A 54,787-nucleotide genomic window follows, 5' to 3' on the forward strand; every position below is an offset into this window, starting at 1 on the left:
GCCGCCCCTTGACCAAAACCTAAGACCCAAACCATACATGAAGGCGGGTCACTTCTCGGCGAAAATCCCGGGTCAGCTCTCAGCGGAAATCAACACCACAGTCTTGCAGCCTCACACCAGCCCTTATCGTAGCGTAACATCTGCACCTTGATCCCGTCTGGAATGGCAGCCGCACAGACAGCAAGAGCCGTCATCGCAAGCCCTGCCGGGTCACAGCCCATGTGACGGCCTTTGATGGTTGCAAATTGCTCTATCACGTCCGGAAGCAATCCGATTGGCAGTCGCGGCGGATCAAATTTCCCCCACAAGTCAACGGGTCGGTCATCTGCCTGTGTGACCGGAACGGACGGGTTGCCGGTCGTAGGTGGCAAAGGTAAAATGCTCATGCTGTGACTTTCCAGCCCGGTTGCGTCCACATCAACGCGCCGGGCTTTTCTCTTGCTGCTAAAAAGTCGGATGTTTCGCCCACGTCAGCGCCTTAATGAGGCGCAAATAATCCCGGAAACGCAGGGTTTTTCGGAAATTATCAAATATTGATGCAATATGAGCGCTAGGCGGCTCGATTTGCGGGACAATCGGCCTTTGTTTCTGCGCTGTAGATCGGTGCGCCGGCCAACCACTCTTCAAGATCGGTGCGAAGCACGACCGTCCGCTTGCCGAGTTTCCGCGCTTTCAACTCGCCTGCCGAGATTGCGTTGTAGACGGTCGAACGCCCCATGCCGCTAACGCGCGCTGCATCGGCAACGCTGTAAGCAACCGCGTCATTCTGGACTGTGTTCATGGCTGTTATCTCCTATGTCCAAGTGTGTTTGGCCGGAGATAACCACTAGTTCAGGTCAGGAGATAGGACACATTACATTACTTTAGACGTGATGATATTTTTCTTGTGAGGCGTTTTTTAATTGCATCGTAATTTCTATCGGTCGAAATTTCTGTTGCAATTAAATGTGCGGCATCATTTACGCTTTTATATTTCGCCGTATTTATTCCGTTGATTGCCATTTCAATAAACTGTTCATCAGCATCATAAGGTTTAATTCCGGGCCTTTTCCTTTCCGGTACCGGAATATCGTTTCTGACAGATGTGAAAAACGGTCGAGTATGTTTCGTCACGCTGCCACCATCGGCACAATTGCGCGTGCCGCCAATTCTTCCAGCCCGTCCGCGATCCATTTGCCGTAGTGCCGTTCAATCATTGCCGTACTGGTGTCGTGCATCGCGGCAACCAGTCGGATAGGCAAGCCGCTGCGCAGACCGCGTACGATGGAGGAATGGCGCAGGCTGTAGGCTGTCACGTCAATTCCGACCGTTGCCGCTAACGCTTTCCAAGGTCGCGTCAGTTCCGCCGCATCTGTCCAAGGCCCGCGCCTGTCCCGTTCCCACTCTGCCGGGCCAACTTGCACATGCCGCCAGCGCTCTAGCAGAGGTTCACTCAGTCCGCGACCTTCGATGACAGGCTGCAATGCGTCGATAACGTCCTGACCGACCGGGATCGGAATTGCCGGCTTCTCATAGTCTTGCGCACGTCCCTTCCGGCTGGCTGGCATCAAGACGCGTGACCGGTCGGGCTGTACGTCGCCAACTCGCAGCCGGATCACCTGCGAAAAGCGCGCGCCGGTTGCCGCCAATAGCACCACCATACGCCCTAGATCGTCATCGGCAGCAATTGCCGCTTGAACCAGTTGGCGCACTTGATTGTCGGTCAGAATTTGATTGTCGCGCGCCACCGGTTCGGACGGCTCGGTTGTTGGCTGCTTTAGGCCTGCCGCGATGATCGGTTTCAGTTCATCCGGCACGGTTGCATTGAGCGCCGCCTTGAAATCGTTTGTCACGCGGCGGCGCGTTGAGGTTTTGCCAGTCAATCCGGCCCGCCAGCTTGCCAGATCGTCTTTCGTGAGCCGGTGCAGCGGCTTTTCGGCAAGTGCTTTAAGCGCTGCCTGTTCCGCCCGCCATTTGACGAGGTCATCGTCGGTTAGGTTCTTAGGCGCATCGTCGGTCGGCAGCACATGTTGCGCCAGCCTGTGAGCGTCCGATTTGACCACGCGACCAGCACGTGCGGCTTCTCGTGCATCGCGCGTCGCGATATATCGCTCGACAGCCGTGCGCACCGTGAGAACTGGCCCGGCAGCTTCCGCCGCTGCATCCTTCCGAGCATTCTCAACATATGCACGTGCCGCTTTAACCGCTTCGGCAAAAGTCAGCAGCCCGGCAATCGGCTTGTCGTTTACATCGTTGGCCGCTTTCTCAAGCGTGGTTTGCTGATAACGCTGGTCACCAACGTAGTGTCTAACCAGCCATCGTCCGCCGCGCTTGGCCTTCCTGTAGCCAATATGTGCGTTAATGCCGTCGATGGCTCGCCAATGCGTCCCGATTGTCAGTTTCTCACGCGCCTTGCATGTCGTTATTGCCGCTTCCGTGAGCGTCCTTGCCATCCGTCCAATCTCCAAGTCATCAAATAAGTGTCAAATATATACGCTTGCACGTGGATGGACAAGAGCGGACAGTTATGCGCTATCACTATGTATTTGCTGGATATTTGTAGACATGGATGGATGAAAACTATCGGAAATCCTCGCCCTCTCACGGCGCAAACAGTGGTTCGATTCCCCTTGGGCGTACCAGTTAACTGATTGAAATCGCTATATTTTTACCTCTAACACACCTGCGCTGAGAGATTTAGCGTACTATCGACGTACTATTCCCGTTGATAAGCCGCCTACCGGATGCACAGTTCCTTGCGGAGAAGCTGAAGATTCGCCCGCGCTAGGCGCGAGGTGCTTCAAGATGGTTTGCCTGATAACCGTAACTGGCTGCCTCAGAAATCATGTAAGGAATCTGATTGTTGGGCTCTTGCCGACCGCGAAGGCATATAACGCCTCCTAGTTCAAAGGCACCCAGCTCTATGATTGAGCTTCCCTTGCTCTCTTTTAATGGAGCATCTTTCTCAGTCAGGCCAGCCGTCAACCACAACCACCGTGGTCCCACCACGTTCTTCGACTTGGACAAAATCGCAGCTTCGGGTTGACCGGGGCTGGAGATGGATCTGTGCGGCAATCGGTGACTTGTGAGGGTCTTTGCAGAATCGAACTGATGGTCAGGACGTTGATTCAATGGCCGGTCGGTGGCGTGTTTCTATTTAGCCGCCCGCATGAATTTCATTCATGCGGAGTTTAAATCTCATCATTTGCGGCCAGCTCTTGTTGCCTCGATAGTCCCTTGCACTCAAGAACGAGGGGAAACCGGATGCGAACAAACAGCCTTTTCCGCAGTGTCATGGGCGCTTGCCTGCTTTTGTCCAATACAGCCATGGCCGATGTCGCCTTGAATGGCCGGGACGCCACGCCAAAAATGATCGTACGCGTCGCCAATGGCGAGGCGGTCACGGTCGATAACGACAGCCTCGACAGGGTAGCCCGCGCCTATGCGGTACTTCTGCAAGGTGCAAAGGAAGGCCAGGAAATCTATGGCCTGACCGTCGGCGTCGGCTGGAACAAGGACCGCAAGATGGTCGATGCCACGGGCGAGCTCACGCCGGAGCTCATGGAGGCATCGCGCGAATTCAATGAGGGGCTGTTGCGCGCGCATTCCGTGGGCGTCGGCCCTGATACTGCCCTGCCTGTCGTGCGTGCCGCAATGGCCGTACGCCTCAACAATATCTTGACCGGTGGTCCCGGCGTTCAGCCGCACGTTGCCGAAATGCTCATCGCCTTCCTGAACAAGGGCATCACGCCGATCATGCCGTCGCGCGGCTCGGTCGGCCAGGCGGATATGACGCTGCTCAGCCATATAGGCCTTGCGATGCTTGGCGAAGGCGAAGTCGACTATCAAGGTCGTCGCATGCCGGCCGCCGAGGGTCTGAAGGCCGCTGGCGTTGAACCGCTGAAGCCTTTCGGCAAGGACGGTCTGGCCATCCTGAGCTCTAACGCCTATGCCGCCGGTCTTGCGGCCATCGCCGTCCACGATGCGGAACAGCTGCTCTCGGCCTCACGCCTTGTCTATGCGCTTAGTCTCGAAGGCCTGAACGGCAACGTCTCTCCTCTTCTCGAAGATGTCGCCAAACTCCGGCCGTTCCCGAGCCATCTGAGTTCGACCGCCGAACTGCGTACGGTGCTCGACGGCAGCTACCTGTGGCAACCGGATGACGAGCGCATCCTCCAGGACCCGCTGAGTTTCCGCACCGCGCCATACCTGCTTGGCAGCCTTGCCGACAGCCTGTCACGCACGAAGGCGCTCGTAGAAATCCAGATCAACTCTTCGGACGACAATCCCGGCATCGCCGTTGATGCCGAGCCGAAATCGGATCTCCCGCAGGCCCGACAGGGCTATGTCGATGGCGGCGCGGTGCTTCCGACAGCGAATTTCGAGCCGCTTCCTTGGGTCATTGCCTTTGAGGAACTCGGTATTGTGCTGGCGCACCACACGACGGCATCGTCCGAGCGTGTGCTGAAGCTCAACAATCCGACCCACACCAAGTTGGCACGCTATCTCGGCACAGAAAACACGCACCACGCGTTTCTCGTGGTCGAAGCGCCGCTGATGGCGCTTGCGACAGAGAACCGGGCGCTGGCGCAACCGACCTCATTCGATTCCCGGCCGATCGCAGGCGGCGTCGAGGACGTCGGCACGAATGCGCCTTTCGTCATAGAGCGGGTGCGGGTGCAAATCGACAACAGCTTCACTATTCTTTCGATGGAGACGATGCACGCCGCGCAGGCCGCGGACCTTCGCCTCAAGGAAGCCCCGGAACGCAAACTCTCGACGGCGACGACCGCGTTCCACGATGCCTACCGGCAGAAAGTGCCATTCCTGGATCATGATCGATCCATGACGCCGGACATCGCCGCCGGAGCTGAATTCCTGAAGGGCCACGCGCTGACGGATTAAACCGCCGCTAAAGCCCATGTACCTGTCGCATCTATTGGCCCGCAAGGAACTGTTGCGGGCCAATTTCCGTTCGCCCCTATGCCTGCCCCTGAATCCATTGCAGGAATTTGCGGATGGCCTTTTCCCCACCGCGACGTTCGAGATGGACGAGATACCATCCGCCGGGCTGCATCAGGTCCGAGGCGAGCGGCGCGACGAGAGTGCCATTGGCCACATCGCCTTCGACCAGGAACTCGGGGACAATAACAATGCCCTGCCCATTGGCCGCCGCCTCGATGGCGAGCAGGTTGCTGTCGAAGAGCGGCGAGGACTTTTGCGAGAGGCCGGACGCCCCGACGCTCGCCGCCCAGCTCGCGGCGTCCTCCGTATTTCCGCTGACCGAGAGAAACGAGAAATGCCGCAGGTCGTCGGGACCCGTGATGGACTTGGCGATCGCCGGCGAACAGACGCCGACCAGCCGCTCGCGGCGCAGCAGCGTATAGGTTAGGTTCGGTCGGTTCGGCGCCCGCGTGTAGATGAAACCGACGTCGGCGCGATCGGGGTTGAATTCCCAGTCGAGAAGACTAGCGTCGAGGTTCATGGCGATCTCTGGAAATTTTTCCTTGAATGTCTGGAGCCTCGGTATCAGCCAGCGCACGGCGACCGTGACATAGACCTGCACGGTCAGCGAGGTTGGCGCGTTGTTCTGGCGGATGAGATCGGTGGTGAATGCGATCTTGTCGAGCGCGTCCTGCACTACGGGAAAATAGATCACTCCCGCCTCGTTCAATTCTACCCGTCCTGGCAGGCGAAGGAACAGCGGTGTGCCGAGACTGCGCTCCAGCGAGGCGACCTGGTGGCTGATGGCGGATTGCGTGACACGGAGTTCCTCCGCCGCCGCCTTGAAGCTGACGAGCCGTGCCGCCGCCTCGAATGCCCGCAGCGTTGTCAGGGGGGGCAGAGTGCGCCGGACCATGCTCATAACCCACATGAATTTTACTCATGTAGACGTTAAATCTAATCGTTTGCAAGACTGCGGACCTCTTTTCATACTCGGGCATAATCCAAAAATGGGGAACCGAAATGAAGAGACATCTTCTGAAGGGCGCGGCGCTCGCCGTGGCCATGACAGCCTGTGCGCTTTCCGCAACGCCAGCCTCTGCGCAACAGGGCTGCGTGCGTGTGCTCGGCTATGAATCCGACGGCGAGAAGCAGACTATGGATCCGGCCGCGCTGATCGGCACGGACAGCGTCTACCACATCCGCGCCGTCTATGAGCCGCTGGTCGACCGCAGCAACACCATGCAGCCGGTGCCGGCGCTTGCCGAATCCTGGGAATCCAATGCCGACGCGACGGAATGGACTTTCCGCCTCCGAAAGGATGTGAAATTCCATGACGGCTCGGATTTCGACGCGAAGGACGTCGTCTATTCCTATCGCCGCCTTCTCGATCCCGCCGTCTCGCCGGGCGGCTTTTCGACGCTCGCCTTCCTCGATGCCGACGGCATCACCGCCGTCGACGATCATACGGTACGCTTCAAGGTGAAACAGCCCGTCGTCGAGCTGCCGATGCTGATCGCCACCAAATATGCTCTGATGGTGCCGGAAGACGCCAAGTCGGAGGACCTCCGGGTCAAGGGCAACGGCACCGGCCCCTTCATGCAGGAGACCTTTACGATCAACGGCGCCGTGCGCGTGATGCGGAAGAACCCCGACTACTGGCGCGCCGATCTGCCGAAGGCCGAATGTCTCGAAATCACCACCAGCCTGGAGCCGACCTCGCGCCTTTCCGCGCTGCTCTCAGGCAGCGTCGATTTGTCTCTGACCGTCGATCCGGCGAGCCTCATCACGCTGAAGGGCAATCCCGCCGTTGAGCTGGTCGCGACGCCGGGCGCGACCTCGCTCTACCTCGCCATATGGACCGACACGCCGCCCTTCGACAACGTCAAGGTCCGTGAGGCGTTGAAGCTGGTGATGGATCGCCAGAAGATCCTCGACACCGTCCTGCTTGGTTATGGCGAGGTCGGCGCCGATACGCCGATCCCGCTCTCCTCGCCGCTCGGCCTCGGAACTCCGGCAAAGGCGGCGGATATAGAGAAAGCGACGGCGCTGCTGGCCGAGGCAGGGCATGCCGATGGCATCGACTTCGATCTCTACACCTCGGATTCCTATCCCGGCATGATGCTGCTCGCTCAGGTCTATGCCCAGATGGCGGCACCGGCCGGCATCCGCGTCAACGTCATCACCTCGCCGGCCGAGGGCTATTGGGACACGATCTGGCTGAAGAAGCCGGCCGTCATCTCCTACACCAGCGCCCGCCCGCCGGCCGAAGCCCTGACGCTGTCGCTGAACAGCAAGTCGGAATGGAACGAGACGCACTGGAAACGCGACGATTTCGACGCGCTCGTCGTCAAGGCCGGCCAGACCGCCGACGAGAAGCAGCGCAACGAACTCTACCGCGAGGCCCAACGCATCGTGGCGGATGAAGGCGGCATGATCCTGCCGGTCTTCACGTCAGCCGTTGCCGGCCTGCGAAAGGGCTGCACGGGTTATGCGCCGAATGTCGACGTGAACCGCATCGACTACGCCGCGCTGACCTGCGGCGAATAAACGCCCTCCTTTCTTTCCCGAGACCATCCACACCCACGGGGCAACCGCCCCGTGGAAAAGGACAGTTGCATGACCGATTCCGCCCTCAAAACCTTTCTCGACCGTTTCGCCGATGCGCTCGATCGCGATGCGCGGCCGGTTTCCCGGTCCCACGCCGTCCGGTTGCGCCGGCTGGCCGAGCGACTGCCGCCGGTGAAGGATGCATCGCCGAGCCAAGTGCCGATTCAGGCGGCGTGCGAGGCCGAACTGGCCTCCCACGCCACCCGGTCGCCGCTCGCTCAGGCACTCGGCGACCTCCTGCCCGCCATCCACATCACCCGTAGCAAGACCTACCTCGCCAATCCGCCGAGCCGCGATTTTGGCGAGAATTACGGCTATGGCGTCATCTGCGGCCCGGAGGGCGGGCCGCCCGCACTGATCCGCGATCCCGAGATCGCCTTCGGCCTGATGTTCCTGGGCCCGAAAACCCATTATCCGCTGCACCATCACCCGGCCGACGAACTCTACTACACAGTCACCGGTCCTTCCTTCTGGCGCGCCGGCGCGGTGGGCTGGACGGGCCATGGTGCGGATGCGATCATCCATCATCCGCCGTGGCTGCCGCATGCGACGCTTTCGGCGGAACGGCCACTTGTGCTTCTGTACATCTGGGAGGGCGATCTTGACACCGACGCCGCCTTCATTCCCGACACCGTGACGGCAGCGGCCGCCCTTTCCTCCGTGGGGCTCGACGCGACATGAGCATTTTTCGCCTTCTCGCCAGCCGGATCCTGTTTTCGGCCCTGACGCTCCTCCTCGTCTCGATCCTGATCTTCCTGATCCTCGAAGCGCTGCCGGGTGACGTCGCCACCCGCATCCTCGGCCGCGAGGCCACCGCCAAGGCGCTGGAGGTGCTGCGCAGCCAGCTTCACCTCGATCAGCCCGCACTCGTGCGCTATTTCCAGTGGCTCGGCGACTTCCTGCGCGGCGATCTCGGCACCTCGATCGCCACCGGCCGTCCCATCGCCGACGTGCTCGGCCCGCGCATCGTCAACACGCTGCTGCTCTCGCTCTTCGCTTTCGCCATCTACCTCGTGCTGGCGCTCATTCCCGCGATCATCCAGGCGGTGAATCGCGGCAAGATGATCGATAACGTCATTTCCGTCATCACGTTGCTCCTGCTCTCGTTGCCGGATTTCCTGTTGGCGACGATCCTGCTCTTCCTCTTCGCCGTCGCCGTGCCGATCCTGCCGGCGCTCGCGACCATTTCGGAAAATAGCACCTGGCAGGAAATGCTGCGCGCCATGGTGCTGCCGGCCGTCACGCTCGCCATCATGATGGCCGTCTACGCCATCCGCGTGCTGCGCGACAGCCTGATCGAGGTGCTGCGATCGGACTATGTGCGTCTTGCCGAACTGAAGGGCCTGCGCCCTCGCGCCGTGCTCTTCCGCCACGCTCTTCCGAACGCCATCGTGCCGGCGCTGAACGTCACGGCGCTCAATCTCGGTTTCTTGATCGGCGGCGTCGTCATCGTCGAGCGAGTCTTCTCCTATCCCGGCTTCGGCACGCTGCTGATCGACGCGCTGCAACTGCGCGACATTCCGCTCATCAAGGCAACCGTGATGATCAGCGCCGCCGTCTATGTTGCCGCCAATCTCGCGGCTGATGTGCTTGCTGTCCTGCTGCAACCGCGCCTGAGGATCAGCCGATGACCCTCGCCACCTTCATCTCGTCCCGACGTTTCAAGGTCGACCTCTGGCGCGCAACGCCCGGCCCGTTCAAGGTCGGTGCGGTCATTCTCGTCGCCCATGGCCTATTCGCTGTCCTCGGTTTCTTCTGGACGCCCTACGGCTATGCCGAAATGGGGGCGGGCCTGCCGCTCTCCGGCATTTCTTGGCAGCACCCGATGGGCCTTGACCAGATCGGCCGCGACGTCTTCAGCCGTTTCATGCATGGGGCGCACATCGTGCTGCTACTCTCCTTTGCCGGTACGATGCTTGGCATGGTCACCGGCACGACGCTCGGCCTGCTCTCCGGTTATGTCGGCGGCTGGTTCGACGAGATCACTCAGCGCATCGTCGAGGCGATGATCAGCATTCCCTTCTTGGCGCTGGCCCTGGTCATGATCATCGCCGCCGGCCCCGCGCTTGCGGGCGCGCCCGTGCTCATCGTCTTCGTCGTCGGCCTCGTCTATGCGCCGCGCATCACCCGCATCGCCCGCGCCGCCGCCATGGAGATCGCGACGCGAGAATATGTCGCCGTGGCGGAACTGCGCGGCGAAGGCACCTGGTCGATCGTGTTCCGGGAAATCCTTCCCAACGCCGCGAACGTACTGCTAGTCGAGTTCTCGCTGCGCCTCAGCTATGCGCCGATCCTCATCGGCGCGCTCGGCTTCCTCGGCTTCGGCATCCGCCCGCCGACGCCGGAATGGGGCCTGATGATCAGCGAGAACCGCAACCTCCTGATCGCCTCGCCCGTGACGGTGTTCGGGCCCGGCCTCGGCCTTGCCTCCCTCGTCATCGGTTTCAACCTCTTCACCGACGGCCTATCGCGCATGCTCGGCCAGCGGCCTGTCGCGGGAGCGTAAGAACATGCAAAAGCTCATCGAAGTCCGCAACCTCAACATTGCCTATGGTGGCGCGGCCGGCTGGACCAATGTGGTGCAGGGCGTCTCCTTCGAGATCGCCCGCGGCGAAGCCTTCGGCCTTGTCGGGGAATCCGGCTGTGGCAAATCCACCGTCGCCTATCGCCTGCTCGGCTACGGTACGATCAACAGCTTGGTGCAGACCGGCGAGATCATCTTCGATGGCACGGACCTCCTCAAGCTCGGCGCAACCGCCCTGACGCGCCTGCGCGGTGACCGCATTGCGCTCGTGCCGCAGAACCCGACGACCTCTCTCAGCCCCGGCATGCGCGTCGGCACGCAGGTCCGCGAGATGATCGCCACGCACCGAGCACTGCCGCAGGGCATGACGATGGAGGCCCGCATCGTCGAACTTTTCGCCCTCGTCGGCCTGCCCGATGTCGGCCACTGCTACCCGCACGAGCTCTCCGGCGGCCAGCAGCAGCGCGTGACGATCGCCATGGCCGTTGCCTGCAATCCCGACCTCCTGGTGCTCGATGAGCCGACGACCGGTCTCGACGTTACCACCCAGCGCCAGATCATCCAGCTTCTCGCCGATCTGCGCGCCCGCATTGGCATGGCGATGCTCTATGTCACGCACGACCTCGCTCTGCTCGCCCAGATCGCAGACCGCGTCGGCGTCATGTATGCCGGCCAGCTCGTAGAAGTCGCACCCTGCGAAGAGTTACTTTCAGCCCCGGCGCACCCCTATTCGCGCGGCCTCATCGCCTCCATCCCCACCACGGACGGCGCGGAGCGGCAGGGCCGGGGCCTGCGCGGTGTGCTGCGCCGCGACCAGATGTCCACCGGCTGCAAGTTCGAGCCGCGCTGCGACTTCGCTACCACCGCCTGCCGCACCATGCCGCAGGTGCTCGAACCGGTCACGGATGCCCGCTCCGTCGCCTGCATGCGTTGGCGCGATGTCGTGGCACCACAAGCCCCAGTCCTGGTGAAGCGCGAAAATAAAAAGATCATCGGGGAGCCGGCACGCCTGCTTTCGGTCGCCGATCTCAATCTCTCCTATGGACGCCCCGGCCTTTTCGACCGGCTGCTCGGTCGGACCAGTCCGTCCGTGGTGCGCGACATCGACCTCGAATTGTACGCCGGCGAGGTGGTCGCGCTCGTCGGCGAATCCGGCAGCGGCAAATCGACGATCGCCCGGGCGATCAGCGGCCGCCTGCCACCCCGCACCGGCATCATCCGCCTCGATGGTGCGGCCCTTGCACCGGCCCTCAAGGATCGGTCGGTCGAAGAACTGCGGCAAATCCAATATATCTTCCAAAATCCGGACGCCTCGCTCAATCCGCGCCGCCGCATCCGCTCGATTCTGGAGCGCCCCATCGATCATTTCGGCATAAAAGTCGATGAAAAGGCGCTGGAGAGCGTGCTCGAAAATGTCGGCCTGCATGCCGGTTATCTCGACCGTTTTCCCGAACAGCTCTCCGGCGGCGAGCGCCAGCGCATCGCCATCGCCCGCGCGCTTCTGGTCAATCCCAAGCTGCTGATCTGCGACGAAATCCTCTCCGCCCTCGACGTCTCGGTGCAGGCAAGGATCGTCGAGCTCCTGCGCTCGCTCAAGGAAAAGCATGCCGTCGCCATGCTCTTCATCTCGCATGACCTCGCCGTGGTGCAGGAATTCGCAGATCGAGTGGCGGTGCTCTATCGTGGCGAACTCATGCAACTCGCCGATATTGCCACGCTGCTCGACGCCCCGCTCCATCCCTATACTGAGATGCTGCTGGAGGCAGCCCCCGGCCTTCGAAGGGACCACTACGTCTCTAGGCCGCCCGCCTTTCCGGTATCAAAGGCCATCCCTGGCGTCGGCTGCCCGCTGGCAGGCCGCTGTCCCCGCCAGGTAGGCAGTCTCTGCGCCGAGACCCGACCGCCTGTTCAGGTGTCGGACAACGGGTTCATACGCTGCCATCTGGCTGCTGACGAGCTGGCAACCCACGCTTCTCCTGCCGATCACAGTGATTTCGCAGGACAGGTCAGATCAATTTCTTGATAACGGATAGTGTCTTCCTCATGACGGCATTGGCTGCGGATCAGATGGAGGAAAGACATGAAACGATTGGGGGTGATAGTCCTTGCCGCAATGGCGATGGCGCTGTTGGCGAGCGAGGGACATGCAAAGAGAATCAAAATCAGCGGCAAATACGCTCGCAGCGAAATATAGCCAACCCTACCTCAAACCGAAAAATCAGTCGCGTCCACCATCAAATAGATAAAAGTTCCGGGTATGTACTCAGTAGTCGGACAGATTCATCACTTTTGTGTCGTGATGCCAAGTGAATTCGACGTACGTGCTTCATCAGACCCGTTGCGCCTCACATTCTGAGGTGCAATTGTCGGCTTACGCCTCATGTGGACCAGTGATCGGATTTAGTTCGTCAAAGCGCTCGGCCAGGTCTTTGATGCTCATGCCGAGATGATTCGCCATCCGCTGGGTATCGCCACCATGACGCAGCGTCGAATAGTAGTGTTCCACCCAGGCTCCTGCGGCCGCCAGTTCAATCGTCGTCGGTTCTGCGCCCGTGCCTTTCACAATCTCGTAGAAGCGGTCCAGGCTGATCGCCTTGCGGGAGGGCCTTAGCGTCGGTGCAGGCCGGTCTTCGTTGCGTGCGTCCAGCTCGATGACCAGACCCTCCTCGAAGCTTCCAGTCTCGCCGGGATAACCACGCGGGTTCGATACTACCCGGCAATGGCCGATTTCATAATCGACGGGGTCGTGAACATGACCATGAACCCAAAGGTCCGGGTGCCCTGACAGCATCAGATCGGACAGGTCTGATGCATAGCAAGCCGACAGCAGGCCATTCTGTCGTCGCGCCGGAATCGAGTATCGGTGCGGCGCATGATGCGTCACAACGACAGTCGGCCCGTCGAACGGCTGTGAGAGCTCGGTCTGGATGAAAGCAGCACTCATGTCGTGCCGGCGGCCAGTGTGCCGTGGCGAGAAATAGACTTTCCCGCTGTGGCGCTGGGGGCCTGTCAGGTCGACTTCGTCCGGCTCGACCTCGATCATCCGGAAGTCGTTCATGTACTTGATGGCTTCCCGCTGACACTGCAATGAAAAGGGTTCGCCAAGGAGCTCGAAATCCATCCAGAGGGTTGAGCCGATGAACCGCGTTCCGCCGATCACAACGGTTTCGTTCTCCAGGTAGAAGAGATTCTCGATTGCGCCAGCCTTTTGCCGCGCGTCGGCAAGCTGCCGGTCAAGGTTCTGGCCATAGAACTCGTGATTGCCGGCGACTATGACAATCGGCTTGTCCGAAAGCGCTCTGGCATATTCGATGGCCTTGGCGCAGGTAACATCAATGTCGCCAGCGAGAACCAGCACGTCATGATCAGGCGTCTTCGCTGGCCGCCATCGCAGCTCGGAGAACTCCTGATGCAGATCGGACATGATCCAGATGCGCATGGTTCTCAAAATTCCGGGCCGCGCTCGACCTGCGGCCAGTAGACATTCTTAGCCTGGGCCTTCGCGCGTTTGAGAATGTCGCCAAGACAGATCGGTAGAAAATCCCATACGTCGACCCCAACATTCACGCTGTTGCGGGTTCCACGCCACCTCTCATGAACATGCCCAAAAAGCTGGATCGCGCCTTTGCGCGCGCCTTCCCATGTGATCATGGGATAATGGCAAAGCGTCAGGCGCTGGTCGCCGTCCTTGATAACGGCTATATCCTCGACCGTTTTCCATGGCAGCGCCTTGACCCGCTCGTCGTCATGATTGCCGACGATCAGATGCTTGCGGCCGGGGATCGAATGAACAGGCCTTCCAGATAGCCGTCACTTCCGGCCTAGCGTCCGAAGCCGAAATCACCCACGACCCATAGATCGTCATCCGCCTGCACGCGAGAAGCGAAATTGGAAACAATGGCGGCATCCATTTCGCCCACGGAGCGAAATGGCCGGTTGCAGAATCTGATGATGTTGTCGTTGCCGAAATGCGGATCGGCCGTGTACCAGTAGGTCATGTCTTGTCTGTCGTGGTGGAGAGGAGCCGGGGTTGACTGCCCGTCGAAGACCTCTCGTGTTTCTTGCGGCTACCGACATGGCGGCAAGGTCACCGTGTAATCCTGAAACTCCATGTCGATGTCGGTTTTTACCCTGACATGCTGAAACCGGACAACGAGTTTCCCGGACTTGAGCGTCATGGTGACGAGGCGTTGCCCGTCGTCGCCATCGTCCAGGCCGCCCTCTTCCGAGCACTGTGCAAGCGCCACGATCTTTCTGGGAGAAGGTTGGCGAGCCTGCTGAACCTCGCAGGAAATGCCAAAGTCGCCGAAAGATTTCGGCTCGACCTTGAAGGCAAGATGATCGGAGGCGGCACCGGTTCGCGATGCAACGCAGGCTTCCGGTTGTCCCCACAGACCGCGAAACGCTTTGGGAAGGTTGGCCACTTGCTTACCTGTCTTGGGGAGGGAGATTTCCTTGCCTTGCCGACGATCAGCCTGAATTGCGGTCGAACTGATTTCCCGGGCCAGAGCCTCGACCCTTGAACGATAGCCGCCGAGGCACAGGATGGCGAATTGTCCGGTAACGCCAGCGGCATTGCTCGCATTGCTGCCGTCCAACACCTCGCCAGCATCGGAGCGCCACAGGACGGCCTCTACTCCGGTGCGCCCTGGATCGTAGCCGACAAGCTGGTATGTCTCGCCCCACGAGGTTGAGATACGCCGTGCGGGACAATCGGCTTTCGCGACATAGGGCTTTGAATAGGTCCCGTCCTGCAAGGTCGCATCGACGCATTCCTTGACCCTGGCGGGGTCGGGACTGCCAAAGGCTGCGCAGTTTTCGCCGATTGCTTCCTCGGTGACGATGGCGTGGATTTCAGCCTGCGCGGTGCCGAGGTTTCGCCTGACCGTGATCGTCGTTTGCGGCCCTTCGCTGCCAGTCGCCGGAAGCCAATCGAGGGGCCGTTCGGCTTGAGCCAGCGCCCCGGCGGGCAGCAGAAGCGAGACGGTCATGCAAACCCGGATGAAACTTGTCATTCTCATTGGTGACGACCATCTCATTCAAACAGCGGCCCGACGGTTGCGATGATGAAAACAACGCCGACCAGCATGGCAATGCCGACACCTACGCCAAGTCTGTAGAGCGCGCCGATCTTGGCTTCTTCGACCTCAAAGCGCCGGGCTTCCTCGTAATTCTCGAATTCGAGAACGCCGTGGGTGTTCGTGCGTTCGAACCGGCTCTTCCTGAACGCCCTGTCGCGGCGGGTCAGATGACGGAAATACCAGACCGAGAATGCAATCAGCGCCAAACCTATCAGAACGTTTTCCACCGCACCTTGCCTTTCGAATGTTTCTAACCAGTAACAGCTCATAACGCTTCTACGTGATTTCATTAGCTTAGCACGATTTTGACGTAAATACACCGTGGTAGAATACTCGTCATTGCGGCGCTCTCGTTGGCATGGACATACGAGAGGTGCTGGCGCGAAATGTGCGATTGCAACGAAGGGCCAAAGGCCTTTCGCAGGAGGAATTGGCCCACCGTGCCGACATTGACCGGACTTACATCAGCGCCCTTGAACGGAGCCTATATGCGGCCAGCATCGATGTTGTTGACCGCTTGGCCATCGCGCTGGATGTGGAGGCGGCCGATCTATTGCAAAGGTCGACGGGAGATAAGCGGAGGCGATAGATCGCATCGAGAACGCTGGATAGCACAACGTCATTGCATTTGGCCGGCTAATCTGTGCGAACGATGGCGTCGACTATTGCCTTTGCCCTAGCAAGGGCCGATCTGGCGGCCGCCACTTCTAGGCCAAGCTCCAAGTGTTCGCGTTCGGCGAGCGCAAGAAACCCTTTGAGGACTGCGTCCGATCCGTGCGCCAGCATGACTAAGTGGCGGCCGCCCGGACCATATTCTCCGTTGAGCCATAGCGTTCGCTGCGTTCGCTTGCTCCCGTCCAACGCATGACAGTTTTTGTGGCGATGTGGCTAGGCCCGAGGTCTGACTTCAGCGCATCGGCGATCATAGAGACGTATTGTGTCTCAGAGAGATCGAAGGATTCGCCCTGCAATTTCCTGCCGCTATTCCGAAACATCTTTCCGGCCTCCATACGATATGGTCTTCGGCAGATCCCTAGGCTGCCACGACGCGCGATGATAATCCGATGGAGCCAGACGGGCGGGAACGAGACCCGGCACCCGGGTTCCAGGATTGGGCGTACCAGTTAAATCAACTGCCTGGCACCTTCACCTCGAACAGAGCGGCTATCTTCGTGCCGGGAAGGAAGAACGCACGCAGATCATTCTCTGGATCAAATCTAGGATTCAACTGACCGTCTGATAGCAACTGCTGCAAAATATGCGGGGTGAAAAAGCCAAGCGGACGCCATTCCCCGCCCCTGAGGGGTATCGGCTGGTCTCCCTCAACGCGCCTTCGGGTTTGTGTCGACCGTGGAGTCGATGTGCGTTTCAATTATAAAAATTACAGCCTTGCATTGGACACAATTGTTCTCCAGTATCTGCTTATCGAACTTGCTGTAGAACTTTGTTTCGCGCTTCGTCGCTCTTACGATATTCCCCTTCAAATTCGTGTTTTACGACGTTTGTCATTCGGGCAGGCGGCGATCTTCTATACCGATTTGAAAGGAAATCGTTATGAGCAATGGAACAGTGAAGTTCTTCAATTCCACCAAGGGCTTCGGTTTTATCGAGCAGGACGGCGGCGGCGCTGACGTATTTGTGCATATTTCCGCTGTCGAGCGCTCCGGAATGCAGGGCCTTGTCGAAGGTCAGAAGCTGAGCTTCGACATCGTGAAGGACAATCGCAACGGCAAGAGCGCTGCCGAGAACCTTCAGGCCGCTTAAGGAATTGCGCTTCGGGTCTTTGACCACGGATGTACTGGCACTGGCCTTCGAGGCGCTTAGGAGAAGGTCGGGTTTTCCCGGCCTTTTTCATTTTCAAGGAGACTGATTATGAACCAGGCTGCAATTGACGCTGTTTTTCGGCCCAAGCTTAACAAGCAGGAAGCCAAGGCTGACGAGATCACCAGAAACGTTCGGGCAATCATGAACGCGGAGGCGGCAAAGCGGGACACTAAGACTGAGCGACTGAGAGCGGCCCGCCTGGCGCGGGACGCCCAAATGCCTGTCGCTCCCATGAAGAAGATGCGGGCAACGGTGCGCCGTGTAAAATAGAACCCGGGCTGCCGATCTCGCGCCGGCAATATGTTCCACGAAAGCGCATGTCGTGGACGGCCTCGGGAAATTGCCGGACAGACCGACGACCAGGGGATTGGACATTGGCAGCCTTCTGGTCGCGGGCTGCTCCGGACGCAAGTCCGCCGGGTATTCTTCCCCGGGCCGGACAACGATTCCACAGTATGAAAGCAGCCCGCTTGCACCGCTTTTTTCGCGGGGCAAAGTCGGGCGCAATCTGTTGGCTCCAGCCGTGCCGTGGCGGCTTCCTTTGTCTGGCGCCCCGGGCGGTGCTGCGCTACCAGACCGTAAGAGTTTCGTTTGCATGGATTCGCGATGAGCAAGGCTGCCACTTCGTTCGTTCTGATTGCGGCGCTGAGCGGCGTCCTGATGGCGCTCAGCCTGGCCGTCGCGCGCCATGGCTATCCGTTCGGCATGGTGGGCGTGCGGCGGCTGGATGAAATTGCCGCCGCACAGAACTTCTTTCCGATTGCGGCCATATATTTCTTCAGCGCCATGCTGATGATGCTGCTGCCGCTGAAGGCTGCGGGGTTCGTGCTGGTCAATGCAGCGGATGCCCTGATGTGGACGGCGATCGCGCTTCTTGCGGCGATTGTCGGATGCGTTCTGGCGCGCTGGGCTTTCGGGCAGACGAGTATCCTGCGCAATCTGCTGGACTGGCGCTTCCTGTTTCCGCTGGCGATCGTAGGGTGTCATCTCGGGCTGAATACGTTGCGACGCAACGTGCTGTTGCGCAGTCTGGCCTTTGCCGGGTTTGCGGTGTTGACGCTTGCCTGCCTGTTCTGGAACTTCCGGCTGGCCTGAACGCGGGGTCTGAACGTGGGGTCTGAACGTGGGGTCTGAACGTGGGGCCTGAAAGCGGGGCTTGTGCACGCATAAGCCGGTGATCATATGCGGGCGGCAACGGGGCGGGGACTGACGATGCCGCAGATCATCCATAACATACTGGGTTCCGGCTGGTTCGGATATGTTGCCCGTATTGCACTTACCTTCATGTTCTGGTCGGGCGGCCTTGCCAAACTGATCGATTTCAATGCCGGTGTGGGCGAAATGGTGCATTTCGGACTGGAGCCCGCCTGGCTTTTCAACATCGCCACATCATCGTCCAGATAGGCGGATCGCTGCTCATCATGTTCAATCGCTGGACATGGCTGGGCGCAGGAGCGCTTGCCGTCCTCACCGCGCTGACGATCCCGCTCGCCCATAATTTCTGGGCGATGGTGGAGCCTGTCAGGACGATGGAATTCTATGTCGTCATCGAGCATATCAAGGTAATCGGAGCGCTGACGGTTGTTGCCTGTGCTTCCGTGTGCAAGACCTGAAGCGCATCGCGGTTTTTATATCCGCTCCTTTCTGTTTTGGCGCATGCCGTTGTTCTGAAACAGCTTTCTCTGCCGAAGCGCTTGTCTCAGGACAGATTCCGCGGTGGTGATATTGTAACCGCTAAAGTTGATTCATCTTTATTGCCGGTTCGTTGAGTTTTGGGGCGAACAATTCCTCTTGCAAGGAAAGTCCGGCCTGCCGGGGCACTTTGTCTGTACGAAGCAAGGAGGAGGTTTCATGCCCGTATCGAGGAAGACAGGAATGCTGGTGAAGCTGGCTTGCTCATCCGTGTTTGCGGTGGCGCTGAGCCTTCCCGCGCAGGCGCTGGATATTGGCGGCAGAGGACCTGGCGTCAGCGTGGACAGCCGGGACGGCGGCCTTGGCGTCGGCGTTTCGGTTGGCGGGTCCAGGGGCGTCAATGCCGGTGCCGGCGTCGGAACAAGCAAGGGCCTCGGTGTCGGCGCAGGGGCTTCGGTGGGCGGCAGGAATGGCGTCAATGCCGGCCTTGGCGCCAGCGTGGGCGGCGCAAATGCCGTAAGAGCAGGAGTTGGGCTCGGTGTGGGAAGCGGCATATCTGCCGGCGTCGGGATTGGCGTGGGGACCCGGCCGGGTACGCCCGGCACACCGGGTAATCCGGGTGTGAACCCCAGTCTGCCGGCCGTGGTTGCGAACATGCCGGCAAGCGACGTCCGGATGCTGCGCAAGAGGTGCATCGATATCCTCGGCAATCCGGGTGCATATGATGCGCAATTCGCCCAGCTTTGCCGGATGCTGCAGGTGGCGTCACGCTGACGGCGCACGATCCGGAGATGAGCGCGCATCGGGCAGAGGCGCGTTTATCGCAGGGCGTGCAGCTCGATCGACATCTCCCCCAGGATAATTCCGGTGCAGGCGCTAGTTGCAGACCATTCTCACACGTCCCCCGGCATCCGTCGCGGGACCGCAGGAGATCGGTGCTGCAGGCTCGGCCGGCGTCGTCGCGGCAGGGCTGGCGGGCGTGCCCCGGCCGCTTGCACGCGCAGGTCGGGCCGCGCGGACGTACTGCGGCGAACTGACGGGGAAGACATTCGAGCCGCTTTCAACGGGCGGCGTCCGGGTGCCGGAGGGCCCCTTGTCCCAGATGCGCCTTGCATCGACCTGCCGGGGGATGACCACGGTGCCGTCGTCGGTACGCGCGCAGCCGGCGCCCGACAGCAAGAGGCAGCAAAGAAAAAGTGGACCAAGGTGAGCGGGTTTCAGCATGTCCCCAATCCGATAGCGCGAGACGCAGGTGTTGACAATGCGTTTGCGTTACGCCTGCGCACGGCACCACCGGGGGTGGATGAAGCCGGCACGCTTGCCTTATGGTTAGCAGACAGTTAGCCTTGTCATCAGCACTTCCATTGCGCGCATAAGGGGTGTCCGGCAGGGGAGCAGGGCTGGGTTCATATGGGGCAAGCGCACGGGCCGATCGGGCAGGGCGGCGAAAATGGGAGTGCCGATGGCGCTCACGCCGGTGATGCTCAGGCTGCGCCGGCCGTCTCCTTGCCGGCACCGGCAGATGGCCTTTCTCTTTCCAATCATGATGGCGACGCATCGTGCTGGCTCTGGGAAACCGGCCCGGACCTGCGGTTCTCATGGCTTTCGGACAATTACTTCGCAGCCAGCGGAAGGCCGCCGGAAACCGTCATCGGCCGTTTCCGGTTCGATTTCATGGAACAGGCCCGCCACGGCAACCACAATGTGCTGGCTCACCTCGACGACTTGCACCAGCGTCGCCCATTTCGCGATTTCGTCTACGAGTTGAAGGACGGCCCCGCCTTCTGCCGCTGGGTTTCCACCAGCGGGGAACCGCATTTCGATGCGCAGGGCAATTTCACCGGCTACCGGGGCATTGCGCGCAACATCACCGCCATAGTGGTGCAGGTGCAGGATTTCATGCCTGCCCCGCACGTTGCGATGCGCGAGGCGCGCCAGGCCATTGCCGCGCTGAATGCCATCAGCGATGCATTGTGCCTCTATGACGAGAACGACGTTCTGATCCTGCACAACGAGGCTCTCCTCCAGCTCTATTGCGGACTTGGCGATGTGATCAGGCCCGGTATTTCATTCGGCCAGATACTCGATGCCGGGCTGGCACGCGGCCTGTGGGACACGGGCGGGCTGTCGGACGCTGACTGGCGCGAGGCGACACTGGAAGCGCGCCGGAACTCGAACGGCCATCCCGTGCCGATCCGCTTTGCCAGCGGCCGCATGGTGCAGCAGCGCTCCATCCGCACCGACACCGGCATGCTGGTCTCGACATGCTCCGATGTGACCGAGCTGGAAAGCAGCAAGGCACGGAGCCATCAGCTCCGCCTCGATCTGGAGCGAACCGTCGATCTGCTGGACATGGCCATCGTCATTGTCGACGAGGCGCTCAATGCGGAGCTGATCAACCGGGCCTTCTGGAAGCTGTGGAACCTGTCGCCGGATCAGGTCGAGCCGGGCCGCCCGTTCCGCGCGCTGCTCGAGGCTGACAGGCATACGGGGGTCTATGGCGTCGACGACGATGCGTGGGAGGATTATGTCTCGCGCCGGCTGGCTGAAATCCGGGCCGGCGAGGTGGCGCCACGCGAGTTCCGCCGGGCGGACGGCCGCACCATGATCTACTCCGTCACCGCGCTTTCGGGCGGCCGGCGGCTCATTTCCTATTATGATGTCACGGCGCTGAAGGAGCGTGAGCGGGCATTGCGCGAAAGCATGCGCGAGAATGAACTCTTCCGCAGCCTGATCGACAACGTGCCTGTGTCGATCTACGCCAAGCATGCGGATTTGAGACAATTCTATGTCAATCGCGGGTGGAGCGAACTGACCGGCATCAGCCGCGAGGATGCAGTCGGCAGGACCGACATGGAGCTGTTTGGCGTTCACGGACGGGGAATGACGGAAAGCGATCTGGCCGTGTTGCGGACTGGCGAAACCCAGGAGGGCGAGGAAATCGTGATGGCGGCCGACGGCGCGGTCCGGCATCAGTTCGCGCGCAAAAGCGCGATGACCGCTTCCGATGGATCGCTTTATCTCATCGGCTCGACCACCGACATCACCGAGCTGAAGCAGAGGGAGGCCGAGCTTGACGAGGCGCGCCGCCGGGCCGAACTCGCCGATCGCGCCAAATCCGAGTTTCTGGCCAATATGAGCCATGAAATCCGCACGCCCATGAATGGCGTGCTCGGCATGGCGGAGCTGTTGTCGAAGACGGAGCTCGACCAGAAGCAACGGACCTTCACAGATATCATCACGAAATCCGGCAATGCCCTGCTTGCCATCATCAACGACATCCTCGACTTCTCGAAGATCGATGCCGGACAGATGGTTCTCGATCCTGCGCCTTTCCATCTGGGCGAGGCCGTCGACGATGCCCTCGCTCTCGTCGTGGCACACGCGCGCGAAAAGGATGTGGAACTTGTCGTCCGTGTCGAGCCCGGTCTGGAAAGTTGCTTCGTCGGCGATGCGGCGCGCATCCGCCAGATCCTGCTCAACCTGCTTGGCAATGCGGTGAAGTTCACCGATCACGGCCATGTGCTGGTCGATGTGTCGGGAGAAGACAGGGGCGACAGAACGAAGCTGCATTTCGCCGTGACGGATACGGGCATCGGCATTCCGGCCGGCAAACTGGCGCTGGTGTTCGACAAGTTCAGCCAGGTCGATGGCTCCTCGACGCGCCGGCATGAGGGCACAGGGCTGGGGCTGGCCATCTCGTCGCGGCTGGTTGCGCTGATGGGCGGCGAGATCGGCGTGGAAAGCGAGCCGGGCCGGGGCTCGACCTTCTGGTTCGAAATAACCCTCGAAAAGGGCAGCAGCCTCGCGGCACAGCCAGCGCCTCCGGTCGATGTGACCGGGGCGAGGGTGCTTGTCATCGACGACAACGCGGTCAATCGCGCCATCCTGAGCGAACAGATGCAATCCTGGGGTTTCGATTGCTGCGCCGCCGCCAACGGCATCGAGGGCCTGAAGGTTCTGGAGGCTGCCGCCGCGCGGGGCGTTGACGTGGAATGCATCGTGCTCGACTACCAGATGCCCGGCATGAGCGGACCGGACGTGGCGCGGGCGGTGCGTGCTGCATCGGGTTTCCGCGACATACCTGTCCTGCTGCTCACCTCGGTCGATCATTCGATGGCCGATCCGTTGTGCCGGGATCTCGACATCCATGCCCACCTTACGAAGCCTGTGCGCTCTTCGGCCCTGCTTGCAGTGCTGGTCGATGCGATTCAGCGTTACCGGGGCGGGCCGGCAGACGAGGCTGCGGATCTCGGCGATGAACCGCCTCCGGCTCGAACGGCGCCCGATCCTGTCGAGGTTGCCGAAACCGGAAAACCGGTTTCGGCTTCCGCCGGCGGGACTCCAGCCCGGTCCCCCGACATACTGGTCGCCGAAGACAATGAGGTGAACCAGCTTGTGTTCACGCAGATCCTTTCCGAAAGCGGATACAGCTTCGAGATCGTCGCCAACGGCATGCTGGCGGTCGAGGCATACCGGACCCTGCGGCCGCGGATGATCCTGATGGACGTTTCCATGCCGCAGATGAACGGCTACGAGGCCACCGCCCGTATCCGCGAAAGCGAGGCGGCTGGCGCGTCGCACATACCGATCGTCGGGGTGACGGCCCATGCGCTCAAGGGCGATCGCGAGCGCTGCCTCGAAAGCGGCATGGACGATTATCTGCCCAAGCCCGTCAGCCCGCGGGCGCTGATGGCCAAGCTGGAGCGATGGCTCGGACATTCCTGCCCCCGCGAATGCGAGCAGCAGGAAACCGGGCGCGGCTAGAGCGCCGTGCGTCCTTTCGGACGCACAAGGGACGCTCTGACATTTTGTTTGAGCATCGGAATAATCCGAAAACCGACTACACTTTTCGGTCCGATGCTCTAACGGACCGCACGCTGCTCAACGGGCCGGAGAAAGCCACAAGGGCGGCAATAACAGGCAGATAGCGCGGATGGCCGTTTCCCTTGCAGGTGTCCGGGCTTTGCAGTCGCGCGGATGCCGTCAAACCCTTCCATGTCAAGCTTTACCGGACCGACACGAAACTGTCATGCGACTGTAATAAACGGGGTCTATTGGCCACACCGGGCGCTGAAGGAGCGCTGCCAGACCACCTTGCGAACAGGAGCAGGCCAAATGAAAAGATACGTCCTCACCGCGTCGGTTGCGGCGCTTGCGCTGGCCGCGACGGCGGGCTTCGCCTCGGTGCGCGACCAGATCCAGATCGCCGGTTCGTCGACCGTTCTTCCCTACGCCAAGATCGTTGCCGAGAACTTCTCGGAAGCCTATTCCAACTTCAAGACCCCGGTCGTGGAGTCGGGCGGTTCGTCGGGCGGCCTCAAGGAATTCTGCAAGGGCGTCGGCGAGAACACCATCGACATCGCCAACTCCTCGCGCCCGATCAAGGAGTCGGAAGTGAAGGCCTGCGCCGATGCCGGCGTCACCGACATCCAGGAAGTGCGCATCGGCTATGACGGCATCGTTTTCGCCACCGACATCAACGGTCCCGACTGGGCCCTGACCGCACAGGATATCTACAAGGCGCTCGCCGCTCAGGTCGTCGTCGACGGCAAGCTGGTCGACAACAAGGTCGCCAAGTGGAACGAAGTGAATTCGGCGCTGCCCGACTGGGATATCGCCGCCTACATTCCCGGCGAAAAGCACGGCACCCGCGAAGTCTTCGAAGAGAAGCTGATGACGGAAGGCTGCAAGGCTTCCGGCGCTCTCGAAGCCATCAAGGCCACCGGCACTGACGACAAGGCCGCCGCGGCCGCCTGCATCGCAGTCCGCAAGGATGGCAAGGCCGTCGACATCGATGGCGACTACACCGAAACGCTTGCCCGCATCGACTCCAACAAGACCGGTGTAGGCGTGTTCGGCCTCGCCTTCTACGAGAACAACGCCGACAAGCTGAAGGTCGCCACCGTCGAGGGCGTGAGCCCGTCGGTCGAGACCATCGCCAAGGGCGAGTATCCGGTGTCGCGCCCGCTCTTCTTCTACGTGAAGAAGGCTCACCTCGACGTCGTCCCGGGCCTGAAGGAGTATGTGAACTTCTTCCTCTCCGACGACATGGTCGGCCCTGAGAGCCCGCTGGCCGAATACGGTCTGGTCTCGGCTCCCGATGCGGAGCGCGACGAGCAGCGCTCGGCTTTCGAGTCCGGCAAAACCCTCTGACGAAACCGGTTCGGGGCGCGCGCCTGGTTCCCGCGCCCCGTCCCTCCGCTGTGTGAAGCAATCCAGGGCCAGCCCCTGAAAGCCAACCGGACACACTTCATGAGCGTTTCCTGGGTCCTTGCCATCATCCTCGTCATCGGCGTGGTGGCTTTTATGGTGGCGCGCCTGCGCGCAGCGCGGCTGGAGCCGCAAGCCGGTGTCAAACAGCATTCGCTGCCCGGCTATCACGGTTCCTACGCGCTGATTCTGGCAATCTTTCCCGCCATTATCTTCTTCGGAATCTGGAAGGCGACGAGCCCTGTATATATCGACTCGGCCGTGTGGCGCAGCCTGCCCGAGCAGGTGCGGTCCGCCTCCGATGCGAACCGCTCGCTGACGATGGGCACGATCTACACCATCGGCGACGGCATGCGTCGCCTTACGCCTGCGGAACTGGATCAGGTGCGTTCCGGCCAGGCCGATCTCAAGGCGTTGTTTGCGTCCCGGGGCGTCGCGCTCGCTTCCAGCGGCGAGGCCTATATGATTCCCGCCGCCGAGAACTACCGTTCCATGAGCGATTCATCCTCGCTCTGGTCGGCCGTCGGCGCGATCCTTCTGTCGCTGGCCGGTGCCTGGCTCGGCCTGTCCGGCATCACGCTGCGCCGGCGTGCCCGCAACAATGTCGAGCGTGTCATGCTGTGGGGGCTGATCGCGGCCTCCACCGTCGCCATTCTCACCACGGTCGGCATCGTTCTGTCGATGCTGTTCCAGACCCTGACTTTCTTCCAGTCGGTGCCGCTGTCCAACTTCTTCTTCGGCACGGTTTGGGATCCGCGCTTCGCGGCCGCAGGCTCCGGTGGAGCGACCGGCCAGTTCGGCCTTATCCCGCTGCTTGCAGGCACGCTTTACATTGCGCTGGTGGCGATGCTGTTCGCAGTTCCCGTCGGCCTGTTCGCGGCCATTTACATGTCCGAATACGCCTCGCGGAAAGTGCGCTCGGTGGTCAAGCCTGTGCTTGAGCTGCTCGCTGGCATCCCCACCATCGTCTACGGTATCTTCGCGCTGGTGACGGTCGGGCCGCTTCTGCGCGACATTTCGGCGGCGCTGTCCGGTGGCCAGCCCTTCATCATGGCCCAGAGCGTGCTCACCGCGGGTCTGGTCATGGGCATCATGCTCATCCCCTTCGTCTCCTCGCTTTCGGACGACATTATCAGCTCGGTCCCACGCTCCCTTCACGACGGCTCGCTCGGGCTTGGCGCGACGCGTTCCGAAACGGTGCGCAACGTCATCCTGCCGGCAGCACTGCCAGGCATCGTCGGCGCGCTTCTTCTGACCGCCTCGCGCGCCATCGGAGAGACCATGATCGTGGTGCTGGCGGCAGGCGTTGCGGCCAAGCTTACGCTGAATCCGGGGGAGGCGATGACCACCATCACGGTCAAGATCGTGAACCAGCTCACCGGCGACCTTGAGTTCACCTCGCCGCAGACGCTGGTCGCCTTCGCGCTTGGCATCACCCTGTTCGTCATCACGCTCGGCATGAATGTGCTGGCGCTCTACATCGTGCGCAAATATCGGGAACAGTACGAATGACCGACATTCCGTTCGATCAAGCCGGAGCCGTGGATGCCGTGGCGCCACCCCGCCGCGACATCGGCATACAGCGCCGCTACCGCGCAGAACGCCGGTTCCGTCTCTACGGGCTGATAGCCATCGGCATCGGCATCTTCTTCCTGGCGGCGTTGTTGTTTACCGTCGTCAGGGGAGGCTACACCGCCTTCTGGCAGACCTCGATCAATCTCGCCGTGAGCTTCGATCCGGATGTCATCGATGCCGACGGCAAGCGTGACAGCGACCCCAACGTGCTGGCCACGGCCAACTATCCGCTGCTGGCACGGAATGCGCTCGCCACAAAGCTCGGCATCGATGTCGACGCCGAGGGAAACAGGGCGGAGCTGCGTCTCTTGTCCGGCATGATCTCGCAGGGGGTGCGCACGCAGCTCCGTGACATGGTGCTGGCCGATCCGTCGATCATCGGCACCACGCAGAATGTGTGGGTTCTTGCTGCCGCCGATGTCGATTCCGCCCACAAGGGCCAGATCGACCTGTCGGTTCCCGAATCCCGGCGCAAGGTCAAGGACAAGCAGGTCGGCTGGATGAAGACGCTGACTGCCGACGGCACCATGATCGAGCGCTTCAATCGCGGTCTGTTCACCTTCGGCGCTTCCAGCCGGCCGGAGACGGCGGGCATGGGCGTGGCGCTGATCGGCTCGCTCTACATGATGCTGATCGTGCTGGTGCTGGCGCTGCCCATCGGCGTGGCCGCCTCCATCTACCTGGAGGAGTTCGCGCCGAAGAACCGCTGGACCGACCTGATCGAGGTCAACATCAACAATCTGGCTGCGGTGCCGTCCATCGTGTTCGGTCTGCTGGGCCTTGCCGTGTTCGTCAACTTCGCCGGGCTGCCGCGTTCGGCCTCGCTGGTCGGCGGGCTGGTGCTGACGCTGATGACCCTGCCGACCATCATCATCGCCACCCGCGCGGCGCTTAAGGCGGTTCCGCCGTCCATCCGTTCCGGCGCGCTGGGAATAGGCGCCTCGCGCATGCAGACGGTGTTCCATCATGTGCTGCCGCTTGCCGCGCCCGGCATCCTCACCGGCACCATCATCGGTCTGGCACAGGCGCTCGGCGAAACCGCGCCCCTGCTGCTGATCGGCATGGTCGCCTTCGTCGCCGACTATCCGGCCACGCCGCTGGACCCGGCCACCGCGCTTCCCGTGCAGATCTACATGTGGGCCAACGAGGCTGAGCGTGCCTTCGTGGAACGCACCTCGGGCGCCATCATCATCCTTCTGCTTTTCCTTGCCGCGATGAACCTGGCCGCGATCCTGCTGCGCCGGCGCTTCGAACGGCGCTGGTAGATAAGGAACCAGGACCCATGAATGTCATGAGCGAAACAACTCTGGAAAATGCCGTGAACGAGAAGGTGGCCGCTGCCGCGAACGAGCGCATCAAGATGCGCGGAGAGAAGGTGGGGGTCTTCTATGGCGACAAGCAGGCGCTGTTCGACGTGGACCTTCTGGTGCGCCAGAATCAGGTGACCGCTCTGATCGGCCCGTCCGGTTGCGGAAAATCGACCTTCCTGCGCTGCCTCAACCGCATGAACGACACCATCGACAATGCCCGCGTGGTCGGCAAGATCACGCTGGACGGCGAAGACATCTACGACCGCGACATCGATGTGGTCGAGCTGCGCTCGCGCGTCGGCATGGTGTTCCAGAAGCCCAACCCGTTTCCGAAGTCGATCTACGACAACATTGCCTACGGCCCGCGCATCCATGGCCTTGCCCGCAGCAAGGCGGACATGGATGCTGTCGTGGAATCGAGCCTGAAGCGCGCGGGTCTGTTCAACGAGGTCAAGGACCGCCTCAATGAGCCGGGCACCGGCCTTTCCGGCGGCCAGCAGCAGCGCCTGTGCATCGCGCGGGCCATCGCCGTCTCGCCCGAAGTGATCCTGATGGACGAGCCCTGCTCGGCCCTCGACCCGATCGCGACGGCGCGCGTCGAGGAGCTGATCGACGAGTTGCGCGAGAACTACACCATCGTCATCGTCACGCACTCCATGCAGCAGGCGGCGCGCGTCTCGCAGCGCACGGCCATGTTCCATCTCGGCAATCTTGTCGAGGAGGGGCCGACGGAGAAGATGTTCACCAACCCCGACGACAAGCGCACGCAGGACTACATCACCGGCCGCTTCGGCTGAGTGGTTCCGCTGCCATTCCAACAGACGAGGAACGGATAATGGGTGCTCATACGGTGACCGCCTTCGACGAGGATCTGCAGGAGATCGAAGGGCTGGTGCGAGACATGGTCAGTCTGGCGCGCTCGATGGTCGACGAGGCCACGCAGAGCCTCATCGTTCCCGACAGCGCGCTGGCGCAGCGCGTCGTTTCGGAAGATGCTGTCATGGACAGCCTTCAGCGCCGGCTGGACGACCGCGCCATCACCCTGATCGGCAAGCGCCAGCCCATGGCGCAGGACCTGCGTGCCATTGTCGGCGCCATCCGCATGGCGGGAGACCTGGAGCGGATCGGCGACCTCGCCAAGAACATCGCCAAGCGTGTCGATGCGGTCGGACAATCGACCATGCCGCGCGAGCTCGCCCGTTCCATCGAGGATATGGCCGAACTGGTTCTGGAGCAGGTGCAGGGCGTCATCGAGGAGTACAGCGCGCGCAGCCCGGAGGGGCTGGTTCGACTGCGTGACGAGGACGAGCTGATCGACGTTCGCTACACCTCGGTGTTTCGTGAACTTCTGACCTACATGATGGAAGACGCGCGCAACATCACCGCCTGTACGCATCTGTTGTTCTGCGCCAAGAATCTGGAGCGGATCGGCGACCACGTGACCAATATCGCGGAAAATGCCTATTATGTGCTGACCGGCGAGCAGTTGCCGGTTCACAGGCCCAAGCAGGACGAAACCGGCGTGCCGGTGCCGGCGGCCTGAGTGTATTTTTAGGAGCAGGACATGATTGCACCCCGCATCATGGTGGTCGAGGACGAGGAACCGCTGGGCGTTCTTCTGCGCTACAATCTCGAGGCGGAGGGCTATCAGGTCGAGATCGTCACACGCGGCGACGAGGCAGAGTTGCGGTTGCAGGAAAACGTGCCCGATCTGCTGGTGCTCGACTGGATGGTTCCGGCGGTTTCGGGCATCGAACTGTGCCGGCGGCTGCGGATGCGCGAGCAGACGGAGCGGTTGCCGATCATCATGCTGACCGCGCGCGGCGAGGAAAGCGACCGCGTGCGCGGCCTGTCCACGGGTGCCGACGACTATCTGGTGAAGCCCTTCTCCATGCCTGAACTGGTGGCGCGGGTGAAGGCGCTTCTGCGCCGCGCCAAGCCCGAGGTGCTGTCGTCGGTGCTCAAGGTCGGAGACATCGTGCTCGATCGCGAGCAGCACCGGGTCTACCGCAAGAAGAGCGAGATCAAGCTCGGACCGACCGAATTTCGCCTGCTCGAGTTCATGATGCAGCATCCCGGCCGGGTGTTCTCGCGCGGGCAACTGCTCGACAATGTCTGGGGCGAGACCATCTACATCGACGAACGCACCGTGGACGTGCATGTCGGCCGGCTTCGCAAGGCCGTCAACAATGGCCGCATGCCGGACGTCATCCGCACCGTGCGCGGCTCGGGTTACGCGATCAGGGAAGAGTGAAGCGAGGCAGGCTCGTCCTGCGCCGCACGGCCGGCGGCGAATATCCGGTGATCGATGAATGTCAGCGCGCGCATGGCGCAGCCCTCGCGCAGCAGCGCGACCTGGTCCGGCTGGGTGTCGAAGGTGATCGATCCGGAGTGATGGCCACCCGCGGTTCTGGCGATCGCCTCGTGCAGCGCAGGCCCGATCAGGTCGAAGGCGGCGGCGTTGAGGCCGACCATTGCCACCGGGGCCGGGTCGATCAGCGCGAACAGGCTGCCAAGCCCGAAGCCGAGCGCCTCGCCGGCGATGCGAAACGCCCTCCGTTCGGGTCCGTCATGGTCGCGGGCAGCCTGGGCCAGCGCCTGCATTTCCGTTTCCTCGATGTCTCCGCGCGGCTCCTCGTTCTCGTCGTGGCCGGCGGCGTTGCGCCAGATGGCGTAGCTGCCGGCATAGGCCTCGATGCAGCCACGCCGTCCGCAGCGGCACAATGCCCCGTCCGGACGGTGGACCATGTGGCCGAACTCCACGCCGGACGAATGCGTGCCGGTGAACATCGATCCCTTCAGCACCAGACCCATGCCGATGCCGTGTGAAAGCAATATGGCGATAAAATCGTCGCGATAGCGCTCCGGATCGCGCCAGCGCAGCGCCTCGGCCATCATGTTGCAGTCGTTCTCCACCGTTACGGGAATGGAGAACCTGGCCTCCAGCAGGTCAGCGAAGGGGATGTCGGTGTGAGGCGTGATCGGCGACCAGAGCATCGAGCGCGCTTCGGCGTCGGTGATGCCCTGTACGGCCAGCACGATGCGCAGCACGTGCCGGCCTGCATGTGCCGGGTGTTCGAGCCTGCGACGAAGGATATCCATGCATTCGCAGATCAGTTCGCCGCGGGGCAGGGCGCGCGTATCGAGACGGCGATGCTCTTCCTCCAGCAAATTGCCGGCGTAGTCGAGGCTGACGGCGGACAGGCTGTTGAGCGACAGCATCAGCGTAACCGCGCATGCGGCCTGCGGATCGAGCGCCAGCCCGATCTGCGGACGGCCGCGCTTGAGCGCCGGCGCCTCCTGGCGCGTTTCTGTCAATATGCCTTCGGCGATCAGGTCGGACGAAATGGCGGATATGGTGGAGTGGCTGAGGCCGGTGATGGCAGCGATCTCGGTGCGCGAGGCCTGCCCGCCGCGCCGTGTGGCGGCGATCACCATGGCGCGGTTGCGCCGGCGCAGATCGTCGTGCCGCATTCCAACGGTCATGGCCTTCCGATTCCTCCCATCCTGCTTGCCGCAATAGCAGGTGCCCGAGTGTGTCAGAAGCGCCGGGCGCTGTCATTATTTAATTCGAGTTTCGAAATAAATAGCTCTGGCGCGACGAAATGCGTTGACAGTGCCCGGCCATTGCGCCACACTTTTTTCGAGGCTCGAAAAAAGTCTCCAGTCGGCTTAACGGGTCAGATCAGTGGCGCCCGCCGGGCGCAGGGAGGAAATCATGAGGAAATTCACGGCCGCCATTCTGGCAGGTGCCGCCTTGTCGCTGACGCTTGCCGCCACCGCGCAGGCCAAGGACAAGGTCATCGGCGTTTCCTGGTCGAACTTCCAGGAAGAGCGCTGGAAAACCGATGAAGCGGCCATGAAGGCCGCCATCGAAGCCGCCGGCGACAAGTACATCTCCGCCGACGCCCAGTCGTCCGCCTCCAAGCAGCTCACCGACGTGGAAAGCCTGATCAGCCAGGGCGCGAACGCCCTGATCATTCTGGCGCAGGATGCCTCGGCCATCGGCCCGGCAGTGCAGAAGGCGCTGGACGAAGGCATTCCGGTGGTCGGATACGACCGCCTGATCGAGAACGGCGACGTGTTCTATCTCACCTTCGATAACAAGGAAGTCGGCCGCTTGCAGGCCAGCGAGGTGTTCAAGCTGAAGCCCGAAGGCAACTACGTGTTCATCAAGGGATCCGGTGCGGATCCGAACGCGGACTTCCTGTTCTCGGGCCAGATGGAAGTGCTGAAGGAAGCCATCGATTCCGGCAAGATCAAGAATGTCGGCGAGGCGTACACGGACGGCTGGCTGCCTGCCAACGCCCAGAAGAACATGGAGCAGTTCCTGACCGCCAACGACAACAATGTCGATGCGGTGGTGGCCTCCAACGACGGTACTGCCGGCGGTGCGATTGCCGCGCTGCAGGCGCAGGGGCTTGCCGGTTCGGTGCCGGTTTCGGGTCAGGACGGCGACCACGCCGCGCTTAACCGCATCGCGCTCGGCACCCAGACGGTGTCGGTGTGGAAGGACGCGCGAGAGCTTGGCAAGAACGCGGCCGAGATCGCCGCGCAGCTTGCCGACGGCAAGGCGATGTCCGATATCGCCAACGTGCAGGACTTCACGACGCCCGGCGGCAACACCGTCAAGTCGGTGTTCCTTACGCCCATCGCGATCACCAGGGACAATCTGAACGTGGTCATCGATGCGGGCTGGATTACAAAGGATGCGGTCTGCACCGGCGTTGCGGCAGGTAGCGTCGCAGCTTGCGACTAGGCCGCATTGGCACTGGATACGGAAGCGCCCGGTCACCGGCGCTTCCGACAGGCGCGGACGTTTGCCGGGGTGCGCCCGGCCGGAAATCCCCGAACCTTGCAATCGACAGCAGAAGCCGGGCTGCCGCCATACGGTCCGGGTTGGAAAACCGCTGTGCACTTTTGCTGGATTTGCTCTAGCATATCGGCGTGGCGCATTTGGCGGCCGGTTCCGGCCGGCGGGAGGAAACCATGAGCGATGCGACCTCAGCGACGACGGCCGACCGGGCTCGGGAGGCCGAGCTCGGCCCGTTGGCCCGCTTCCTCAAGGCGACCGAACTGGATATCCGCATGCTCGGCATGCTGGGCGCCCTCGTGCTGATCTGGACGGTGCTGCATTTCCTGTCCGGCGGGCTGTTCCTGACCCCGCGCAACCTTTGGAACCTGTCGGTGCAGACCTCCTCGGTCGCGATCATGGCCACGGGCATGGTTCTGGTCATCGTGCTGCGCAACATCGATCTTTCAGTGGGTTCCATGGAGGGGTTCGTGGGCATGGTCATGGGCGTGCTGCAAGCGCAGATCCTCATCCGGGTGTTCGGTTTTTCCCTCGGGGAGCCGTGGATATGGGTGATCGCGCTTGGCTGCGGCATCCTCACGGGGCTCATCATCGGGGCGCTTCACGGTTTCATCATCGCCTATCTGGAGGTTCCCGCCTTCATCGTCACGCTCGGTGGGCTGCTGATCTGGCGCGGTGCCGCCTGGTGGGTCACAAGCGGGCAGACGGTGGCACCGCTCGACGCTACCTTCCAGCTTATGGGCGGCGGACCGATGGGCTCGATCGGTGCCGGCTGGAGCTGGGCGGTGGCGGTGGCCGGCTGCCTCGGCGTCGCCTTCCTGATGCTCAACGGACGCAGCCAGCGCAAGCGCTTCCGCTTTCCCCTGCGGCCGGTCTGGGCGGAGGTGCTGCTCGGCGGCGTCGCCTGCGCGGCGATCCTCGGCGCGGTATGGGTGGCGAACTCCTATCCCTGGCCGGTCGGCATCGTGCGTCGCTACGCCGAGGCGCGTGGTGTCGAGGTGCCGGAAGGCGGCCTGTTCATCGCCCATGGCATCGCCATTCCCGTGCTGATGGCGGTCGCCGTCGGCATCGTCATGACCTTCGTGACCAACCGCACCCGTTTCGGCCGCTATGTCTTCGCCATCGGCGGCAATCCGGAGGCGGCGAACCTCGCCGGCATCAACACGCGCTGGGTGACCATGAAGGTGTTCATGATCATGGGCGTGCTGGTGGCGATCAGCGCCGCGATCTCCTCCGCCCGCCTCAATGCCGCGACCAATGCGCTGGGAACGCTGGACGAGCTGCTGGTGATCGCCGCCGCCGTCATCGGCGGCACCTCCCTTGCCGGCGGCGCGGGCACCATCATCGGGGCGATGCTGGGCGCCCTGCTGATGCAGTCGCTGCAATCGGGCATGGTGCTGCTCGGCATCGACTCGCCGTTGCAGAACATCGTCGTCGGCGCCGTGCTGGTCATCGCGGTGTGGCTCGACACCGTCTATCGCAAGCGGGTGTAGGAGGAACGACCATGGCAGAAGCCGCAAGCAGGAGTTCCGTGCCGCTCATCGACATGCGCAATATCTCCATCGCCTTCGGCGGCATCCGCGCCGTCGACGACGCATCGGTCGATCTTCATGCGGGCGAGGTGCTGGCGCTGCTCGGCCACAATGGCGCGGGCAAGTCGACGCTGATCAAGATACTTTCGGGCGCCTACAAGCGAGATGCCGGGCAGATCTTCGTCAACGGCGAGGAGGCGGTGATCAACAATCCGCGCGACGCCAAGAAATACGGCATCGAGACGATCTATCAGACGCTTGCCCTTGCCGACAATGTCGATGCGGCCGCCAATCTGTTCCTCGGGCGTGAACTGATGACGCGGTGGAACACGCTTGACGATGTGGCGATGGAAGCGGAAGCGCGCAAGGTGATGGGGCGCCTCAACCCGCGCTTCCAGCGCTTCAAGGAGCCGGTGATCAAGCTTTCCGGCGGTCAGCGCCAGTCGGTGGCGATCGCGCGGGCCATCCTGTTCAACGCCCGCATCCTCATCATGGATGAGCCGACGGCGGCGCTCGGGCCGCAGGAGACCGCGCAGGTCGGCGAGCTTGTGCGCCAGCTAAAGGCCGACGGTATCGGCATCTTCCTCATCAGCCACGACATCCACGACGTCTTCGAGCTTGCCGACCGTGTCTGCGTGATGAAGAACGGGCAGGTGGTGGGAACCGCGAGCACGCAGGATGTCACACAGGACGAGGTTCTGGGCATGATCATCCTCGGAAAATGCCCGCCGGGGGCGATACCGGGGCCGGGAGCGCTCAAGATCGCGGCCTGAATGCGGCGGTGGCGGGCGCGCCGCGCTTGTCATGGCGCGCGGACTTGCTAGAAATGCAGTTTCTGCCGGGGACCGCGTAGCCAGTTGAAGAGACTTTTTCCGCTTCTGACATTTCTGGCCGTCGCACTGATCAGCATGGTGATGGCGGGTTTCGCCTATTTCGCCACGCAGGAGGCAACGCGCATCAAGTTCGAGGCGACGGTGGACGATGCCATTTCGCGTATCGAAACCCGTCTCGACCTGCATCTGACCCTGCTGAGGGCCACCCAGGCATTCTTCGACGCCCACGGGAATCATGTCAGCCGGACGGATTTCCAGGCCTTCATTTCGGCACTCGACGTGGGCGTGAACTTCCCAGGCCTGCGCGGCATCGGCGTTCTCCGGTTCGTGCGGGCCGGCGACGAGGCAGTTGCCGAACGCGCCATACGGCAGGAGCAGGGACTGGAGCGAAAGGTCTATCCGCAGTCGGAGCAGAAATGGCGCGCGCCCGTCTTTCTTTTCGAGCCGCTCAAGCCTTCGAGCGACAAGGTCATAGGCTTCGACATGTTCGCGGAACCGGTCCGGCGCGCTGCGATCGAGGCGGCCATGCAGGACGATGCGCACCATGCCACGGCTCCGATCATGCTCGGCAACAACAGCGAGGTCGAGCCCTATCCGGGGTTCATCGTCTTCGCGCGGCTGAAGCTGGACGCGGCCCCCGTAACGGTCGATGCCACCACGCCCGTCACGCAGGGATTTCTTTATGCTGCGTTCCGCGCCAATGAACTGTTCCAGTCGGCACTGCGCCGCATACCGCTGCTTCCCGTCCATGTGGATATCTACGACAGTTCGATCGAGGCGCGGAATCTCATATTCAGTTCCGCTACCCCTGCGGTAACGGGTATCGGACGTATCGTGGACACGCGCCGCATGAACGTTGCCGGCCGACAGTGGATTCTGCAATTCCAGCCGACAACAGCATTTTCCCCGCCGTCATCCCGGGTCATTCCCGTCATGCTGGGCCTGTTCGGGCTGTTGTCGGCCGTCGCCATCGCGCTGGTGGCCCGCTACAAGGAGCGTGCCTACGACGCCGCCGAGCGGCTTCACGAAACCACGGAAAAGAGCCTTCTGGAAAAGGATCTGATGCTTCAGGAAATGAAGCACCGGATCAAGAACCTCATCACCCGCATCCTGGCGATTTCCAGACAGACCGCCTTGCGCGCCACCGATGTGAAGGAGTTCTCCGAATCCTTCTCCGCCCGCCTTCAGGCAATGGCCGCCTCGCAGGACATGCTGACCCGCTCGCGCTGGCAGAAGGCGGATCTCAGCGAATTGCTGCGCATCGAGCTCGGGCAGGTGTTCGGCAAGGATCTGCCGGAGGGGCTGTTGTCCGGCCCGCAGGTCCTGTTGAACGAGACGGCGACGCAGGCGCTGGGCCTCACTTTCCATGAACTGGCCACCAATGCGCTGAAATATGGCGAGGCGGGCAATTCCGTCGATGCGCTGAAGGTCGACTGGCGTGTGGAACGGCTGGACCGCAAGCGGGTGCTGGTTCTGAACTGGCGCGAATCCGGGCAGGAAGACCTTGCCGAACCTGAAAGCACCGGCTTCGGCACCAGGTTCATCGACATGAATATAACGCGCGAGCTCGATGGCTCCATCGACCGCCGCTTCCTGCCAAGCGGGCTACAGGTCGAGATCCGGATACCGCTGAAATAGAGTCGTTCCCGGAAGCCGGAACCCACGAACGGAAAAACCGGGCTGAAAAACTGCCCCGGCCGTTGCCTTTGCCGGCTTCAGGTAAAAAAGAAGGCCGGCATTGCCGGCCTTCCGGGATGCATCTTCCGTTGCGCGGTCAGTTGCAGCGCGCGGTGTAGATACGACGGGTGTTCGGGTCGCGATACTGGCAGTAGCCGTTGCGCAGGTTGCGCACCAGAAGGCCGGAACCCGCGCCGACCGCTGTGCCGATGAGTGCGCCCTTGGTGCCGCCGGCAACGCCGCCGATAACCGCGCCGGCAGCCGCGCCAACGCCCACGTCCTGTTCGGTGGTGGTGCAGCCGCTTACAGCCGGCAGCGCCAGTGCCGCCAGGACGATCATGATCTTCCGCATTTAGTAGCTCCTCTCGCTTCGATATCTCTCGCCTTGCAGCGATTCACTTGCCGAATAACACGATACCGTCAAGTTAGTGCCAGCGATTTCATTCGTGGGCAACACGGACTTTTCAGGGGCGATGGCTGCTGGAAGCGATCTCCACCGCGCCTTTTTCGACAGACGCTTCCAGTTTGCCGTTGGGGTGCACCTGCCAGACGATCTCGGCATAGTCGTCTTCCAGCGCGGGATCGACGGCGATGCAGGTGCCGAATATGCGCTCCGCCCGGGAGGAGAGCGCACGCAAAGCCGGCTGGCGTTCAGCGGCGCATTGCTCGACGGTTTCGAATACTGTGGCAGGGGCGGGCAACTCCGTGCAATCTGCAAGGTCACCCGAGCACCCGACGATCAACAGAACTGCTGCAATGTGTTCCATGGCGTTGTCCTCTGAAAAGAGAACGCGCAGGCACATGCAAGGTTCCTGAGGGCCGGTTCACCAAAAGTTGCAGACTTCCCCCTGTGGGATCATTCTTGCGGGCGAGCCTGCGAAACAGGAACGGGTGTTTACGGCGTCGCGCCGAATTCCGCTTCCGACTCGAAATTGGTGGGGGGGATCACCAGCCGATACTCCAGCCGGCCATCGATCAGTTGCAGCGATGCCTGGCCGCCCAGCGCCGCCGGCACCACGCGCTCCAGCGTGACACGCCTGAAATCCCGATGCGACGGCAGCATGCTGCCCTGGTCGAGCTGTTCCACCCATGACAGGACAAGGGCGGGCGCTTCGGGCTTGCCGGAAGCGTCTTCCATGGCAGCCTGTATGTCGATCCGCCCTCCCGGGTGCGAAAGAGCCCCGTAGGAAAGCGAATTGACGACCAGTTCGTGCATGGCGAGGCCGATATGAAGCGCCGCGTTCGGGTTCAGATAAGGGTTCACCCCCTCGAAGTTCAGCTCGCTTTCGCTGTAGGCCGCGTTATGTCCGAGCTGGCCCTCTATCAGCTCCTTCAGCCCCGCGCCGCGCCAGTTCGAGGAGGTGACCAGATCCTGCGAGGCGGCCAGGGATTGCAGCCGTCCCTGAAAGCTGCTGAGAAAATCGGAAATGTTTTCGGAGTGCCGTCCGGTCTGGCTCGCTATGCTCTGGATGATCGCCAGAAGGTTCTTGGAGCGATGGCTCACCTCGCGCAGCAGGGCGCGCAGGCTCTGCTCGCGCTGTTTGCGCTCGGTCGTCTCGACCTTGGTGGTCATCACACCGAGCACCGCTCCGTCTTCCCCCTGGTCCGGGTCCACCCAGATCTCGAACCAGCGCAGGCCGTCGTCGCCGGGCGCGCTGATTTCGAAGCGATGGGCGTTGGCGCTGGAGATGGCGTCCTCGCGTGCGGCGATGATGCGCGCGGTCTGGGAAGGCGGCAGGATGGTGTCACCCTGCCCCCCCTGCATCCAGGGCGCAGCCATGTTGCGAGCCCATACGGTTCTCAGGTCGGTATCCTGATAAAGGACTGAAACACCCGCATTGCGCAGGGCATGGAGCAGTGCCCGCCCGAGCTGGGACTCGTCCCGCAGGGAAGGATCGATGACCTCGTCGTCAGTCTCGCGAGGTTTTCCGGGATCGGTTTGTGAACCCATCGTCTGTCTGCTCTCTCGGTGCCGGTTCCGGCTACCCTACTAAAGCGGTTCCGTCAAAATGCGTTCCGCCGGGCAGCGCCGTTTCACGAAGCACTGCCCGGCGGCGGCTGGAAACCGGTTGAGGGGGGCGGTTTCCAGTTTTCGGGAAACCGAGGCAATCACGCCCGGCGGAAGAGTCCGGCCAGCAGCGATATGACAAGGAAGGCCAGGAAGATGAAAAACAGAATCTTGGCTATGCCGGCCGAGGCGCCTGCTATGCCGCCGAAGCCGAGCGCGCCGGCGATGATCGCGACGACGAGGAACACCAGGGTCCAGTAAAGCATTGATCCATCTCCTCTTTATCTTCTCTGGCACATCTGCCTGTAAAACGTTGCCCTGGAGCGTTGGTTCCGCAGGTGCCGGAAAAATATCAGGCCGCGGCTTTGGCCTGGCGGTCGAAGAACAGCGCCTGGCTGATCAGCGCCTTCACCATGTCCGGATTGAAGGGCTTGGTGACAAGGAAGGCCGGTTCGGGACGTTCGCCGGTGAGGAGACGTTCCGGGAAGGCGGTAATGAAGATCACGGGCACCGATGTGGCGGACAGAATCTCGTTGACCGCATCGATGCCAGAGCTTCCGTCGGCGAGCTGGATGTCGGCCAGCACCATGCGCGGCTGCGATCTGGCGAAGAGCCCCACGGCCTCGGCATGGGTGCGGGCGATGCCGACGACCCGGTGTCCGAGACTTTCGACCATTTCCTCGATGTCCATGGCGATCAGCGGCTCGTCCTCGATGATAAGGATGTCGGTCGCCACCTGACGTGAAATCTCGTTGCTGGCCTCGGCCAGAAGGGCGGAGAACTGCGCCTCGTCTATATCGAGGATTTCGGCGGCTTCCTTTTCATCGAAACCTTCGACGGCGACGAGAAGGAAGGCCTGGCGCGGGCGCGGGGCCAGCGCGTCGAGATTGGCGGCCGCCCGCCTTTCCCAGTCCGGCAACTGCGATTCCTCCTGCGGGATGCGGATCGCCACGGAAGTGAACATGCGGGTAAAAATCTTGTAGAGCGCGATGCGGTCGCTGGAAGCCTTCGGGAAGATGCCGGTGTCGGCGATGATCGCCTCGAGCATTGCTGCGACCAGCGCGTCGCCGCTTTCCTGCGAGCCCGAAACGGCGCGCGAGAAACGGCGCAGGAAAGGCAGGTGCGGGGCAATAGTGGCGGACAGACTCACGATATACGTCTCCCTCATGTGACGTGTTGCATGAAAAGCCGGATGCAGGAGTTTGCAAGGCCTAAGGCAGAAAAACCCGCTGCGATGCAAAAAGTTCCAAACAAGGCGGAACTAAATTGGCTAAGGGACGTTTGCGGCTGGATCGATCAACCAGCGGGGGCTGCGCTCGTTCCGTTTGTACGCGAACTTTACGTGACGGGCGATCAGGGTATGGGACGAAAGGAAGAATGAAGACACTGGATAAAAACACATCGGCCGGCGCTCCGGGGCGTCAGGGCCGGATCGCGGATCCTCTTGGAGCGAATTCCGAAATCGGCCGCAAACTCAAGCAGTATTACGACGATCTGGTCCATGACGAGGTGCCCGATCGGTTTGCCCAGCTGCTCAGTCAACTCGAGCAAGCCGAAGCAGTGCAGGACAAGGACTGATGCATGGCCGTATCTCCGGGCTTCAAGAACGATCTTCTGAAAGCTATTCCCAGTCTCAGGGCGTTTGCCGTCTCGCTGTCGCAGAATGTCGACAAGGCGGACGACCTGGTTCAGGAAACGCTCGTCAAGGCGTGGGACAAGCATGAAAGCTTCCAGCCGGGCACCAACCTCAAGGCCTGGCTGTTCACCATCCTGCGCAACGAGTTCTATTCCCAGATGCGCAAGCGCGGGCGTGAGGTGCAGGACAGCGATGGCCTGATGACGGCACGGCTGGCCGTCCATCCGGCCCAGCATGGTCAGCTCGATCTTGAGGATTTCCGCGGCGCGCTGGAGCGTCTGCCGGAAGACCAGCGAGAGGCGATCATCCTGATCGGCGCCTCCGGTTTCTCCTACGAGGAAGCGGCCGAAATCTGCGGCTGCGCCATCGGAACCATAAAAAGCCGGGTCAGCAGGGCACGCGCCCGGCTACAGGAAATCCTGCAGATTTCAGGTGACGAGGATTTCGGCCCCGACGCCATTTCCACTCAGGTGATGACGTCGCCTGTCGATTGAGGCGATCCGGTCCTGCCTGCGTCAGACAGCGCGTTCACCAGATCGTCGCCTGAATAAGGCTTCTCAACCAGCCTTATGCGGGGAAAGCGTATCCTGATCTCGTCCGTCATCGAATGACCCGACGCGAAGATGAAGGGAATGCCGCGGCTCTGAAGCCGGGCAGCGAAATCGAGCGTCGAGCCGCCGTCCAGCATGAGATCCAGTATGGCAATGTCGATATGCCGCATAAGGCCGTCGTCGTCCAGATCGGACAGCCGGCTGACGATGGCGACGTCTAAAGCGCCATGTTCGAGGCAGATGGTCTCGACATCCATGGCGATCAGATATTCATCCTCGACCAGCAGGATGCGCAGCCCGTCCAGCAAATCCACGATAGCAAGCTCCGTTAAAGCCATAGTCATGGCGATTTCGGCCCTGCCTGTCTTTTAAAAAAGACATAAAGCGCATCGCGATCTTCCAGTTTCGCTCCTTGCGCTTTAAATCGTTGTTTTTACGCATGTAGTTGCCCCGAAACCGGTTCCCACTTTCGGGCGACATGCACTGGCGGCACCCCTGTGCGGTCCGGACACCGGAACCTTGCGGTCCTGCGGCGGTTTCCGCTTCATGGACAAGAAAATCTCGACCGCAGTTGCGGAAAATGCCACGGAGCGCCGTCACTCGTGTGAGGCGTGCCCTTTGCGCCCGTTGCCGGTGTTCAGGGCGTTCGAGCCTGAGGAGCTGGAGTTCGTCAGCCATTTCAAGCGTGGCGAACTGGCTGTCGATCGCGGCGCCACGGTGCTGGTCGAGGGCAACTCGAGCCCGCATCTGTACACCGTGCTGTCGGGCTGGGGGTTCCGGTTCAAGCTTCTGTCGGACGGCCGCCGGCAAATCCTCAACTACATCATGCCCGGCGATCTGATCGGCCTGCAAGGCACCATCATGGGAGAGATGCAGCATTCGGTCGAGGCGCTTTCCGGGCTGGTCCTGTGCGTGTTCGAGCGCGGCAAGCTCATGGAGCTCTACAGCCGGCACCCGGGCCTGGCCTACGACATCACCTGGCTCGCCTCGCGCGAGGAGCGCATGCTGGATGAAAACCTGCTGAGCATCGGGCGCCGCAGTGCGATCGAGCGTGCCGCCTACCTTCTTGCCTTCATTCACGAGCGTGCCCGTGCCTCGGGCCTCGCGGCGCGCAGCCGGGTGGCGATACCCGTCACCCAGCAGCACATTGCAGACACGCTCGGCCTGTCGCTCGTCCACACCAACAAGACCCTGCGAAAGCTGGTCCAGCGGGGCATGATCGAATGGCGTGACGGCGGCTGCGAGGTGGTCGATCTGGACGGGCTGCTGAGGCTGTCGGGCTGGGAAGGGCTCGACGAGGGAAAGCGGCCGCTTGTGTGAGCGCAGATTGTGTGAAGCGCAGAAACGCTCTTGCCTGATGCGGCAAAAAAGCCTTCCATCCCGGCCAATCGGGCCGGAACCTTGTTGCGCGAGCGGCGTTGTGATCCCGGCTACACGAAACACAAGGAGTAGATCATGGCCGCAGCCGGGAAATCCGCGACCGACAACAAGTCCAGCACCGATCTCGAGGCTGACATCGAACAGCTCAAGGCCGATATCGAGAGGCTGACCAGGCAGCTTTCCGAAACGGGCGAGCATGGTTACAACACCGCGCGCAAGGCTGCCGCCCAGGGTGTCGAGCAATTGCGCGTTCACGGTGAGGCAGCCGTGGACAGCCTGAAGAGCAACGCCCGCGATCTCGAAGAGCAGGTTCTTGTGAACGTTCGCGAGAAGCCGGTGACGTCGCTTGCCATCGCGGCCGGCCTCGGTTTCCTGATCGGCCTCATATCGCGCCGCTGACGGCAAGACTCATGGGGGCTCTTGCATCCTTGATAGCCGGTCTCGCCTCGGGCGAGGCCGCAACCGCGCTGAGGCAGGCAAAGTTGGCGGCCATTTCCTATGGTCTTGCCGCACTCGCCGCCCTGTGCGGCATCGGTTTTCTCGTCGGCGCCCTGTATATCTGGGCTTCGGCACGGTACGGGGCGCTGGAGGCGGCGCTGGGTTTTGGCGCAGGCTTTCTGGTGATCGCGGGAGGGATCGTTCTGGCCTTCCGTTTCGGTGCGGGCTCAAGAGCCCGCCGCCGCAAAAAACAGCGCAGGGCCGACATGGCAGCGCTCGGCGCTTCGGCCGCCCTTGCCACGTTGCCCGTGATCCCCGCATTGCTGCGCACGCGTGCCGGAGCAGGGTTGCTCGCAGGCCCCGCCATCGCGCTGCTGGCCTATGCCATCTACCGGGAAAATGTACCTCGCGACAGCAGGCCGCGCTCCGACGAGGAGTGACGGCGAGGAGTGACGGCGACGAAGTGACGCCAAGCCGTGGAACATTCCCCCGCACGCACCGTTGAGGTCCGACCTTCGACGGATCTGAAGTGGCGGGCGGTAAAGCGAAACCGGCTTTCGGAGCAGAGGAGACGATGATGGCACGGACATTCCGCGAGCAGGAAGCAAAGCAGGGCCGCAGCGGCCGCCGGGTGCTGGTCGTCCTCGCCACTGCCATCGTGCTTGCACTGGCTGCATGGGGCGTCGCCGCCCTGCTGGTGCCGAAGGCGGATGCGCCCGCCGAAGCGCCTTCGCAGACCGAGGCCGTTCCTTCAGCGCAGTGACGCTCAGGTGCCGGGGACGCTCAGGTACTGCGATGCTCAGGTGTTGGCAGGCACCAGCACATTCAACGCTTTGGGATGGATTTTCAGTTCCGTCTCCCTTTCCAGTCCGACCAGTTCTCCATCCATCGCCGCGTAAGGCTTCCTGTGCGCCTTGCCTATCCTGAGGATCACGCGTTCGGCCTGATGGACTTCGACGTGCTCGTTTTCACGCCATTTGCCCCGCGCGACATTGAAGGCGAATTTCAGCACCTCGCCGCGCGTCTGCGCGGCGCTGACGTAGATGCCCAGAACGCCGCCGGCAGGGTCGTCGGCATAGGGAAGGTGGCCTTCCCCGAACAGGTTGTTGGTGATGCCGATCGCGCTGGCGCGGGCTTCGAGCCCGGTATCGCCGATCACAAGTGTGACGTCGATTTTCGGCGGGTCCACAAGAGTGGTCCATGCGGCCCTGAACGAAGCGCCGATCTTGCCGAGCCTTGAAGCGAATTCCATCTTGTCGCGCAGGTGAATCATGCGCGCATGCATGCCTACCGAGAACTGATGGATAAAGGGCTTGCCATTGGCGCTGGCCATATCCACTGCCTTTAACTTCCCGGTGGCGAAGGCATCTATCGCGTCATCAAGCGACTGGGGAATGCCAAGGCCTCTCGCAAACAGGTTCATGGTCCCGGCCGGCAATACCGCCAGAGCCTTCTTCCTGCCCATCAGGCGTGCCGCAGCCGCCGATACGGTTCCGTCGCCTCCGCCTGCGAGGATGACATCCATGCCGCGTCTGGCGATGGCTTCATCGACCGCATCGGGCATGGCGTCGCCGGAGACGATGTCGATATCCAGGCGGTGGCCGGCCGCTTCGAGGGCTTGTTCCATGCGTGAGCACAACGCGTCGAGATCCGTGGTGCGAAGCGTGCCGCCGTCCTTGTTGAGCACTGCGAAAAACCGCATGTCGAAGCCTCTGCCTGTACGGGAAAACACGGCCTTGCCGGCATTAAGAAACGCCGCCCAGAACGATGGGGGCGGCGATAGGTTCCCGCATGCCATTCAAATTTGACGGGTAAAAACAGCCTCAAAATTCGGAACCGGAGCGGGGAAGGGGCGTTGTCCAACAGCAAACACGCTGCGGCCCCACGACGTCCGCGGTTATGCGCAAGGTCCATGAGACCGGAACATACGAGGAGAAACATCATGATCCGCAAGCTTCTTGCAACGACTGCGCTCGCGTCGCTGATGGTTGCCGGCGCAATGGCGCAGGAAACCACGGCCCCGGCGCCATCCGGCGCGCCTGCGATGGAACAGCCGGCAGCGCCGGTGGTCCGGGCTGACGGCCATCTCGTTTCCAACATCATCGGCGAATCCGTCTACAACGGAACCGGCGACGAAGCGCAGAACATCGGCAAGGTCAGCGATCTCGTTCTGGACAAGGACGGCAACGTCCAGTCCGCCATTATCGGCGTAGGTGGGTTCCTTGGGATCGGCGCCAAGGACGTGGCCTTCGAATTCGGCAAAATGCAATGGGCAGAACGCGACGGCGACCGCTGGCTGATCGCCGCCACGACCAGGGAGCAGCTGGAAGCCCAGCCGGCGTTCGATTCCACGCCTTACAAACCGGCAATGCCGGTTGCGGAGGCTCCCGGCGTGGCGCCGACCGACGGCACCGCTTCGGACACGACTGCCGAGGCGCCGGCTGCGGAATTGCAGACAGCGCCCGCCGAACCTGCGCCGGCGATCGAGCCTGCCGATGGCAGCCTCGCCTCGCTGATCATCGGTGAGAGCGTCTACAACGGCACCGGGGATGAGGCCCAGGATATCGGCAAGGTCAACGACGTGGTGCTTTCGGGTGCCGGCAAGGCGGAATCGCTGGTAATCGGCGTCGGCGGCTTCCTCGGTATCGGCCAGAAGAACGTCGCCTTCGACTTCGGCAATGCCGAATGGGCGGAGCGCGATGGCGACCGCTGGCTGGTGGTGGACGCCACCAGGGAGTCACTGGAAGCGTTGCCCGACTTCGACCGCCGGGCCTATGACGTGGCGCCAGCCGCTTCCGCCGACACTTCCGGAGCCGCGCCTGCGGTAACGCCGACTGCCGATACGGCAACCGACACGGAAGCCCCGACCGATGCGACCGAGACTGCCGCAATCGACAAGTCGGCGCTGACCGAGGTGCAGATGACGGACATGACGGCCAAGGATCTTGAAGGGACGACCGTCTATGGCGCCGACGACGCCAGGGTGGGAGACATCGGCGATGCCGTGCTCACCCCCGACGGGCAGGTCGATGCCGTGATCATCGATGTCGGTGGCTTCCTCGGTATAGGCTCGAAGCCGGTGGCCGTCGGTATGGACACATTCAGGGTGATGGCCGACAAGGACGGCAGGAAATATCTCTACACCGAGTTCACCAGGGAGCAGCTTGAGGCGCATCCCGCATATGACAAGGAAACCTATGCCGCCAATCGCGAACAGCAAAGGCTGATGGTGCGATAAGGCTTCGGTTCCTAAGCAGGGAAAGGGCCCCGTCTTTTCAGGCGCGGGCCTTTTTCATCGCCTTTACGGGATGGCTTGCACTCCCCATATCGGGGCTGGCTTGACCTCGCGGTCCGAAGCGTATTTCCGTAGTGGAATCCGCCGGAACTGCGCAATGTAATGCGAGGAGCATCGGAATGAGCGAACAGCTTCCGGAAATCGAACTGGAGGAAAGCGGCTCGAAAGGGCGCTATGTGCTGCGCGGGCCGGATGGCGCCGAAGCGGAACTGACCTTCACCAGGGTTGGAGACAAGCAGCTTATCATCGATCATACCGGCGTGCCGGATGCATTTCGGGGGCAGGGGGCCGGGTTGCGGCTGGTCAGCCGCGCTGTGGAAGACGCACGCACCTCGGGCAGGAAAATCATTCCGCTTTGTCCTTTCGCGGCGGCACAGTTCCGCCGGCACCCCGAATGGGCGGATGTATTGAAGCAGTAAGAGCAGGGTTGGCCATGGAAACGGAAATCCGGAATGTCGAGAATGGCGGCGAGGGCCGCTATGTGCTGGCCATGCCGGACGGCGAGGAAGCTTATCTGACCTATGTGCGCAGCGGTCCCGCCCACATATCGGTCGACTACAGTTTCGTTCCGCCCTCGGCGCGCGGAAAAGGCGTGGGCGCGCGGCTGGTCGCCCATGCCGTCGAGCATGCGCGCAGCAGCGGCACGCGGATTACGCCGGTTTGCGGCTACGTTGCGGCCGAATTCCGCCGCCACAAGGAATGGACGGATGTGCTGGCCCCATAGCGGCCATTGATGGGCGGCCATCGATTGGCAGCCCTCCCATCGCGCCGACCGCACTGTTTCTTAAGTGTTGGGCCCTACAAAGTCAGGCGTGACAAAATGGGAGCAAGATCGGGTGCGCTTTTCCGCGGCCATCATTGACGAGCGGTCCCGGCGACCCGCAGAGGCGCGGGCACCGGCAGGCACAGCCTTGCTGGCCCGGTCTGTTTTTCTGCCGCAGCTGCGCAATGCCGGCCGGTTCAGCCTGTCGGCAAGATGCTTCGGCCGGTGGCAGGCGTCCGTCATGCGCCGGCGCTTCGGTCCGGTCGTCGGCCGCCCCAATGTTGCAGGGCGTTCCCGATAATGGCCGCCGTTCCGCTGATTGAGGAAACCAGCGGCGGGCCTGCCGGCACGCTGGTTTCCGGGCTGGCGGGACTGGTGCGGGCGGGCGTGGACCCTTCGCAGCTCGAACTGCTTACGAGCCGTCGTCCGCAACGCACGCTTGCCATCTATCCGGCAATGGCGGGTTTTGAGCTCGTCGACGAGCTCGATTATCTCGGGGCGCGAACCATCGAGCCGAATGTCTTCTTCAATCCGCGCTTCCTTGCGCCCGCCATGCCGCGTCTGGAAGATCGCGAAGTGCGCCTTGCGGTCATCCGCGACGGCGATGAATATCGCTCGCGCCTGCGCCTGCTGATGCCGTTTTCCATCGAGCGCCCCAACGTGCCGCTCGGGGTGCCGGTTCTGCGCGCCTGGTCGAATCCGTTCGGGCCGGTCGGCACGCCGCTGGTCGACCACGACGATCCGCTGGGCGTGCTGGAGGATTTTTTCGGAATACTGGCGCGGCCGCACCTGCGCATGCCCAGAGTTCTGGTATTGCCGGACATGCGGCTGGAGGGGCCAATGGCGCGCGCCCTGCAATCGACTGCCGAGGCGCTGCAACTCACTCTTATCACGACCGACGAGGCCGAGCGGCCGGTGCTGGACAGCGATCTGGACGGCGAAGCCTATCTCAAGGCTTCGCTGCGGCCGCATCATTTCCGCGAGTTCCGGCGCCTGCGCCGGCGGCTTGAGGAGCTTGGTGCGGTTGCGCACGAGGTCGCGCGCACGCCCGATGAGGTGCGCCCCGCCATGGAGAGCTTCCTCGCCCTCGAGGCCGCAGGCTGGAAAGGCCGCAAGGGCACGGCGATGACGGTCGACCGCTATCAGGCCGCCTTTGCGCGCGAGGCCGTCCACAGGCTTTCCGAACGCGACATGTGCCGCATTCATTCGCTCAGGCTCGACGGGCGTGTCGTCGCCAGCCTCGTTGTGTTCGTGGAGCAGGGTGTCGCCTATACGTGGAAGACGGCCTATGACGAGAACCTCGCCGCCTTTTCACCGGGCACGCTGCTGATGCTCGACGTTACCCGTCAGCATCTGGAGGATCCCAATATCGACTTCACCGATTCCTGCGCGGCGCCCGCTCATCCGGTGATGAGCCGGTTGTGGGCCGAACGGCGGCGCATGGGAACCTTCATCATCGGCCTTACCCCTGCCGCCGACCGTTCCGCCCGCCAGGCTGCCTCGCAGATGCACCTCTATCGCGAGGCACGCAATGTGATGCGCGGCCTGCGCAACAAGGCCCGCCGCCTCATTCGACGGGGCTCGTAGACGGGGCGGAGCGGTTTTCCGGCGCAAGCGGTCATACGCTTCCCTGACATTTCCCGGCCTGCGAGACCGTCACACCGGAGCGATGAAGGAAGGGGTCGTCACGGGATACGCAAAATGGTGCGGGCGGTCGGACTCGAACCGACATATCCGTAAGGACGGCGGATTTTGAGTCCGCTGCGTCTACCAGTTCCGCCACGCCCGCACGGTGCCTGACGGCATGAGCAGAAAGCTCATTCCAGCGCGCGGACTATAGGTTCGCGCATTGCTCGTCAACTGGTCAATTGCCGGAAGAATGCGGGAACCGGCGGTGCGCATCAAGCGATCGTGATCCTCGGCCATTGTGCCATCGCAATTTTCTTCTTATGCATGCGGCGCACATTTTGAGGGCCTTCATGCTTCGCGGACTCTACGACTGGACCCTGTCGCTCGCGGCAAGGAAATCGGCCGAATGGTGGCTGGCCTTCATCGCTTTCGTGGAAAGCTCCGTTTTCCTCGTGCCTGCGGACGTGCTCTATCTGCCCATGGCGCTGTCGCGGCCGGACCGGGCCTATCGATATGCTCTGGTTGCCACGGTCGCGTCGGTTCTCGGCGGCATAGCAGGCTGGTTCCTCGGCCACTACGCCTATGAGGCGCTGGCGAAGCCGGTTCTGGAGTTTTACGGCAAATACGAGCAGTTCGAGGCGCTGCGCCTGTCGTCCGGCATCGGCTTCATCATCCTGATGCTGGTCACGTCGGGCCTCGCCCATCTGCCGCCGATCAAGGTGGTGACGATCCTGTCGGGCGTCATCGGCGTCAATCTGCTGCTGTTTGTCGTACTCGCCATCGTCGCCCGCGGGGCCCGCTTCTTCTTCCTCGCCTGGCTTTTGCGCCGCTATGGCGAACCGATCCGCGAGTTCATAGAAAAGCGCCTCGGCACAATCGCAGCGGCAGGCGCTGCCGCCCTAATTCTGCTCTACCTTCTGGTCAGATATGCGCACTGACCGTCAGGAATCAGCCGCATGACCGAAGCCGAAATCGCCGCCGCACAACGCCGGCCGCTCTACACCGCTCTCTTCCTTGCCGCCGCCATGGCAGCGACCGTGGGGACGGCGCTGGGCTTCCAGTACATAGGCGGATACATTCCCTGCAAGCTTTGCTACGAGCAACGCATTCCATACTATATCGGCGTGCCGCTGATGGTGCTGGCCGCGCTGGCGGCCTGGCTCAGGATGCCGGCCTGGATCGTGCGCACCCTGCTGGCCGCGGGCGGTCTGCTGATGGCATATGGGCTCTATCTCGGCGTCTATCATTCGGGCGTCGAGTGGGGCTGGTGGCCCGGCCCGACCGACTGCACCAACATAGCCGGCCCGGTCGACACGGGCGGCAACGGCATACTCGACGCACTCGACCAGTTCGTGCCGCCGTCCTGCGACAAGGCCGCGCTGCGCATCCTCGGCCTGTCCATGGCCGGCTGGAATGCCATCGCCAGCCTCGTGCTTGCCGCCATCGCCTTCCTCGGCGCCTTCCGGGGAGTTCCGGCGCGCGGCAGGTGAGGAGGGGCGTGCAGCCGCCTTATCTCCTTGTTCGGGAACCGGATTCATCCACAAGCCGGATTCCACTTTCGGGTCCGATGTTCTATAGCTTGCCAAACCATCGGGGAACGCCATGACAGCCATTCCGCGCATTCTCGTGTTCGCCGGGTCGGTCCGCAGCGGCGCCTTCAGCGGCAGGACGGCCGACGCGGCGCAGAAGGCACTTGCCCTTCAGGGCGCCGAGGTGACCCGCATTTCGCTGCTCGACTATCCGCTGCCGATCTACGATCAGGACCTCGAGAAGGAAGAAGGCATTCCGCAAAACGCCATGAAGCTGGCGCGGCTGATCGCCAGCCATGACGGCGTGCTGATCGCCACGCCGGAATATAACGGTTCCGTGCCGCCACTGCTCAAGAACACGATAGACTGGCTGAGCCGCGTGCGCCGCGACGGGGACAAGGTGCTGAAACCCCTGGCCGGGAAGGCAGTCGGGTTGTGCTCGTCCTCCGAGGGGCAGTTCGCCGGCATCCGCGCCATCAATCATCTGCGCGCCATTCTGCTGCGCTGCCAGATGGATGTCGTGACACCCGAGTGCTCGGTGCCGCGCGGCGGCGAGGCTTTCGACGACAAGGGCGACTTCCGCGACGATCGCCTGCGGCAGACGATGGAGCGCGTGACAAGCGCGCTCATCGAACAGACTGCACTTTCAGCAAGGATGCAAGGATGACCGAAACCCGCGAGATGAAGGACCACCTGATCGTGGGACTGGACGTGCCGGGCGTGGCGGAGGCCGCGAAGGTGGTGCGCGATCTGGAGGGCGTCGTGTCCTTCTACAAGATCGGGTATCAGCTCGCCTTCGCGGGTGGGCTGGACTTCGCCCGCGAACTCGCCGCTTCGGGGAACAAGGTGTTCCTCGACATGAAGTTGCTCGACATAGACAACACCGTTGCCAAAGGCGTGGAGAACATCGTGCGCATGGGTGTCTCCATGCTGACGCTGCACGCCTACCCCAAGGCCATGCGGGCGGCGGTGGAGGCAGCGCGCGGCAGCGATCTGTGCCTGCTCGGCGTCACTGTGCTGACCTCGATGGACGAGCAGGACGTGATTGAGGCCGGCTACGAGTTCGATCCGCACACGCTGGTGCTGCGGCGGGCCGAGCAGGCGCTGCATGCCGGCATGGGCGGCATTGTCTGCTCCGCGCAGGAAACCGAGGCCGTGCGCCGGATCGTCGGCCCCGACATGGCGGTGGTGACGCCGGGCATCCGGCCGGCGGGCGCGGACCATGGCGACCAGAAGCGTGTCGTCACGCCGCGCGAAGCCATGCGCAACGGCTCCAGCCATCTGGTCGTGGGGCGTCCGATCATCGGAGCGGTTGACAGGCGGGCCGCGGCACAGGCTATTCTGGACGACATGCGCGCTGCCTGAGCGCGACGCTGAAATTACCGGAGGAAATTCGCCATCATGCCCAAGGGATACTGGATCGCCCGCGTCGATATTCGCGATCCCGAGCGTTACAAGGATTATGTTGCCGCCGCCAGGGTGGCTTTCGAGCGTTTCGGGGCGAAGTTCCTTGCGCGTGGCGGCAATCACGAAGCGGCCGAGGGCCCCGGTCGCGCCCGCAACGTCATCATCGAATTCGATTCGCTCGCGACCGCGCAGGAATGCTATCACTCGCCGGAATATCAGATCGCCGCCGCCATCCGCCAGCAGGTGGCCGATGGCGAGATCGTTCTGGTGGAAGGCGCCTGAGCGGCGGACTTCCCGCGCTTTAAAAAATGCCGCAGTCCGGTTCGGACCCGCGGCATTTTTTTTGTGCGGTTCCCCACGCTTACAGGATGAAGCGCGACAGGTCGGTGTTCTTCGACAGGTCGCCGACATGCTTCTGGACATAGGCGGCATCTATGGTGACTGTCGTGCCGTCGCGGTCGGGAGCTTCGAAGGAAATCTCGTCCAGCACCCGTTCCATCACGGTTTGCAGGCGGCGCGCGCCGATATTCTCGACCGTTGAATTGAGGTCCACGGCGATGCCGGCCAGCGCGTCGATGGCGTCGTCGGTGAATTCCAGCGACACGCCTTCCGTTCCCATCAGCGCCACATATTGCTTGATGAGGCTGGCTTCGGTTTCCGTCAGGATGCGAACGAAGTCTTCCTTCTCCAGTGCCCGCAGCTCGACGCGGATCGGCAGGCGGCCCTGAAGCTCCGGCAGCAGGTCGGACGGCTTGGAGACGTGGAAGGCGCCCGAGGCGATGAACAGGATATGGTCGGTCTTCACCGGCCCGTATTTCGTCGCCACGGTGGTGCCCTCGACCAGCGGCAGCAGGTCGCGCTGCACGCCTTCGCGCGAGGGGCCGCCCGAAATGTCGGAGCGGGCCGCGATCTTGTCGATCTCGTCGAGGAAGACGATGCCGTCATTGGCTGCGGATTCCAGAGCCCGGCGCACCACCTCGTCCTGGTCGAGCAGCTTGTCGGATTCGTCGGCGATCAGAATGTCGTAGGATTCCTTGACCGTGGTCTTGCGCGTCTTCGTGCGCTGGCCGCCCATGGCCTTCGAGAGCATGTCGTTGATATTGAGCACGCCGATATTGGCGCCGGGCATGCCGGGAATCTCGAAGCCGGGCATCCCCCCGGTGCCGGTGTCGGCCACCTCGACCTCGATCTCCTTGTCGTCCAGTTCGCCCTCGCGCAGTTTCTTGCGGAAAGAGTCGCGGGTCGCGGGCGATGCGGTCTTGCCGACGAGGGCTTCCAGAACGCGCTCCTCGGCGTTGAGATGGGCGCGCGCCTTCACGTCCTCGCGCATCTTCTCACGCGTCAGCACGATTGCCGCCTCGACCAGATCGCGCACGATCTGCTCGACATCGCGCCCGACATAGCCGACCTCGGTGAACTTGGTGGCCTCGACCTTGACGAAGGGCGCCTGGGCGAGCTTTGCCAGCCGGCGTGAAATCTCGGTCTTGCCGACGCCGGTGGGGCCGATCATCAGGATGTTCTTCGGCATCACCTCTTCGCGCATCTGGCCGTCGAGCTGCTGCCGGCGCCAGCGGTTGCGCAAGGCGATGGCCACGGCGCGCTTGGCGTCCTTCTGGCCGATGATGAAGCGGTCGAGCTCGGAAACGATCTCGCGGGGGGAAAAATTGCTCATATTCGATAACTCATGACACGGCAGGTGTCGCTTATGTATGAGATGGAAGCCGCTGTACAAGAGCGGCCGGCAACAGCGCGAACAGGCGACGCCGCAACGCATGCCAGCCGGCGCTGAGCAGCAGCACCAGCGCGCCCAGCACCAGCAGGGTCAGCGGCACCACGCTTTCCCCCAGGCCGATCTGCCTGACCAGCGAGCCGAAGGCGATGCCGGCATAGGAGAGGCCGGACACCAGAATGGCGCGCCGGTCCACCAGCACAGCCACCGCAGCAAGCCCGAGGAAGATGGCCAGCACGCCGAGCGATGTGGCGGCATTCAGATTGCCGGAGGCGACCAGCCCGCTGATCAGCGGATGAACGACCAGGGGTGCCGCCAGCATGTGGAGCCAGAAGGCGATGTCGGTGCGCCGCGTCCGGCGCTGCGGATCACTGAGGTCGAAGCGCATGGCAAGCGCGAAGACGGCAATGCCGCAGACGAGCAGGACGGGGCGCAGGAAGCGTTCGGCGAAATCGGGCGCAACGGCGATCACCAGCGCCAGAACGCTGGCAACGAGGGCGGCCACGCCGGCGGCGAAGGTGATGGGGATGCGGAATCGCCGGTAATGCAGCGCCGTGGCGGCGATGGTGGCGATCCCGGCGATCACCACCGGCCAGCTGTCCTCCGAAACCGTGGAGACGTTGAAGGCTTCGGCGCCGGCGATGACAATCAGGGTGGCTGAGAATACGGAGGCGGCGTAAACGAGCAGCAGCACGATGCTGGGCAGCGCCATGCGGCGCTTGCGAGTGAAATATTCGGCGAGCAGCCAGCTTGCCATTGCCACGGTGAAGCCGGCTCCGGCGCCGCCGATCCATTCGAGGGCGAAATAGGACAGCGCCCCGAGAAAGAGGGCAATGCCGATGGTGACGAAGATGTCGCCGAAGCCGTTGATGAAGCGGAATTTCTCGTCATCGACGGGCGCTTCGGCCGGCATGCCCGCAGCGGTGTTCTCCAGATAGCGCAGCATCTCGACCTGCCGGAGCGTCAGCACGCCCTGCGCGACGGCTCGCTCCAGCGTATCGCCGGAGATGACGGTCCTTTCCGATGTTGCAGTTGCCATCACAGGCCTCCCTGCCAGGCCTTCACCGACTCAAGCGGATAGACCAGCATCAGCACGTTGAGTGTCAGGTTGTCGCGAATGAGATAGCCGACGACCAGCTCGAAGGCGATGGCCAGCACGACGGTGAGCCAGACGGGCAGGCGGGCTGCGAGGAAGAAGCCGAACACCATGAACAGCGTGTCGGAAACGGAATTGATGATGCTGTCGCCGAAGTAATCCAGCGAGATCGTCGCCTCGCGATAGCGGTTGATGATGATCGGGCTGTTTTCGAGGATTTCCCATGCGGCTTCGAGCAGGATGGCGAAAGAAAGCCGTGTCCATACGGTCGAGCTGCGGAACAGTGCCCAGAACAGCAGGTAGAACAGGAAGCCGTGAATGATGTGCGAGAAGGTGTACCAGTCGGCGATATGCTGGGAGCTCTCCGAACTCACCACCACGCCGTGCCACAGCTTCACATAGCCGCATTTGCAGATCCAGATGTGCCCCATGAGGCGCAGGATCACGGCCTGCGCGGCGACCAGCAGCGCCGCCGCCAGCAGGCCGGCCTTCCAGTCCAGTCCCCGGATCGGGCGTTCGTGCGGTGCGGTCAGCTGAGCCAAGCGGTGCCCCCTTTCGTGGCGAATCATCGCCATGCGATCATCGAGAACACAACACATAGTGTGGCGATTTGAAGGGGAAAGTCTTTGGTGGCGGGCCGCGCCGCGGTCGTCAGCCCGATGCGGGGGCGAACTGCATGACCAGCACGCCTTCGCCGGTATGCCCCGCCAGATGCGGGACCGGCCGGAAGCCGGCCTTTTCATAGGCGCGCACGGCGCGGAGGTTGGCCGGGTCGGGAT

General features: G+C 62.4%; 58 protein-coding genes, 1 tRNA gene and 1 pseudogene (1 of these 60 cut by a window edge). 39 read left to right on the plus strand and 21 right to left on the minus strand.

What is annotated here, in order from left to right:
* Window positions 1–550: 550 nt before the first annotated feature.
* From DES43_RS03925 to DES43_RS03935, 3 genes are all read right to left on the minus strand, one after another.
* Window positions 551–781 carry a helix-turn-helix domain-containing protein gene (locus DES43_RS03925; protein WP_051520597.1) on the minus strand — a complete coding sequence of 77 codons (231 nt, stop codon included), beginning with the start codon at window positions 779–781 and terminating at the stop codon, window positions 551–553.
* Window positions 782–858: 77 nt separating this feature from the next.
* Window positions 859–1,113: a hypothetical protein gene (locus tag DES43_RS03930; protein WP_156953490.1), complete on the minus strand. Its 255-nt coding sequence runs from the start codon at window positions 1,111–1,113 to the stop codon at window positions 859–861.
* Complete coding sequence (locus DES43_RS03935; protein ID WP_035027202.1) at window positions 1,110–2,432, minus strand: tyrosine-type recombinase/integrase; 1,323 nt, start codon at window positions 2,430–2,432, stop codon at window positions 1,110–1,112. The genes DES43_RS03930 and DES43_RS03935 overlap by 4 nt, the downstream gene beginning before the upstream one ends.
* Window positions 2,433–3,273: 841 nt before the next feature.
* Between DES43_RS03935 and DES43_RS03940 the strand changes: the two genes are divergently transcribed.
* Window positions 3,274–4,884, plus strand: coding sequence for an HAL/PAL/TAL family ammonia-lyase (locus tag DES43_RS03940; protein WP_245514523.1), 1,611 nt, complete (start codon window positions 3,274–3,276; stop codon window positions 4,882–4,884).
* Window positions 4,885–4,960: 76 nt separating this feature from the next.
* On the opposite strand, the gene DES43_RS03945 is transcribed toward DES43_RS03940, so the two are convergent.
* A complete protein-coding gene (locus DES43_RS03945) occupies window positions 4,961–5,839 on the minus strand; it encodes a LysR substrate-binding domain-containing protein (RefSeq protein ID WP_133674820.1) in 879 nt (292 codons plus the stop codon).
* Window positions 5,840–5,946: 107 nt separating this feature from the next.
* Between DES43_RS03945 and DES43_RS03950 the strand changes: the two genes are divergently transcribed.
* The 5 genes from DES43_RS03950 to DES43_RS03970 all read left to right on the plus strand — a co-directional run bounded on the left by DES43_RS03950 (window position 5,947) and on the right by DES43_RS03970 (window position 12,080).
* Window positions 5,947–7,473 carry an ABC transporter substrate-binding protein gene (locus DES43_RS03950; RefSeq protein ID WP_133674821.1) on the plus strand — a complete coding sequence of 509 codons (1,527 nt, stop codon included), beginning with the start codon at window positions 5,947–5,949 and terminating at the stop codon, window positions 7,471–7,473.
* 69 nt (window positions 7,474–7,542) lie between these two features.
* Window positions 7,543–8,214, plus strand: a complete 672-nt coding sequence (locus DES43_RS03955) for a dimethylsulfonioproprionate lyase family protein (protein WP_133674822.1) — start codon at window positions 7,543–7,545, stop codon at window positions 8,212–8,214.
* Entirely contained in the window at window positions 8,211–9,164 is a 954-nt protein-coding gene (locus DES43_RS03960; RefSeq protein ID WP_133674823.1) for an ABC transporter permease, read from the plus strand. Before DES43_RS03955 ends, DES43_RS03960 begins: the two co-directional genes overlap by 4 nt.
* Window positions 9,161–10,039, plus strand: coding sequence for an ABC transporter permease (locus DES43_RS03965; protein ID WP_035027201.1), 879 nt, complete (start codon window positions 9,161–9,163; stop codon window positions 10,037–10,039). The genes DES43_RS03960 and DES43_RS03965 overlap by 4 nt, the downstream gene beginning before the upstream one ends.
* Window positions 10,040–10,043: 4 nt before the next feature.
* Window positions 10,044–12,080, plus strand: a complete 2,037-nt coding sequence (locus DES43_RS03970; protein WP_035027200.1) for an ABC transporter ATP-binding protein — start codon at window positions 10,044–10,046, stop codon at window positions 12,078–12,080.
* Window positions 12,081–12,428: 348 nt separating this feature from the next.
* On the opposite strand, the gene DES43_RS03975 is transcribed toward DES43_RS03970, so the two are convergent.
* Window positions 12,429–13,496 (minus strand): metallophosphoesterase, encoded by a 1,068-nt coding sequence (locus tag DES43_RS03975; protein ID WP_051520596.1) that lies wholly within the window; start codon window positions 13,494–13,496, stop codon window positions 12,429–12,431.
* 155 nt (window positions 13,497–13,651) lie between these two features.
* Between DES43_RS03975 and DES43_RS22635 the strand changes: the two genes are divergently transcribed.
* Window positions 13,652–13,864 carry a hypothetical protein gene (locus tag DES43_RS22635; RefSeq protein WP_208110819.1) on the plus strand — a complete coding sequence of 71 codons (213 nt, stop codon included), beginning with the start codon at window positions 13,652–13,654 and terminating at the stop codon, window positions 13,862–13,864.
* 14 nt (window positions 13,865–13,878) lie between these two features.
* On the opposite strand, the gene DES43_RS22640 is transcribed toward DES43_RS22635, so the two are convergent.
* The 3 genes from DES43_RS22640 to DES43_RS03990 all read right to left on the minus strand — a co-directional run bounded on the left by DES43_RS22640 (window position 13,879) and on the right by DES43_RS03990 (window position 15,365).
* On the minus strand, window positions 13,879–14,055 hold the full coding sequence (locus DES43_RS22640; protein ID WP_198027512.1) for a metallophosphoesterase family protein: 177 nt from the start codon (window positions 14,053–14,055) through the stop codon (window positions 13,879–13,881).
* Window positions 14,056–14,124: 69 nt separating this feature from the next.
* Window positions 14,125–15,048 (minus strand): hypothetical protein, encoded by a 924-nt coding sequence (locus DES43_RS03985; RefSeq protein WP_035027199.1) that lies wholly within the window; start codon window positions 15,046–15,048, stop codon window positions 14,125–14,127.
* A 44-nt stretch (window positions 15,049–15,092) separates the two neighbouring features.
* The gene (locus DES43_RS03990; protein ID WP_035027198.1) at window positions 15,093–15,365 is read right to left on the minus strand and encodes a hypothetical protein; all 273 of its coding nucleotides are present in this window, start codon (window positions 15,363–15,365) and stop codon (window positions 15,093–15,095) included.
* 131 nt (window positions 15,366–15,496) lie between these two features.
* Here DES43_RS03990 and DES43_RS03995 point away from each other — a divergent pair, with 131 nt between their 5' ends.
* The 13 genes and pseudogenes from DES43_RS03995 (at window position 15,497) to phoB (ending at window position 29,946) form a co-directional block, all read left to right on the plus strand.
* Complete coding sequence (locus DES43_RS03995) at window positions 15,497–15,727, plus strand: helix-turn-helix domain-containing protein (protein WP_035027197.1); 231 nt, start codon at window positions 15,497–15,499, stop codon at window positions 15,725–15,727.
* Window positions 15,728–16,692: 965 nt separating this feature from the next.
* Window positions 16,693–16,902 carry a cold-shock protein gene (locus DES43_RS04005; RefSeq protein WP_035027196.1) on the plus strand — a complete coding sequence of 70 codons (210 nt, stop codon included), beginning with the start codon at window positions 16,693–16,695 and terminating at the stop codon, window positions 16,900–16,902.
* 108 nt (window positions 16,903–17,010) lie between these two features.
* The gene (locus DES43_RS04010; protein WP_035027195.1) at window positions 17,011–17,232 is read left to right on the plus strand and encodes a hypothetical protein; all 222 of its coding nucleotides are present in this window, start codon (window positions 17,011–17,013) and stop codon (window positions 17,230–17,232) included.
* A gap of 336 nt (window positions 17,233–17,568) precedes the next feature.
* On the plus strand, window positions 17,569–18,057 hold the full coding sequence (locus DES43_RS04015) for a hypothetical protein (RefSeq protein ID WP_035027194.1): 489 nt from the start codon (window positions 17,569–17,571) through the stop codon (window positions 18,055–18,057).
* 189 nt (window positions 18,058–18,246) lie between these two features.
* Window positions 18,247–18,575: pseudogene (locus tag DES43_RS04020) on the plus strand (DoxX family protein).
* A gap of 238 nt (window positions 18,576–18,813) precedes the next feature.
* Complete coding sequence (locus tag DES43_RS04025; RefSeq protein ID WP_245264719.1) at window positions 18,814–19,368, plus strand: hypothetical protein; 555 nt, start codon at window positions 18,814–18,816, stop codon at window positions 19,366–19,368.
* 636 nt (window positions 19,369–20,004) lie between these two features.
* On the plus strand, window positions 20,005–23,361 hold the full coding sequence (locus DES43_RS04030) for a response regulator (protein ID WP_035027192.1): 3,357 nt from the start codon (window positions 20,005–20,007) through the stop codon (window positions 23,359–23,361).
* Between the two features lie 351 nt (window positions 23,362–23,712).
* Window positions 23,713–24,750: a PstS family phosphate ABC transporter substrate-binding protein gene (locus DES43_RS04035; RefSeq protein WP_035027191.1), complete on the plus strand. Its 1,038-nt coding sequence runs from the start codon at window positions 23,713–23,715 to the stop codon at window positions 24,748–24,750.
* A gap of 99 nt (window positions 24,751–24,849) precedes the next feature.
* Window positions 24,850–26,319 (plus strand): phosphate ABC transporter permease subunit PstC, encoded by a 1,470-nt coding sequence (pstC, locus tag DES43_RS04040; protein ID WP_035027190.1) that lies wholly within the window; start codon window positions 24,850–24,852, stop codon window positions 26,317–26,319.
* Window positions 26,316–27,647, plus strand: a complete 1,332-nt coding sequence (pstA, locus tag DES43_RS04045) for a phosphate ABC transporter permease PstA (RefSeq protein ID WP_035027189.1) — start codon at window positions 26,316–26,318, stop codon at window positions 27,645–27,647. The genes pstC and pstA overlap by 4 nt, the downstream gene beginning before the upstream one ends.
* 17 nt (window positions 27,648–27,664) lie before the next feature.
* Window positions 27,665–28,489 carry a phosphate ABC transporter ATP-binding protein PstB gene (pstB, locus tag DES43_RS04050; RefSeq protein ID WP_035027188.1) on the plus strand — a complete coding sequence of 275 codons (825 nt, stop codon included), beginning with the start codon at window positions 27,665–27,667 and terminating at the stop codon, window positions 28,487–28,489.
* Between the two features lie 38 nt (window positions 28,490–28,527).
* Window positions 28,528–29,235: a phosphate signaling complex protein PhoU gene (phoU, locus tag DES43_RS04055; RefSeq protein ID WP_035027187.1), complete on the plus strand. Its 708-nt coding sequence runs from the start codon at window positions 28,528–28,530 to the stop codon at window positions 29,233–29,235.
* Window positions 29,236–29,256: 21 nt separating this feature from the next.
* Complete coding sequence (gene phoB, locus DES43_RS04060) at window positions 29,257–29,946, plus strand: phosphate regulon transcriptional regulator PhoB (protein ID WP_035027186.1); 690 nt, start codon at window positions 29,257–29,259, stop codon at window positions 29,944–29,946.
* On the opposite strand, the gene DES43_RS04065 is transcribed toward phoB, so the two are convergent.
* Complete coding sequence (locus DES43_RS04065; protein ID WP_035027185.1) at window positions 29,925–31,178, minus strand: ROK family transcriptional regulator; 1,254 nt, start codon at window positions 31,176–31,178, stop codon at window positions 29,925–29,927. The genes phoB and DES43_RS04065 overlap by 22 nt on opposite strands.
* A gap of 232 nt (window positions 31,179–31,410) precedes the next feature.
* On the opposite strand from DES43_RS04065, the gene xylF reads away from it, so the two are divergent.
* From xylF to DES43_RS04085, 4 genes are all read left to right on the plus strand, one after another.
* Window positions 31,411–32,451 (plus strand): D-xylose ABC transporter substrate-binding protein, encoded by a 1,041-nt coding sequence (xylF, locus tag DES43_RS04070; protein ID WP_035027184.1) that lies wholly within the window; start codon window positions 31,411–31,413, stop codon window positions 32,449–32,451.
* 230 nt (window positions 32,452–32,681) lie between these two features.
* A complete protein-coding gene (locus DES43_RS04075; RefSeq protein ID WP_035027183.1) occupies window positions 32,682–33,998 on the plus strand; it encodes a sugar ABC transporter permease in 1,317 nt (438 codons plus the stop codon).
* 11 nt (window positions 33,999–34,009) lie between these two features.
* The gene (locus DES43_RS04080; protein ID WP_035027182.1) at window positions 34,010–34,810 is read left to right on the plus strand and encodes an ATP-binding cassette domain-containing protein; all 801 of its coding nucleotides are present in this window, start codon (window positions 34,010–34,012) and stop codon (window positions 34,808–34,810) included.
* An 84-nt stretch (window positions 34,811–34,894) separates the two neighbouring features.
* Window positions 34,895–36,508 carry a CHASE domain-containing protein gene (locus DES43_RS04085; protein ID WP_133674824.1) on the plus strand — a complete coding sequence of 538 codons (1,614 nt, stop codon included), beginning with the start codon at window positions 34,895–34,897 and terminating at the stop codon, window positions 36,506–36,508.
* 136 nt (window positions 36,509–36,644) lie between these two features.
* On the opposite strand, the gene DES43_RS04090 is transcribed toward DES43_RS04085, so the two are convergent.
* From DES43_RS04090 to DES43_RS04110, 5 genes are all read right to left on the minus strand, one after another.
* Window positions 36,645–36,899, minus strand: coding sequence for a YMGG-like glycine zipper-containing protein (locus DES43_RS04090; protein WP_035027180.1), 255 nt, complete (start codon window positions 36,897–36,899; stop codon window positions 36,645–36,647).
* A 112-nt stretch (window positions 36,900–37,011) separates the two neighbouring features.
* Entirely contained in the window at window positions 37,012–37,350 is a 339-nt protein-coding gene (locus DES43_RS04095) for a hypothetical protein (RefSeq protein ID WP_245264718.1), read from the minus strand.
* A gap of 92 nt (window positions 37,351–37,442) precedes the next feature.
* Complete coding sequence (locus tag DES43_RS04100) at window positions 37,443–38,498, minus strand: sensor histidine kinase (RefSeq protein WP_035027179.1); 1,056 nt, start codon at window positions 38,496–38,498, stop codon at window positions 37,443–37,445.
* A 158-nt stretch (window positions 38,499–38,656) separates the two neighbouring features.
* Complete coding sequence (locus DES43_RS04105) at window positions 38,657–38,821, minus strand: DUF1328 domain-containing protein (protein WP_035027178.1); 165 nt, start codon at window positions 38,819–38,821, stop codon at window positions 38,657–38,659.
* An 86-nt stretch (window positions 38,822–38,907) separates the two neighbouring features.
* Window positions 38,908–39,705, minus strand: coding sequence for a response regulator (locus DES43_RS04110; RefSeq protein ID WP_035027230.1), 798 nt, complete (start codon window positions 39,703–39,705; stop codon window positions 38,908–38,910).
* A gap of 227 nt (window positions 39,706–39,932) precedes the next feature.
* On the opposite strand from DES43_RS04110, the gene DES43_RS04115 reads away from it, so the two are divergent.
* Together DES43_RS04115 and DES43_RS04120 are read left to right on the plus strand one after the other, a co-directional pair.
* Window positions 39,933–40,133 carry a NepR family anti-sigma factor gene (locus tag DES43_RS04115; RefSeq protein ID WP_035027176.1) on the plus strand — a complete coding sequence of 67 codons (201 nt, stop codon included), beginning with the start codon at window positions 39,933–39,935 and terminating at the stop codon, window positions 40,131–40,133.
* A 3-nt stretch (window positions 40,134–40,136) separates the two neighbouring features.
* Window positions 40,137–40,685, plus strand: coding sequence for a sigma-70 family RNA polymerase sigma factor (locus DES43_RS04120; protein ID WP_035027175.1), 549 nt, complete (start codon window positions 40,137–40,139; stop codon window positions 40,683–40,685).
* Here DES43_RS04120 and DES43_RS04125 read toward each other — a convergent pair.
* On the minus strand, window positions 40,658–41,056 hold the full coding sequence (locus tag DES43_RS04125; RefSeq protein WP_342636613.1) for a response regulator: 399 nt from the start codon (window positions 41,054–41,056) through the stop codon (window positions 40,658–40,660). The genes DES43_RS04120 and DES43_RS04125 overlap by 28 nt on opposite strands.
* A gap of 232 nt (window positions 41,057–41,288) precedes the next feature.
* Here DES43_RS04125 and DES43_RS04130 point away from each other — a divergent pair, with 232 nt between their 5' ends.
* From DES43_RS04130 to DES43_RS04145, 4 genes are all read left to right on the plus strand, one after another.
* Window positions 41,289–42,062, plus strand: a complete 774-nt coding sequence (locus tag DES43_RS04130) for a Crp/Fnr family transcriptional regulator (RefSeq protein ID WP_051520595.1) — start codon at window positions 41,289–41,291, stop codon at window positions 42,060–42,062.
* Window positions 42,063–42,194: 132 nt separating this feature from the next.
* The gene (locus DES43_RS04135) at window positions 42,195–42,521 is read left to right on the plus strand and encodes an ElaB/YgaM/YqjD family protein (RefSeq protein ID WP_133674825.1); all 327 of its coding nucleotides are present in this window, start codon (window positions 42,195–42,197) and stop codon (window positions 42,519–42,521) included.
* 11 nt (window positions 42,522–42,532) lie between these two features.
* Window positions 42,533–43,000, plus strand: a complete 468-nt coding sequence (locus tag DES43_RS04140; protein ID WP_035027173.1) for a hypothetical protein — start codon at window positions 42,533–42,535, stop codon at window positions 42,998–43,000.
* A 137-nt stretch (window positions 43,001–43,137) separates the two neighbouring features.
* Window positions 43,138–43,323: a hypothetical protein gene (locus DES43_RS04145; RefSeq protein WP_035027172.1), complete on the plus strand. Its 186-nt coding sequence runs from the start codon at window positions 43,138–43,140 to the stop codon at window positions 43,321–43,323.
* A gap of 36 nt (window positions 43,324–43,359) precedes the next feature.
* On the opposite strand, the gene DES43_RS04150 is transcribed toward DES43_RS04145, so the two are convergent.
* Complete coding sequence (locus tag DES43_RS04150) at window positions 43,360–44,262, minus strand: diacylglycerol/lipid kinase family protein (protein ID WP_035027171.1); 903 nt, start codon at window positions 44,260–44,262, stop codon at window positions 43,360–43,362.
* A gap of 240 nt (window positions 44,263–44,502) precedes the next feature.
* Here DES43_RS04150 and DES43_RS04155 point away from each other — a divergent pair, with 240 nt between their 5' ends.
* The 4 genes from DES43_RS04155 to DES43_RS04170 all read left to right on the plus strand — a co-directional run bounded on the left by DES43_RS04155 (window position 44,503) and on the right by DES43_RS04170 (window position 48,205).
* A complete protein-coding gene (locus DES43_RS04155) occupies window positions 44,503–45,798 on the plus strand; it encodes a PRC-barrel domain-containing protein (protein WP_035027170.1) in 1,296 nt (431 codons plus the stop codon).
* Window positions 45,799–45,974: 176 nt separating this feature from the next.
* A complete protein-coding gene (locus DES43_RS04160; RefSeq protein WP_035027169.1) occupies window positions 45,975–46,274 on the plus strand; it encodes a GNAT family N-acetyltransferase in 300 nt (99 codons plus the stop codon).
* 14 nt (window positions 46,275–46,288) lie between these two features.
* Window positions 46,289–46,579 carry a GNAT family N-acetyltransferase gene (locus tag DES43_RS04165; protein WP_035027168.1) on the plus strand — a complete coding sequence of 97 codons (291 nt, stop codon included), beginning with the start codon at window positions 46,289–46,291 and terminating at the stop codon, window positions 46,577–46,579.
* A 339-nt stretch (window positions 46,580–46,918) separates the two neighbouring features.
* A complete protein-coding gene (locus DES43_RS04170; RefSeq protein WP_035027167.1) occupies window positions 46,919–48,205 on the plus strand; it encodes a GNAT family N-acetyltransferase in 1,287 nt (428 codons plus the stop codon).
* Between the two features lie 115 nt (window positions 48,206–48,320).
* Here DES43_RS04170 and DES43_RS04175 read toward each other — a convergent pair.
* A tRNA-Leu gene (locus DES43_RS04175) sits at window positions 48,321–48,407 on the minus strand.
* A 190-nt stretch (window positions 48,408–48,597) separates the two neighbouring features.
* Between DES43_RS04175 and DES43_RS04180 the strand changes: the two genes are divergently transcribed.
* The 5 genes from DES43_RS04180 (at window position 48,598) to DES43_RS04200 (ending at window position 51,465) form a co-directional block, all read left to right on the plus strand.
* Window positions 48,598–49,185, plus strand: a complete 588-nt coding sequence (locus DES43_RS04180; protein ID WP_035027227.1) for a YqaA family protein — start codon at window positions 48,598–48,600, stop codon at window positions 49,183–49,185.
* A gap of 18 nt (window positions 49,186–49,203) precedes the next feature.
* Entirely contained in the window at window positions 49,204–49,737 is a 534-nt protein-coding gene (locus tag DES43_RS04185; RefSeq protein WP_035027166.1) for a disulfide bond formation protein B, read from the plus strand.
* A 112-nt stretch (window positions 49,738–49,849) separates the two neighbouring features.
* Window positions 49,850–50,443, plus strand: coding sequence for an NADPH-dependent FMN reductase (locus tag DES43_RS04190; RefSeq protein ID WP_035027165.1), 594 nt, complete (start codon window positions 49,850–49,852; stop codon window positions 50,441–50,443).
* Window positions 50,440–51,141, plus strand: coding sequence for an orotidine-5'-phosphate decarboxylase (pyrF, locus tag DES43_RS04195; RefSeq protein ID WP_035027164.1), 702 nt, complete (start codon window positions 50,440–50,442; stop codon window positions 51,139–51,141). Before DES43_RS04190 ends, pyrF begins: the two co-directional genes overlap by 4 nt.
* A gap of 36 nt (window positions 51,142–51,177) precedes the next feature.
* Window positions 51,178–51,465 (plus strand): DUF1330 domain-containing protein, encoded by a 288-nt coding sequence (locus tag DES43_RS04200; protein ID WP_035027163.1) that lies wholly within the window; start codon window positions 51,178–51,180, stop codon window positions 51,463–51,465.
* 79 nt (window positions 51,466–51,544) lie between these two features.
* On the opposite strand, the gene hslU is transcribed toward DES43_RS04200, so the two are convergent.
* The 4 genes from hslU to DES43_RS04220 all read right to left on the minus strand — a co-directional run.
* Complete coding sequence (gene hslU / locus DES43_RS04205) at window positions 51,545–52,855, minus strand: ATP-dependent protease ATPase subunit HslU (protein ID WP_035027162.1); 1,311 nt, start codon at window positions 52,853–52,855, stop codon at window positions 51,545–51,547.
* Between the two features lie 31 nt (window positions 52,856–52,886).
* Window positions 52,887–53,951: a hypothetical protein gene (locus DES43_RS04210; RefSeq protein ID WP_035027161.1), complete on the minus strand. Its 1,065-nt coding sequence runs from the start codon at window positions 53,949–53,951 to the stop codon at window positions 52,887–52,889.
* Window positions 53,951–54,550, minus strand: a complete 600-nt coding sequence (locus DES43_RS04215) for a DUF2585 domain-containing protein (RefSeq protein ID WP_245264716.1) — start codon at window positions 54,548–54,550, stop codon at window positions 53,951–53,953. The genes DES43_RS04210 and DES43_RS04215 overlap by 1 nt, the downstream gene beginning before the upstream one ends.
* 109 nt (window positions 54,551–54,659) lie before the next feature.
* Window positions 54,660–54,787, minus strand: partial view of a GNAT family N-acetyltransferase gene (locus DES43_RS04220; protein ID WP_035027160.1) — the end only. 406 nt of this gene lie beyond the right edge of the window; the window shows 128 of its 534 coding nt (coding positions 407–534); its start codon lies off the right edge, out of view; its stop codon occupies window positions 54,660–54,662.

Source organism: Aquamicrobium defluvii (genome assembly GCF_004363725.1).
Taxonomy (GTDB): domain Bacteria; phylum Pseudomonadota; class Alphaproteobacteria; order Rhizobiales; family Rhizobiaceae; genus Mesorhizobium; species Mesorhizobium defluvii.

Bases quoted from the DNA above. Each gene is read 5' to 3' on its own strand.
- pstA (WP_035027189.1), top strand. From the start codon at position 26,316: ATGACCGACATTCCGTTCGATCAAGCCGGAGCCGTGGATGCCGTGGCG.
- DES43_RS22635 (WP_208110819.1), top strand. From the start codon at position 13,652: ATGAACATGCCCAAAAAGCTGGATCGCGCCTTTGCGCGCGCCTTCCCA.
- DES43_RS04005 (WP_035027196.1), top strand. From the start codon at position 16,693: ATGAGCAATGGAACAGTGAAGTTCTTCAATTCCACCAAGGGCTTCGGT.
- DES43_RS04115 (WP_035027176.1), top strand. From the start codon at position 39,933: ATGAAGACACTGGATAAAAACACATCGGCCGGCGCTCCGGGGCGTCAG.
- DES43_RS04140 (WP_035027173.1), top strand. From the start codon at position 42,533: ATGGGGGCTCTTGCATCCTTGATAGCCGGTCTCGCCTCGGGCGAGGCC.
- DES43_RS04015 (WP_035027194.1), top strand. From the start codon at position 17,569: ATGAGCAAGGCTGCCACTTCGTTCGTTCTGATTGCGGCGCTGAGCGGC.
- phoB (WP_035027186.1), top strand. From the start codon at position 29,257: ATGATTGCACCCCGCATCATGGTGGTCGAGGACGAGGAACCGCTGGGC.
- DES43_RS04035 (WP_035027191.1), top strand. From the start codon at position 23,713: ATGAAAAGATACGTCCTCACCGCGTCGGTTGCGGCGCTTGCGCTGGCC.
- DES43_RS03935 (WP_035027202.1), bottom strand. From the start codon at position 2,432: ATGGCAAGGACGCTCACGGAAGCGGCAATAACGACATGCAAGGCGCGT.
- DES43_RS04150 (WP_035027171.1), bottom strand. From the start codon at position 44,262: ATGCGGTTTTTCGCAGTGCTCAACAAGGACGGCGGCACGCTTCGCACC.
- DES43_RS04075 (WP_035027183.1), top strand. From the start codon at position 32,682: ATGAGCGATGCGACCTCAGCGACGACGGCCGACCGGGCTCGGGAGGCC.
- DES43_RS04165 (WP_035027168.1), top strand. From the start codon at position 46,289: ATGGAAACGGAAATCCGGAATGTCGAGAATGGCGGCGAGGGCCGCTAT.
- xylF (WP_035027184.1), top strand. From the start codon at position 31,411: ATGAGGAAATTCACGGCCGCCATTCTGGCAGGTGCCGCCTTGTCGCTG.
- DES43_RS03955 (WP_133674822.1), top strand. From the start codon at position 7,543: ATGACCGATTCCGCCCTCAAAACCTTTCTCGACCGTTTCGCCGATGCG.
- DES43_RS04145 (WP_035027172.1), top strand. From the start codon at position 43,138: ATGGCACGGACATTCCGCGAGCAGGAAGCAAAGCAGGGCCGCAGCGGC.
- DES43_RS04170 (WP_035027167.1), top strand. From the start codon at position 46,919: ATGGCCGCCGTTCCGCTGATTGAGGAAACCAGCGGCGGGCCTGCCGGC.
- DES43_RS04080 (WP_035027182.1), top strand. From the start codon at position 34,010: ATGGCAGAAGCCGCAAGCAGGAGTTCCGTGCCGCTCATCGACATGCGC.
- DES43_RS03960 (WP_133674823.1), top strand. From the start codon at position 8,211: ATGAGCATTTTTCGCCTTCTCGCCAGCCGGATCCTGTTTTCGGCCCTG.
- pstC (WP_035027190.1), top strand. From the start codon at position 24,850: ATGAGCGTTTCCTGGGTCCTTGCCATCATCCTCGTCATCGGCGTGGTG.
- DES43_RS22640 (WP_198027512.1), bottom strand. From the start codon at position 14,055: ATGACCTACTGGTACACGGCCGATCCGCATTTCGGCAACGACAACATC.
- hslU (WP_035027162.1), bottom strand. From the start codon at position 52,855: ATGAGCAATTTTTCCCCCCGCGAGATCGTTTCCGAGCTCGACCGCTTC.
- DES43_RS03995 (WP_035027197.1), top strand. From the start codon at position 15,497: ATGGACATACGAGAGGTGCTGGCGCGAAATGTGCGATTGCAACGAAGG.
- DES43_RS03950 (WP_133674821.1), top strand. From the start codon at position 5,947: ATGAAGAGACATCTTCTGAAGGGCGCGGCGCTCGCCGTGGCCATGACA.
- DES43_RS04030 (WP_035027192.1), top strand. From the start codon at position 20,005: ATGGGGCAAGCGCACGGGCCGATCGGGCAGGGCGGCGAAAATGGGAGT.
- DES43_RS04200 (WP_035027163.1), top strand. From the start codon at position 51,178: ATGCCCAAGGGATACTGGATCGCCCGCGTCGATATTCGCGATCCCGAG.
- DES43_RS04025 (WP_245264719.1), top strand. From the start codon at position 18,814: ATGCCCGTATCGAGGAAGACAGGAATGCTGGTGAAGCTGGCTTGCTCA.
- DES43_RS04180 (WP_035027227.1), top strand. From the start codon at position 48,598: ATGCTTCGCGGACTCTACGACTGGACCCTGTCGCTCGCGGCAAGGAAA.
- DES43_RS04100 (WP_035027179.1), bottom strand. From the start codon at position 38,498: ATGGGTTCACAAACCGATCCCGGAAAACCTCGCGAGACTGACGACGAG.
- phoU (WP_035027187.1), top strand. From the start codon at position 28,528: ATGGGTGCTCATACGGTGACCGCCTTCGACGAGGATCTGCAGGAGATC.
- DES43_RS04185 (WP_035027166.1), top strand. From the start codon at position 49,204: ATGACCGAAGCCGAAATCGCCGCCGCACAACGCCGGCCGCTCTACACC.
- DES43_RS03940 (WP_245514523.1), top strand. From the start codon at position 3,274: ATGGGCGCTTGCCTGCTTTTGTCCAATACAGCCATGGCCGATGTCGCC.
- DES43_RS04160 (WP_035027169.1), top strand. From the start codon at position 45,975: ATGAGCGAACAGCTTCCGGAAATCGAACTGGAGGAAAGCGGCTCGAAA.
- pstB (WP_035027188.1), top strand. From the start codon at position 27,665: ATGAATGTCATGAGCGAAACAACTCTGGAAAATGCCGTGAACGAGAAG.
- DES43_RS03970 (WP_035027200.1), top strand. From the start codon at position 10,044: ATGCAAAAGCTCATCGAAGTCCGCAACCTCAACATTGCCTATGGTGGC.
- DES43_RS03965 (WP_035027201.1), top strand. From the start codon at position 9,161: ATGACCCTCGCCACCTTCATCTCGTCCCGACGTTTCAAGGTCGACCTC.
- DES43_RS04210 (WP_035027161.1), bottom strand. From the start codon at position 53,951: ATGGCAACTGCAACATCGGAAAGGACCGTCATCTCCGGCGATACGCTG.
- DES43_RS03975 (WP_051520596.1), bottom strand. From the start codon at position 13,496: ATGCGCATCTGGATCATGTCCGATCTGCATCAGGAGTTCTCCGAGCTG.
- DES43_RS04155 (WP_035027170.1), top strand. From the start codon at position 44,503: ATGATCCGCAAGCTTCTTGCAACGACTGCGCTCGCGTCGCTGATGGTT.
- DES43_RS04095 (WP_245264718.1), bottom strand. From the start codon at position 37,350: ATGTGCCTGCGCGTTCTCTTTTCAGAGGACAACGCCATGGAACACATT.
- DES43_RS04065 (WP_035027185.1), bottom strand. From the start codon at position 31,178: ATGACCGTTGGAATGCGGCACGACGATCTGCGCCGGCGCAACCGCGCC.
- DES43_RS04120 (WP_035027175.1), top strand. From the start codon at position 40,137: ATGGCCGTATCTCCGGGCTTCAAGAACGATCTTCTGAAAGCTATTCCC.
- pyrF (WP_035027164.1), top strand. From the start codon at position 50,440: ATGACCGAAACCCGCGAGATGAAGGACCACCTGATCGTGGGACTGGAC.
- DES43_RS04190 (WP_035027165.1), top strand. From the start codon at position 49,850: ATGACAGCCATTCCGCGCATTCTCGTGTTCGCCGGGTCGGTCCGCAGC.
- DES43_RS03945 (WP_133674820.1), bottom strand. From the start codon at position 5,839: ATGGTCCGGCGCACTCTGCCCCCCCTGACAACGCTGCGGGCATTCGAG.
- DES43_RS04090 (WP_035027180.1), bottom strand. From the start codon at position 36,899: ATGCGGAAGATCATGATCGTCCTGGCGGCACTGGCGCTGCCGGCTGTA.
- DES43_RS04010 (WP_035027195.1), top strand. From the start codon at position 17,011: ATGAACCAGGCTGCAATTGACGCTGTTTTTCGGCCCAAGCTTAACAAG.
- DES43_RS04105 (WP_035027178.1), bottom strand. From the start codon at position 38,821: ATGCTTTACTGGACCCTGGTGTTCCTCGTCGTCGCGATCATCGCCGGC.
- DES43_RS04130 (WP_051520595.1), top strand. From the start codon at position 41,289: ATGGACAAGAAAATCTCGACCGCAGTTGCGGAAAATGCCACGGAGCGC.
- DES43_RS03925 (WP_051520597.1), bottom strand. From the start codon at position 781: ATGAACACAGTCCAGAATGACGCGGTTGCTTACAGCGTTGCCGATGCA.
- DES43_RS03985 (WP_035027199.1), bottom strand. From the start codon at position 15,048: ATGACCGTCTCGCTTCTGCTGCCCGCCGGGGCGCTGGCTCAAGCCGAA.